Raw genomic sequence first — 57,671 nt, 5'->3', positions numbered from 1 at the left:
TGGATGATCAGATTGGGGGATGGAACAGAACTGAGTCACGAAAAAATCCAACAGTCCGTTAATCAACTGTGGCGCTTTACCGGCGAACTATTCCATTGCGACGAAATAGAGCAGCAATTGGCAGAAGAAGGCATTGCCGTTGATCTCGGCACCCTGCATGAACCGTGGCTGCAAATCATCAACGAAACGTTCACCGAAGCCACGCTAGAAATGCCACAGGAGGCACCTTATCGACAAGGTGGAAAACAAGGACTGCACACAGAACATTTGGGATACATCTTGGCAGAAATGCAATACCTGCAACGCACCTATCCCAACTGCAACTGGTGACAAAAACGGTCAGAAAACAGAGGGTAATGGGAGAAGATCATGGAACAGCTATGCAATACTCACTCTTATTCAGAGATACAGCCGCCGGAAATTCATCAAATCTGGCAATGCCTGCACCAAATTGCTGATCCAGAACTTCCTGCACTCTCCATTACTGATCTTGGCATGATACGGGCTGTCACGTCCTTGCAAAACGGCTGGCGGGTGACATTTACCCCAACCTATTCCGGCTGTCCTGCGACGGAATACCTGCTCGAAACCATTCAGGAAATTCTGGCACAAGCAGGCTTTTCTCCGGTGCATATTGAAGTAAGCCTGACCCCTGCGTGGACCACCGATTGGATAAATACAGATGCCAAACAACGCTTGCGAGAATCCGGCATTGCCCCTCCCCAAGGATTAGCTTGCGAAAAAACGGCAAACATGGATCCCATTATCTGCCCGCACTGTGGCAGCCACGCAACAGAAAAAATCAGCGAATTCGGTTCCACTGCCTGCAAAGCCCTCTATCGCTGTCGAGATTGTTGGGAACCATTTGATTATTTCAAATGCATTTAACGAGGGTGCACTTAAAGAGGAAAGTAAGATGTCCACTTTGCATCAAACACGCTCACATGGCTTTCACCGCTTAAGTATTGCCGCCATCGAAAGGGAAACGCCGGATGCTGTGGTCGTTACCCTGCATATTCCTGCTGAACTGAAAAAACAGTTCTGCTATCACCCTGGCCAACACCTGACACTCAAGGCGAAAGTAAATAACGAAGAACTACGCCGCTGCTACTCCATCTGTAGCTCACCGTTGGATGATGTATTACAAATTGGTGTCAAGGCCATTCACCAAGGCCGCTTTTCGACCTTCATCAATCAACAATTAAAAGTCGGGGATGAGCTGGAAGTCATGCAGCCACAAGGAAATTTTGGTCATCACCCCAATACAGGCCAACAGGGGCATTATCTGGCTATCGCCGCTGGTTCGGGTATCACTCCCATTTTATCGATCATCAAAAGTACGCTGGCACTAGAACCCAATAGTACTTTTACGCTTATTTATGGCAATCGCACCAGCCGCTCTACCATGTTCAAAGAAACACTGGCCGATCTCAAGAATTGCTACCTCAGCCGTTTTCAGGTGCTGTACCTGTTTAGTCAGGAATCCACTGATAGCCCACTGTTTAACGGACGCATTGATACTGAGCACCTAAACCGCATTGGCAAAACCCTGCTCAATTTTACCCAATTTGACCATGCTTTTCTCTGTGGGCCGGAAACCATGTTGGATGACGCTCATTCTGCGCTGGAACAGGTGGGAATACCTGCTAAACGTATCCATAGTGAACGCTTCAATACCGGACAAGCCACAATAAATTCCCGACAGCCAGCCAATCTCACAGAACGTAGTGAGACTCGCGTTGAGATCCACCTGGATGGTCGCACCCTCAATATTGCCATGAACGCCGAAGATGACAGTATCCTCGATGCCGCATTGCGCCAGGGCGCAGACTTACCCTACGCCTGCAAAGGAGGAGTATGTGCTACCTGTAAATGCCGGCTTAAATCCGGCGAAGTGGACATGAGGGTGAACTACAGCCTGGAACCCGATCAATTGGCTGCCGGTTATATCTTAAGCTGCCAGTCATGGCCGAAAGGCGATGGCGTAGTTGTCGATTTTGATGTCTAGCCACTTTCATATGCTTGTGAGGAACTACCATGAGTCAGGAATGGATTTTATGCCACCAGCAGCAAAGAGTACGCACATTAACCCTAAATCGGCCAGAAGTGCGCAATGCCCTCAGTAATGACTGTCTGGAACAACTCGTGCAGCAATTGGAATTCGCGGATACGGATAACGGAACCGGAGTCATTGTTATTACGGGATCAGCGCGCTGTTTCGCGGCAGGTGCCGACCTGAAAGAACTGCAACAACAAAACATTGCTACAGCCATGACTGATCGCCGCCCACAACTTTGGCAACGTTTAAATAATATCAGCAAACCCCTGATCGCTGCTGTCAATGGTTACGCACTTGGCGCGGGCTGCGAACTGGCATTGGCTTGTGATTTGGTGATTTGTGGAGAAAACGCCCGTTTTGGTCTGCCAGAAATCACCCTGGGGTTGATGCCAGGGGCGGGGGGAACACAACGGCTCATCCGCAGCGTCGGCAAGGCATCGGCTTACCAGATGGTATTGACCGGCGAGGCTATCGATGCCCATCGCGCCCTGGAAGCGGGGCTGGTCAGTGAGGTTTGCACTGATGCCCTGACATTAGAGCGTGCAGAGCAACTCGCCCAACGCATCAGTGAATTTTCCCCTCTGGCACTTCGGGCAGCTAAAGCAGCCCTCAAGGCCGCACAAGAAACAAGCCTGTCACAAGGGCTACTCGCCGAACGCCAGCATTTTGTTACGTTGGCAGGCACAACCGATCGTCAGGAAGGCATCTCCGCCTTTCTGGAAAAACGTAAACCAACATTTAAGGGGTTCTGACAGATGGAAAACATGTCAACGGTACTGACTGATATACAAGCAGGTGTCCTTAGCATTACTCTCAACCGTCCAGAATGCCTCAATAGCTTTAACGAGGAACTGCACCGACAATTAAGTCAGGCAATGGATATTGCTGAACAGGATAAGTCCGTACGCTGTGTCCTGCTCACCGGAACCGGACGCGGCTTCTGCGCCGGACAAGATTTAAATGATCGCAATGCCATCATTTCTGATGGCTGTATCCCTGATCTCGGCCAATCTGTTGAACGCTACTACAACCCGCTGATCCGACGTATGACTTCCCTGCCTAAGCCCATTATTTGCGCTGTCAACGGCGTGGCGGCTGGTGCTGGTGTCTCCCTTGCCCTGGCTTGTGACATTGTGATCGCTTCCCGTACCGCCAGCTTTATTCAGGCTTTCTGCCGTATTGGCCTGACACCTGATTCTGGCGGTAGCTGGTTCCTGCCCCATAAGATTGGACAAGCGCGAGCAATGGGGATGGCACTTTTGGGCGACAAAATCAGCGCTGAACAAGCACTGGATTGGGGAATGATCTGGCAAGTCGTTGAGCCAGAAGAGTTGGAAGATAAAACCCAGAAGCTCGCTCTACACCTTGCTGCCCAACCTACTTTGGCTCTTGGCTGCATCAAGCAAGCCACCTATGCAGCCGCAACCAATACACTGGAACAACAGCTTGCTCTCGAACGAGATTTACAACGCCTGTGCGGGCATAGCGAAGATTTTCGTGAAGGTGTCAATGCGTTCATTGAAAAACGCCAGCCAACGTTCAAGGGGAAATGATCATGACCACGCCTCACCTCCACGGCTCCATAGCCGTTATCGGTGCGGGAACAATGGGTATCGGCATTGCCCAAGTTGCAGCTCAGGCAGGACATTCCGTCCTGCTGTTTGACCTCAATGGCGAAGCGGTCAGTCAGGCACTGGACAATTTACATGCTCGCCTGCATCAACGTGTGGCAGCAGGCAAAGCAGAGGCCAGCGCAACAGAAGCTCTGTTACAACGCATCACTCAGGTAAATTCGTTACATACGCTGGCACCGTGTGGTCTGGTGATCGAAGCCATTGTCGAACAACTGGAAGCTAAACAGAATCTCTTCCAACAACTGGAATCCATTTGTTCACACCAAACCCTGTTTGCCAGCAATACTTCATCATTGTCGATTACCGCCATTGCCCGTGTTCTGTCTGCTCCGCAACGCATGGCAGGGCTACATTTTTTCAACCCAGCCCCCCTAATGAAGCTGGTGGAAATCGTACAAGGTTTGGAAACCTCCCCTCAAACCGTGGCAACACTCAAAACCCTCGTGACGGGCTGGAAAAAACAGCCTGTGATTTGCCGTTCTACGCCGGGGTTTATCGTCAATCGCATCGCCCGTCCATTCTATGCTGAAACCCTGCGCGCACTGGAAGAACGGATTGCGACACCCGCCACACTGGATGCAGTCCTCAAAGAATCGGGCGGTTTTGCGATGGGACCATTACAACTGATGGATTTGATTGGCAATGACATTAACTATACTGTAACCGAATCCCTGTTCCATGCCTTCCATTACGATCCCCGCTTTCAGCCTTCACTACTGCAAAAAGAGTTGGTGGATGCCGATCATCTTGGACGCAAACGCGGTCGTGGTTTCTATTCCTATGATATAAAAGGAAACAACAGCATAAGAAAAAACGGTGGAACAAAAGAAACCCAGCCACAGCCTAAAATAGAGCCGAAACACACCAAAGCACAAAAACAGCCGGTGCGGATCAAGGCGACAGGAAATTGGGCAGCATTGCCACACTTTGTTGCCCTGTTACAACAGCCTAAGTTACAGCAATATGGAATCCTCTTCGAAGAAAGCAAAAATGACCGATTCCACTCCCCGACTTTACAGGTTGATGAAACGCTCTTGATTCTGGCCAAAGGGAGAACCAGTGCACAGATTGCTGACGAAGTCAGGGCACCCGTGGTGCAATTTGATCTTTCTGCCAATCACCAATTGGCTTCTATCATGACTCTTAGTGCCGCCTGCCAGAATACGCCCCAACAAACAGCAAAGGTGATCGGTTTTCTGCAATCCCTCGGTAAGCAAGTTATTCTCCTGCCAGATTATCCCGCCCTGCTAACCATGCGTACCGTTGCTATGTTGTGCAACGAGGCATTGGATGCCATTCATAAAGGTATCGCCAGCGCTGAAGATATCGATCTGGCGATGTGCCATGGTGTGAATTATCCCATCGGCCCTCTGGCATGGGGGGAACAGTTGGGTTGGAAACATATTCTCAGTACGTTGGAAAACTTGCAAAAGTTCTATGGTGAATCCCGTTACCGCCCAGCGCCCTTGCTGCGCCAATTAGCGGCGGGACATACCAGACTCCCTCTCCAGCAGGCCCAACAACACAAGAAAGGGGATAACCATGCAAGATAATGGTAACACAGCAAGCCAACTGGCTCGCCATCACGTTGAAGCCATGTATACCCAAGATGCCTGTGCCCAAAATATGGGAATGCACATTGAGCATATCGATATCGGATTCGCCCGACTCAGTATGAAAATAGTACCCAATATGCTCAACGGCCATCAAAGTTGTCATGGTGGCATTCTGTTCAGCCTGGCGGATACAGCTTTCGCCTATGCCTGTAACAGCGAGGGACTGGCAGCCGTCGCTTCCAGAGGCAGCATTGATTTTATCCGTCCGGCATTGGTGGGTGATCAACTAACCGCCACTGCTTCTGTTCGGCATCAAGGCAAAAACACTGGCCTATATGATGTGGAGATCATCAATCAGAATAGCAAAGTTGTCGCTTTTTTCCGCGGTTACTCCTATCGTCTCAGTCACCCTATTTCTGGCAATACTGAGGAAAAAACCCAGCCAAACTGTCAGGGAGAACAATCATGAATCATGCATTTATCTGTGATGGTATCCGCACACCTATCGGCCGTTATGGTGGTGCGCTATCCAGCCTGCGGGCTGATGATCTGGCAGCCCTGCCGCTACGGGCATTGATGACTCGTTATCCAGCATTGGATTGGGAACAAATTGACGATGTGATCTTTGGCTGCGCTAATCAGGCAGGAGAAGATAATCGCAACGTCGCACGCATGGCACTATTGTTAGCAGGAGTGCCAAATTCGGTTTCTGGCACGACAGTCAATCGGTTATGTGGCTCAGGTCTGGATGCACTGGCCTTCGCCGCTCGCAGTATTAAATCCGGCGATGCTCAACTGATATTGGCGGGTGGCGTTGAATCCATGACCCGTGCTCCTTTTGTGATGAGCAAAACAGACCGTGCTTTCAGCCGACAGGCTGAGATCTTTGATACCACCCTTGGCTGGCGCTTTATTAACCCTCTGATGCAACAACAATTCGGCACAGACTCCATGCCAGAAACGGCAGAAAATGTCGCAGCCCAATTTAAAATTAGCCGTGATGACCAAGATGCCTTCGCCCTGCGCAGCCAGCAACGTGCCGCCAGAGCGCAACGACGTGGCGTACTGGCCGAGGAAATCATCCCTGTTACTCTCCCTCCAGCCAACAAAAAAGGTGTAGCAACGGTCATTTCACAGGATGAGCATCCCCGACCAGAAACGACGCTCGAACAATTACAACGGCTCAAAACCCCATTTCGTGCAGACGGCACCATCACCGCGGGTAACGCTTCCGGTGTTAACGATGGTGCTGCGGCGCTGATCATCGCCTCAGAAACGGCTGCCTTACGCCAAGGGCTGACACCACGGGCGCGCATCATCGCAACAGCAACATGTGGTGTTGAACCACGCATCATGGGGATCGGGCCACTGCCTGCGACTCGCAAGGTACTGGAACTCACAGGCTTAACCCTAAATCAAATGGATGTTATTGAACTGAATGAGGCTTTCGCTGCACAGGCGCTGGCTGTCATACGCCAACTGGGATTACCAGATGATGCAGAGCACGTAAACCCGAATGGAGGAGCAATTGCACTAGGACATCCTTTGGGTATGAGCGGAACCCGTCTTGCGCTGACAGCCACCCTTGAACTGGAGCGACGTGCCGGACGTTACGCCTTATGCACCATGTGTATTGGCGTGGGACAAGGCATCGCCATGATTATTGAACGTGTTTCATAGCAGCTATTTTCACAACGATCATTTTTAACAACAATAAACTGATACACAGTTACCTGACTTAACCAACACCTGCATATCACTACGTGCACATAACGATAAAAGCAACCTGTTACAAACAAATCAACAAAAGGACAGGAAATTATGAGCAACAACGTACAAAACCTAAAAAAATCCTCTGCACAACCTCTGGACGCCATTGAATTTGCTTCACGTGATGAGATTCAGGCGTGGCAATTTAACCAGATGAAATGGACCCTCAACCACGCCTACAGCAACGTTCCCATGTACCGCCACAAATTTGATGCAGCAGGTATCCATCCGAGTGATTTCAAGCAACTCAGTGACATCGCCAAATTTCCTTACACCACCAAGCAAGATCTGCGGGAACACTATCCTTTTGATGCCTTCGCCGTCCCGATGGAGCAGGTCGTGCGCATCCACGCATCATCCGGCATGACCGGAAGTCCTACTGTGGTAGGTTATACCCAACGGGATATCGACACGTGGGCAAATATCATTGCCCGTTGTCTGCGCTTTGCCGGAGTCAGTGCCAAAGATAAAGTTCACATTGCTTACGGTTACGGCCTGTTCACGGGAGGTTTGGGAGCACACTATGGTGCTGAACGATTGGGAGCAACAGTCATTCCAATGTCTGGTGGCAACACCATCAAACAGGCAAAACTGATTATGGACTTCAAACCGGACATCATTATGATGACGCCTTCTTACTGCCTGACTTTATTGGATGAACTGGAGCGCCAAATGGGTGGGGATGCCAGCACGTGTTCCTTACGTATTGGCATCTTTGGCGCCGAACCGTGGACAGCCGCTTTGCGTACTGAAATTGAAACACGCCTGGGTATCAAGGCATTGGACATCTACGGCCTGTCCGAAGTGATGGGGCCAGGCGTTGCCATGGAATCACTGGAATACGCCGACGGTTCTACCATTTGGGAAGATCATTTCTACCCTGAAGTCATTGATCCTGACAACCTGAATAATCTGGCAGATGGCGAAACCGGAGAATTAGTTTTCACTACCCTAAGCAAAGAAGCCATGCCCGTGATCCGCTATCGCACCCGCGACCTGACACGCTTATTACCCGGTACGGCACGTAATATGCGTCGCATGGACAGGATCACCGGCCGTTCCGATGACATGCTGATTATCCGTGGCATCAATGTCTTCCCATCACAAATAGAAGAACAGATTATACGCTTTAAGGAGCTTTCCCCTCATTATCAATTGGAAGTCAACCACGAGGGTAACCATGACTGCTTGTTAGTCAAAGTTGAACTGAAAGAGCCAGATCTGCTGAACCACGAACAACGTTGCAACCTCTGTCATCAATTGCGCCATCACATAAAATCGACAGTAGGACTTAGCACCGATGTCAGTATCGTCAATTGTGGTGTCATTCCACGCTCAGAAGGTAAAGCGGTACGGGTAATCGATAACCGACCACGCGAATAACTTTCTGCCACCGCAAGTTAAATGCGATGAAACAGCGGTGGCACCTTTTTCAATGGTATTTTTCCCAACAGTATGTTGCTCCGAAGGGTTTTCTCTAAGCATATCGATTAAGCTTATCGATACAGTTATGCTAACGTTATGACACACTTTTGAGCAAATCATAGAAACTATGGCACATAAACTTGACGATTTTATCCAACACGCACTCAATGCACAGCCTGTCAGCGGAACATCGCTGATCATCTCCTTATATGGGGACGCCCTGAATCACCGTGGCGGTGAAGTTTGGCTTGGCAGTTTGAGCCTCTTGCTGGAACCGATGGGGTTTAGTGACCGTTTCGTGAGAACATCCGTATTCAGGCTGCAAAAAGAGGGGTGGCTTACGGTAGAAAAACTAGGGCGACGCAGTTATTACCGCATCGCCGAGCGGGGAATGCATCAATTTCGTCATGCAGAGGATAAAATCTATCTCAATGAGCAGCCAGAATGGGATGGCAAGTGGGATCTGCTGCTACTGGAAGGCACCACCAAAAACGAACGTAACCGTTTAAGAAAAGAGCTGACCTGGTTCGGTTTCGCGCAATTTAACAGCACCCTGATCGCCGCACCAAGCCATTCCCAAAGAGACATTCCTTCCCTGTTGGGGGAGCTCGACGCCAGCGATTCCGTCATCTATTTCCGTGCTGATTATCCTTACCCACGTTCGGAACAGAGCTTGAAAGAACTCGTCTCTAACAATTGGTCACTGGAGCAGATATCACAGCATTATCACGAATTTATTGTTTCCTTCCGCCCATTGATGACACTGCTGCGGGATTGCCATGAGGACGACCTGACACCAGAACGCTGTTTCCAATTGCGCCTGCTGCTGATCCACTTTTACCGCCGCATAGCCCTGCGCGATCCATTACTGCCTGATGCCCTGTTGCCCGCACAATGGGAAGGGCAAATTGCCCGTAATTTGTGTATAAATATTTATCAATATATTGGTCTTGCTGCAACACGCTACGTCAGTGAACGTTGCGAAACGACCATTGGCCAATTACCTCAACCCACCGCCGCGTATTACCGACGTTTTGGCGGGTTGCACAATGAAATGAATACGCTATGAAAAACTATTTCGACAGTCCCTTTAAGGGCAAAACATTAGCGGAACAGGTTACCAATCCCAAATTCAGGTTGGCCGTTTCAGTTATTATTCCGGTTACTATCACGGTCATTCATTTGACGAATGTGCCCGTTATTTATCACCTGATTTAACCAATGTCGATAAGCTCATCATCGGATATTGAAGCTCTATATCAGTGGTGGAAAGCTCAAAAAGGATAATCATATTTTTGCTCGCCTGCTAAAGTAACTAGTTCGTATATAATCATTATTTATCTGATCAGGCATCGTAACCTTCCTCCTGATTAATAGCCCTATGTGCAAAAATAAGGAAAATCCATGTCAAAACTCATCTATTATGTTGCCGCCACAATGGATGGTTATATTGCTACTAAAAACCATGAATTAGGTTGGTTATATGATTTCCCTCCAGGCAATGACGCCACTCCTTATGATGAATTTTATCAAAATATCGGAGCCACAATTATGGGAGCTGGAACCTATGAGTGGATTATGAAAAATGCCGCGGGTGAATGGCCGTATCAAAATATCCCTTCCTTTATCCTCTCCTCAAGAAACTTAACGATTTCTGCCAACATTAATGCCGTTATCACTCATGATAATCCCCAAAATATTGCCGCCGAGGCAAGAGTCGCTGCTAAAGGGAAAGATGTTTGGGTAATTGGGGGAGGTAAAACTGCCGCAAGCTTTGCCGATGCCGGAGAGTTACAACAACTATTTATTACCACCATTCCGATCTTCTTAGGCTCTGGTATTCCTGTCCTGCCCGTTAGTCAAGCTATCCATGTGACGCCTAATAAGCAAAGATGCTTACGAAGTGGCGCGATTGAAACAATTATGGATATTAAAATGATATGACTGGTTATTTGGCATATTTGCTGACTAATTGTCGGTTATGAGGTATACAGTTTTTGATATTTTACCAACCGATGGTATGAACTCATAACCTACATCTATTAATACCAAAAAAAGCTAAAAACCCGATAATAATAAGCACCATGAATATAAAAAACCCTTTAATTTCAAATCAATGGCCTAAAGTGTGATCTAAAACTCAAACAAAGCAACTTTTCATATTCAAAATATAAAAATCTGTCTAGGATTGACCTGCTATTATTTCAGTCTATTCATTATCTCATCACGAGAATAATCATTCTGTTAATCGCAAAACTCCATCATTTATAACTCCTGCCACACAAAGGAGAAAAGGCATGAAAAAAAAACAAGTAAATCAAAAGGATATTGATAATCTTATTACCTTGATTGGTGGTAAAGAGAATATCGCTTCCGTCAGTCATTGTATCACCCGCCTCAGATTCGTTCTTAATACACCAGAAAATGCCGATGCCAAAGCCATTGAAGAGTTACCAATGGTCAAGGGATGCTTCACTAATGCCGGACAATTTCAGGTCGTGATTGGGACGAATGTGGATGTTTATTACAAAGCACTGCTTGAAACCACAGGGAAACAATCTGTTAATAAAGAAGAAGTTAAGCAAGCTGCTCGCCAAAATATGAAATGGTATGAAAGTGCAATTTCACATTTTGCTGAGATCTTCTTCCCCTTACTGCCAGCCCTGATCAGCGGTGGTTTAATCCTCGGTTTTCGTAACCTGATCGGCGATATCCCGTTTAGTGAAGGCAAATCGCTCACGCAACTCTATCCTGTCTGGCAGAGTGTTTATGATTTTCTCTGGCTAATCGGTGAAGCCGTATTCTTCTACCTCCCTGTAGGTATCTGTTGGTCTGCCGTCAAAAAGATGGGCGGAACACCCATTCTGGGGATTATTCTCGGTATTACCCTGGTTTCCCCGCAATTGATGAATGCTTACCTGCTTGGGCAACAAACGCCTGAAATCTGGAATTTCGGCTGGTTTACCATTTCTAAGGTTGGCTATCAGGCACAGGTTATTCCTTCCCTGTTAGCCGGCCTAACGTTGGGATGGATTGAAACTCGGCTGAAAAAATGGGTACCAGACTATCTCTATCTTGTGATTGTCCCTGTGGTTTCTCTGGTACTGGCTGTCCTCCTTGCCCACTCCCTGATAGGCCCTGCCGGACGTGCTATCGGGGATGGTGTTGCCTGGGTTGTTAAAAGTCTAATGACGGGTAGCTTTGCCCCTATCGGAGCCGCTTTGTTTGGTTTCTTCTATGCCCCACTGGTTATCACGGGTGTACACCAAACAACACTGGCCATCGACCTGCAAATGATCCAAAGCACCGGAGGAACACCGATTTGGCCTATTATTGCGCTATCTAATATCGCACAAGGTTCTGCTGTTCTCGGCATTGTCTGGGCAAGCAAGAAACAAAAAGAACGCGAAATTTCTGTTCCTGCGGCAATTTCCGCCTATTTGGGCGTAACCGAACCCGCCATGTATGGTATCAACCTTAAATACCGTTACCCCATGTTCTGTGCGATGATTGGCGCAGCTCTGGCTGGACTGGTTTGTGGGCTCAACCATGTGATTGCTAATGGTATCGGCGTTGGCGGAATACCAGGAATTCTTTCTATCAGGCCACAGTTCTGGATGATTTATCTGATTGCCATGCTCATCGCGATTGCTGTGCCATTCCTGCTGACCGTTCTGGCTTATCGCAGAAATGAACGCAAAGCGATCTTACCCAATGAACAGGCCAATTAATTTTGTAGGTATCTATTTATGACAGAACAAAAACCATGGTGGATGGATAGTGTTATCTACCAAATTTATCCAAAAAGTTTTCAGGATAGTACCGGTAGCGGCACGGGAGATATCAACGGGATCACCCAACGGCTGGATTATCTACAACAACTCGGCGTTGAGGCCATTTGGATCACGCCGATTTATCCCTCTCCGCAGGTTGATAATGGCTATGATGTCGCTGATTACTGTGCCATCAATCCTGATTATGGCTCCATGGAGGACTTTGATAATTTGGTGCAAAATGCCCATCGCCGTGGCATTCGCATTATTTTGGATATGGTTTTCAATCATACTTCAACTCAACACCCGTGGTTCCAGGCTGCACAAGTCATTAATAGCCCCTACCGCCAGTTTTATATCTGGCGAGATGGTTCTGAAGGTTCCCTGCCCAATAACTGGAAATCCAAATTCGGTGGTAATGCATGGCAATGGCATGCAGACAGTCAACAATATTACCTCCACCTGTTTGCGGTTGAACAAGCCGATTTAAATTGGGAGCATGAACCCGTTCGCGCTGAGCTGAAAAAAATCTGTGAATTCTGGGCTGATCGTGGCGTTGATGGCTTACGTCTGGATGTCATTAACCTTGTCTCAAAACAGCAAGATTATCCTAGTGATGATCGCGGAGATGGCCGCCGATTCTACACCGATGGCCCGCGGATACATGAGTTTCTGCAAGAAATGAGCCGTGATGTTTTCCAGCCTAAAGGATTGATGACTGTTGGTGAAATGTCATCCACCAGCCTTGAGAACTGCCAACGCTATGCTGCTTTGGACGGAACAACGCTGTCCATGACGTTTAATTTCCACCATCTAAAAGTTGATTATCCAAACGGTGAAAAATGGACTCTGGCAAAACCAGATTACGTTGAACTGAAAAAGATTTTCGCAACATGGCAGCAAGGTATGCACCAAAAAGCCTGGAATGCGCTTTTTTGGTGTAACCATGATCAGCCGCGCATTGTTTCTCGGTTCGGGGATGAACAGCAACACCATAAAACATCCGCTAAAATGCTGGCGATGGTGTTGCATGGTATGCAAGGCACGCCTTATATTTATCAGGGCGAAGAGCTGGGTATGACAAATCCTCACTTTACGCGCATTGAAGATTATCGTGATATAGAAAGCCTGAATATGTATCAAGAGCGTATTGAGAAAGGTGTGCAACCAGAGGATATACTGGCGATTTTGGCGCAGAAATCCCGTGATAACAGCCGAACCCCCATGCAATGGAATGATTCGGTAAACGCTGGTTTTACCACCGGAACACCGTGGATTGCGCCTTGCAGTAATTACTCAGAGATCAACGCCGAAACCGTATTACAGGATGAAGATTCCGTCTTCTATTGCTACCACAATTTGATTAAATTGAGAAAGCAACAGCCCATTCTGACATACGGTGATTACCTGGATCTGCTACCAGAGCACCCTTCATTGTGGTGCTATCTGCGTCGTTGGCAGGATCAAACCTTGCTAGTTATTGCAAACCTGAGCGATGAAACTCAACTTTGGTCTCCAGAACCTGCACTTTTAAGCGAAGAATGGCAGGTATTAATGAGCAATTACCCATCACCTGCAATGGTAGATCATGAGGTTAAAATTAAACCTTATGAATCAATATATTTAATATCCAAATGATAATTTTATCTATATATCATCATTTGGCATAATGAATTATTTATAAAATACTTAAAATACCCTACCTCACTAAAAATAAAGCGAGGTAGGGTATATTCTTTTAAAGACTCATGCAATGCCAGCATATTAATGGCGCACCCACTAAATTTATGCCATACTTTTTTAATCTCAAACAAGGAGTATGCTATTATGTTTTACTCAAGATACTTAACTTATTTGGGGATCACCAGCCTATTATTATCTGCCTTTGCACAAGCAAAAGTACCATCTCAACAATTATCTCCAGACCAGAAAAAATACCTACAACAGCAGATTAATGAGCAAGTTACAGATAAATCTGCACTACCAATGGTAGAAAGTTGGTCAGATACCAAAAAAGTGGCAGAGTTTATTTGTCGTCCTTTTGCCTTACCCATCATTAAGAAATATTACAAAAATGCTGATAAAGTTTTCCTCGGTGTGGTTTCAGAAGATAGTATAAGATTCAAACACCCTTCTGAGTTGGTCGGTATCGGTATGTATAGGACAGATGATGGCTGGCACGACATTCGATTTTCCTGCAAATTAGATGCAACTGGTAAAGCCCGATCATTCAATTTCTTTCCCATAAAGGAGAATTAAATGAAATATCTCTGGCTTATGTTACTTATCTTCTCCCCACTCAGTTTTGCTGCCAGTTTTGACTGTGCCAAAGCCAAGGCGCCGGATGAAAAAGCAATTTGTTCAAACCTAAAACTAAATGATTTGGATGTGGAATTAAGTGTGAAATATCACTTTCTGCGAGGATTATTTGCCATGGGCGTATCTGGTGAAATGTATGATAACCAAACTACATGGCTGAAACAGCGCCAAAAGTGCAAGGGTGATACAGCCTGTTTGCTGCAAAGTTACCACCAACGCATTCATCAACTTGATACACTGTATAATTGGATAGAGAAACCGATTTGATAATAAATAATTAGGGCTCCAAGGAAGGACTTTCTTTCATTGGGGTTTTTATAAAAAATCATGTTAATGATGCCGATTGAAGTTTACCTAATTGAATCGATTTACAAACTATATTCACCCAAGGAATGTAATACAATTTCCAATCAATAAGCAGTGTTACTTTTCCTTATAAATATCTGGACGAACTATCTGCCAAACACCGTTTTCATGATTAACGGGAGAGTAGCCAAATTTTTCATATAACCAGGGTGCTGTTGACGTCACAAGCATAATTCTTCGTAATTGCTGCATAACAGGATGAGATTGGCAACACGTCATCAACCAGCGGCCTAGTTGTTGTTTTTGATACTCCTCCAATACATAAACATCACATAGATAGCCAAACGTTGCAAAATCCGTTACGAGTCTGGCAAACCCTATTTGGGTTTCATCTTTATACAATCCAAATGTCAGGCTGTTTTCAATAGCAGACCTTACTGTTTCGAGATCAATACCTTCCGCCCAACGAGAACGTGTAAGAAATTGGTGGATAGCGGTGATATCTAACAGTGATTTGTCTGTTGAAATTTGGTAGTTTTCTTTCTGCCAATGAAAGTGTTGCGCCATACTTTTATTCTCCAACATTTTTATCCTACAAAGCCCCAATTTACATCATGATGTAGTGGATAGTTCTACCGATAATGAGTGAAAAATGTGTATAAAAATTCTATACACAACACTATACATATTTTTCATGGATTCAGGGAGATTTAGCCGGATTGTTACGGATGAATGATTCAGTATTATGTTTGAATATAAAGGATTTTTTAGGCGTTCTCGGATGGTAATGGAGGACGGTTGGCGGAAGATCACAGGAGTCGAACCTGCCGAGGGCCGCTGGCGACCCCATCTGGATTTGAAGCCCAGCCGCCCCACCGGGGACGATGATCTTCCATTAATGAAACTGATGAAGAGCAGGGATTATAGCGCGTCTCCAATAATATCTAAACGTCTCCGTGACTTCACAGATCCCTGATAGAAAAAGAGCCTAATTATTCGTATAAAAGTGCAGCATTAGCATTGAACTCACGATATCTTATCCCCATCTATCGTCAACAACCCATTGGGATGCGGGGCTGGTTTCAGCCTATACCCAAATATACATATAAGGCGCTCATTATGACTAATCCGCTATTGACATCTTCTGCATTGCCTGAGTTCTCTGCAATCGAACCAAAACATGTCGTGCCTGCTGTGGAAGAGACGTTAGCCAATTACCGCCAATTAATTGAGAAGATTTTATCCGAAAATGCCGATTTTACCTGGGATAATCTGTGCCAACCCATTTCAGAAGAGAAAGATCGGCTTTCCCGTATGTGGTCGCCAGTCGAACACCTGAATGCGGTTAAGAATAGTCCAGAGCTTCGCGAAGCCTATGAGCAAAGCCTGCCCTTGCTCTCTGAGTTCGATACTTGGTTGGGGCAACACAAGGGGTTATATCAAGCCTACAAATCCCTGAGAGAGAGCCAAGCCTTCACGACCCTTTCCCAGCCACAGCGCAAGGTTGTTGAAGATACTTTGCGTGATTTTGAATTGACCGGCATTGGCTTGCCAGAAGAGAAACAGAAGCGTTACGGTGAAATTACTGCCCGTTTATCTGAGCTGGGTGCAAAGTTCGGCAATAATTTGCTGGATGCCACTATGGGGTGGACCAAGCTGATTACCGACGAGTGCGATCTGGCCGGTCTGCCTGAAAGTGCCAAAGCCGCAGCCAAGACCGCCGCCGAAGTCAAAGGGCTGGATGGATGGTTGTTGACACTCAATATGCCAAGTTATCTGCCAGTCATGACCTATGGCGATAATCGTGAACTGCGCAAAGAAATGTATTACGCCTATACAACCCGTGCTTCCGATCAAGGACCAGATGCCGGAAAATGGGATAACAGTGAAGTGATGGCGGAACTACTCGCATTACGTCATGAACTGGCTCAATTACTGGGATTCAAGAACTATGCTGAAAGCTCGCTGGCGACCAAAATGGCTAAAACACCTCAGCAAGTACTCGATTTCCTGAACGACCTGGCCAAACGTGCTCACCAACAAGGTAAAGAAGAGCTGGAAGCACTCACTGACTTCGCCAAATCTCACCACGGTGTTGATGGGCTGGAAGCGTGGGATCTGGCATATTACAGCGAGAAGCAAAAGCAGCATAACTTCTCCATTGATGATGAACAACTGCGTCCTTACTTCCCTGAGCAGCGGGCACTGGAAGGGCTGTTTGAAGTGGTTCGCCGCATTTATGGCATCACCGCCAAAGAGCGCCATGATGTAGATACATGGCATCCTGATGTTCGTTTCTTTGATCTGTATGATGATAAGCAGGTATTGCGCGGCAGTTTCTATTTAGATCTTTACGCCCGTGAACATAAACGCGGTGGCGCATGGATGAACAGTTATGTCGGCAGAATGCGTCATGCATCTGGCGAGTTGCAAAACCCAGTCGCTTATCTGACTTGTAACTTCAATAAGCCAGTCGGTGATCAACCCGCCCTGTTTACGCACGATGAAGTTACAACACTATTCCATGAGTTTGGGCATGGCCTGCACCACATGCTGACCGAGATAGAAGCCTTGGATGTTGCCGGCATCAGTGGCGTACCGTGGGATGCGGTAGAGTGCCCAAGCCAGTTTATGGAGAACTGGTGCTGGGAACCGGAAGCATTGGCATTTATCTCCGGTCACTATCAAACTCAGGAACCACTGCCACAAGAGATGCTGGATAATATGCTGGCAGCCAAAAACTATCAGGCCGCAATGAGAATTTTGCGTCAGCTTGAGTTTGGCCTGTTCGATTTCCGTCTGCATGCGGAATATGATCCAGCTAAAGGGGCGCAAATCCTGGAGATGCTGCAATCAGTGAAAAAACAAGTTGCAGTTGTGCCATCACCAGATTGGGGACGCTTCCCACACTCCTTTAGTCATATCTTTAATGGTGGCTATGCAGCGGGTTATTACAGCTATCTGTGGGCGGACGTTCTGGCAGCCGATGCCTATTCTCGCTTCTCGGAAGAGGGAATTTTCAATCACGCAACCGGTCGGTCATTCCTCGACAATATTTTGACCCGTGGCGGCTCAGAAGATCCAATGACTCTGTTTGTCCGCTTCCGTGGTCGTGAACCAGAACTGGATGCAATGCTCGAAAGCTACGGCATCGGCGGATAAAACCAGTGAAGATTTGTTTGATTTGTGAAGAAGGTGCTGATCACAGCGCCTTATCGCGATTGGCTGAACGTTGGGATCTGATCCACGATGAAGAATCAGTCATGGCATTGGTATTGACTCCCGAACGGCTGGAATTGCACAAACGTGATGAACCTAAACTGGGCGGGATTTATGTTGATTTTGTCAACGGGACAATGGCACACCGTCGCCGCTTTGGTGGCGGCCGCGGCGAAGCCGTTGCAAAAGCAGTCGGTATCAAGAAAGATTATTTACCTGATGTTGTGGATGCTACCGCTGGATTGGGACGTGATGCTTTTGTGCTGGCTTCTATTGGCTGTCATGTCAGGATGCTGGAGCGCCATCCAGTGGTAGCCGCATTACTGGATGATGGTCTACAACGGGGCTATCAGGATGAAGAGATTGGTAGCTGGCTGAAAGAGCGCATGACGCTGATCCATGCCTCAAGCATTACGGCATTGACGGATATTACACCGTTGCCTGATGTGGTTTATCTTGACCCTATGTATCCACATAAACAGAAAAGTGCTCTGGTTAAAAAAGAGATGCGGGTTTTCCAATCGCTGGTCGGGGCAGATGAAGATGCTGATAATTTGCTGGAACCTGCCCGAACATTGGCAAAGCGTCGTGTTGTGGTGAAACGGCCAGATTATGCAGAACCACTGGCAGGTATTAAAGCTCCCGCCGCCATTACCACCAAAAATCACCGTTTCGATATTTATCCTTGTTAGAAACATAAACCCCATGTTCGGCATGGGGTTCTGAACTATACATGCCTTATTACACAACGCCTTGTGACAACATCGCATGCGCTACTTTGACAAAGCCAGCGATATTCGCGCCTTGTACGTAGTTAGTTTGTTTCTGTTCTCCACCATATTCTACGCAAGCCTGATGGATATCGAGCATAATATGATGTAAGCGAATATCCACTTTTTCCGCTTTCCAACTCAAACGCGCTGCGTTCTGTGCCATCTCCAGACCCGAAGTTGCCACTCCACCCGCATTAGCCGCCTTACCCGGTGCAAACAAAACGCCTGCTTCAAGGAAAGCCGTGGTAGCCTCAATCGTCGCCGGCATATTGGCTCCTTCCGCAACAGCTTTTACACCATTTTTAATCAATGTCTTCGCTGCTTCTAAATCCAGTTCGTTCTGCGTTGCACAAGGCAAGGCAATATCCACAGGAATAGACCACGGATCTTGGCCTTTAAGGAAAGTCAGTCCACGCTCTTTAGCGTACTCTTTCACACGTCCGTAACGCTGGTTTTTGATCTCTTGAAGATGAGCCAGTTTCTCCGGTGTAAAACCATCTTCATCCAATACCGTACCGCCTGAATCCGATATTGTGACGACTTTCGCCCCCAGTTCCATACATTTCTCAATAGAATATTGGGCGACATTTCCCGCACCAGACACAGATACCCGCATACCTTCAAGTGCCATACCATGCCGTTTGAGCATTTCATGGGTGAAATAAACCAGCCCATATCCGGTAGCTTCAGGGCGGATCAGGCTGCCACCAAAAGACAGATCCTTACCCGTAAAAACACACGCCGTATTGTTGGACAGTTTTTTCATCATACCTGCCATAAAACCAACTTCACGGCTGCCTACGCCAATATCTCCGGCAGGCACATCGGTATCTGGCCCCAGATGGCGGTAAAGTTCTGTCATCAATGCCTGACAGAATCGCATAATTTCACCGTGGCTTTTCCCTTTGGGATCGAAATCAGAACCCCCTTTTCCGCCTCCCATCGGGAGCGTCGTCAGCGCATTCTTCAATGTCTGCTCAAAACCTAAAAATTTCAGGATAGAAAGATTAACAGAAGGATGAAAACGCATCCCACCTTTAAATGGCCCAATAGCAGAGCTGAACTGAACCCGCCATGCGCGGTTAACCTGTACTTTCCCTTGATCATCCACCCAGCAGACGCGGAATTGGATAACTCTTTCCGGCTCCACCAGACGTTCCAATAATCCTTGCTCACAATATTGCGGGTTTTGTTGCAGAAAAGGCCAGAGAGAGGTCAACACTTCTCGTACTGCCTGTAGGTATTCTGGTTGATGCTGATTACGGGATTGAACCGAATCGAGAAATGAAACTAAAGATAATGAAACATTCATTTGGGCTTCCTTTTTGTCATTCAGATGTGATGACCCCCTGCCATTTTCCATATTATTTTTTTGTCGAAAATGTGAGGTAATTACGGTTTGCTTTCTGAATATAGCACTGTTCTATGCTTAAATTTCAACAACTATTTTTTAGATATTTTCTCAAAAATAACTTTGACAATTTCTAAACCAGTTTCATTATCTTTTTTGGGGATAAAAAAATCGCCTGCATAAGCAGGCGATTTTACGGAATAAAATATCAACCGAAGATTATTCTTCATCACGCAAAGGTACAATCAACATATCAACATGAACGGTGTTAATAAGCTGGCGAGCTGAAGACATCAACTTACTCCAAAAGTCTTGATGGTGACCACATACAACCAGATCCATATCGTATTGTTTAATCGCATCCACAAGAACTTGCCCCAAATCACCGCTGCCACTCAACGTTTCCTGAACGGGATAATCTGCACTAGCAGAGAGTTCTTTCAGGGAATTACGGGTTTCATCTGCAATACGCTCCTGCATATCGCCAAGGTTTACGTCAATCAGGCCGGTATAAAGATCAGAATAGTTGACATCAACATGGATCAGGGAAATTTTGGCATTGTACGGTTTCGCCAATGATACAGCTTTTTCCACCAAAATCTGACTTTCTGGAGATAAATCAACCGCAACAAGAATATGTTTGTAAGCCATAAGAACTCCTTCCATAACGTCGATTAAATGGACTGGCAACATTAAACGCCATGATTCGATGTTCATACTATAACCGCTCAATGTGTCTTTTGAGTGTTGTTTTGATCACAACTTATTGTTTTACCTTCTTAACTCACTGAAAACAGTGAGCCTGCCTCAGAAAAAACAATATTTCTAACAAACCTGTCACAAGAGCGGATTATATGCCCTACGATAATACCTGCTGAGCACTGTATTTTTAACTAAGATTTAATATAGTTATTATTCAAATAAAAACGTTTCCTATTGGTTTCTTCTTTGACTAGCAACGTTTGCTACCGCGATCAGGAGGGGGGAAGTATGTTCAATACCACTGCACTATTTTGGGCGGTTTGCCTTATCTGCATTATTAATATGATTCGCTACTTTTCTTCGCTCCGTGCACTTTTGTCAATTTTACGCGAGTCAGACCCTCTGCTGTATCAATCCGTTGATGGGAATGGTTTTTTTAAAGCTAATGGTCAATTCAATAAACAGATTCGGCTCGTGCGTTATATCAATTCACAAAGTTACATCAACCATCACGATCCTGATGTCGTCTTGTTGTGCGAAAGAATGAGGAAACAATTTATTTTGACGGAAGTGCTATGTGGCGTTGTCCTGCTATGCCTGATAGCGATGGTGATCTGAATTAAAAAAATAAAAAAGGTTGGCTTGCAATGACGAGCAGCCAACCTTTTTTCTAAAAGGTCATTAGATCAGTTTAAGGGCGAACCAATACAGTAAGCCTGACAATGCAATGGAAATCGGCAACGTCAAAACCCATGCCAACATGATATTCTTGATGGTCTTGCTTTGCACACCACCACCATCAACCAGCATCGTCCCCGCTACCGCAGAAGAAAGTACTTGTGTTGTGGATACTGGCATACCCGTATAGCTGGCAACACCAATAGAAACCGCAGCAGTCACCTGCGCAGAAACACCTTGGGCATAAGTCATGCCTTTTTTGCCAATCTTCTCACCGATAGTCACAGCAACACGTTTCCAGCCAACCATTGTGCCCAAAGACAGAGCAAGAGCCACTGCAACAATGATCCATAATGGCGCATATTCCACCGTACTTAGCAGATCTTTACGCAGCTTATTCAGGAAACGTGCATCTTCAAGACTGGTTTCTGGCAGTTTAGCCACAGAGTTGGCCGTATCAGCGACGCACATCAACATACGGCGCATACTGTTACGTTGATCCGGCGTTAATTCATTGAAATTATGAATACTCGCCAACATACTTTCAGCCTTGTTCAACACCACCAACGCGCGTGAGCTATCACAATGGAACGTCATATCTAGCTGATCTTCAACAGCAGGAGCGGCTGGACTCAGTTCAATCGCATGAGTTAACGCTGGAGCATGCTGCCCATAATACTGCTGCAAGTGGACAACGGCATCACGAGTGCGAGCTATATCATAACTGGTTGAATTCATATTGACGACAAATCCCGCAGGCGCAACGCCAATCAGAACCAGCATAATCAAACCGATACCTTTCTGACCATCATTCGCTCCGTGGGAGAAACTCACACCAACAGCAGAGAGGATCAGAGCAGTACGTGTCCAGAATGGGGGTTTACGTTTACCATCCTGTTTTTCACGCTCAACAGGCGTCATATGGATACGACGACGTTTTTTTGTACCACTCCAATAGCGACGCAATAAAAACACCATCGCTCCGGCGATGATCAGGCCAACAAGAGGAGACAGAATCAATGACATGAAAATCTGTATCATCTTCGGAATATTCAACGCATCAACCACTGAAGAACTGGTCACTATCGCATTAGTCAGGCCGATGCCGATAATAGAACCAATCAACGTATGGGAACTGGATGCAGGAATGCCGAAATACCACGTACCTAAATTCCAGATGATAGCCGCCAGCAGCATGGAAAAAACCATAGCCAAACCGTGAGCTGAACTGACATTTAGCAGAAGATCCGTCGGTAGTAGATGCACAATCGCATAAGCGACACTTAATCCACCAAGGAGAACACCCAAAAAGTTAAAAACCCCTGCCATCACAACAGCAAGCTGTGAACGCATTGCCCGGGTATAAATAACAGTTGCTACTGCATTTGCGGTATCATGAAACCCATTGATGGCTTCATAGAAAAGCACAAACAACAGAGCAAGCACTAACATAAGGCCGGTATAAAATTCCAGGCCAGTAAACAGATGTAGCATAAACGTTAAGCCAGTTAGTAGGACATGAACGCGCGCATTATCAGTGACAAATGGTAGCGGGAAAAGAGAAATATGACCTTTTTTTGATTTAATCATGGTCAAATGACATAAAAAATCTTGCATTTACTAAATATATCAAATAGTTATTTAATTTTAATGTCTTGATATTTTTTTGATAGAAAATAATTTTTTATAGCAGAAAGTTAAACCCAAATGCCTATTTTTCTCCGTAGTTCGTGAACAGAACCCCCACAATGCAGTGAATTCCTACAAATAAATCGGCCAAAAGAGACAGATGAATGGAAAAATTTGATGTAGTTATTATTGGTGCTGGCGCTGCTGGCTTATTCTGTGCTGCACAAGCAGGACAAGCAGGATTAAACGTTCTGGTACTGGATAATGGCAAAAAAACAGGCCGCAAGATTTTAATGTCCGGTGGAGGGCGCTGCAATTTCACCAACATATATACCGAACCGGCAGCATACCTTTCTGCCAATCCCCATTTTTGTAAGTCAGCACTAGCTCGCTATACCCAGTGGGATTTTATTGATCTTGTACAGCGCTATAGTATTCCTTACCACGAAAAAACATTGGGACAGCTTTTCTGCGACGACTCAGCGCAACAAATCATAGACCTGCTTTTGAAAGAGTGCGAAATAGGACAAGTAACGATTCGATTGCGTAGTGAAGTTACTCATGTCGAGAAGAAAGAGCAGGGATTTATCATTACAGCAGCAGGAATAAAAGTAAGTGCATATTCACTTGTTGTGGCATCCGGTGGTTTGTCCATGCCTGGCTTAGGAGCCTCTCCTTTAGGTTACCGTATCGCGGAACAATTCGGACTCAACATCCTACCTACACGTGCAGCATTAGTTCCCTTTACCCTGCATAAACCGCTACTGGAACAACTTCAAACCCTTTCCGGTGTTTCGGTTCCTTCTGTCGTAACCGCAAAAGATGGCACCGTATTCAAAGAAAATATTTTGTTCACCCATCGCGGCCTTTCTGGCCCAGCTATCTTGCAGATCTCCAGCTATTGGCAGCCTGGTGAGTATGTGAGTATTAACTTACTTCCTGACATAGATTTCGATAATTTTCTGGATCAGGAGCGGGAATCTCATCCCAATCAGAGTTTGAAAAACACACTGGCTAAATTATTGCCCAAACGTCTGGTGGAATGTTTACAGTCTCTTGGACAATTGCCAGAACTGTCCCTGAAACAACTTAATTCCACACAACAAAAAGTGCTGATCACAACCCTGCAATGCTGGCAGGTGCAACCAAATGGTACGGAAGGTTATCGCACGGCGGAAGTGACTCTTGGCGGAGTAGATACTCATGAATTGTCGTCAAAAACGATGGAAGCCCATAAAGTGAAGGGATTGTATTTTATTGGTGAAGTGGTTGATGTAACCGGTTGGCTTGGTGGGTATAACTTCCAGTGGGCATGGAGTTCAGCATGGGCTTGTGCGCAGGCTTTGGTGTTGTGCAGAGACAATAGAGTTTACCTGTAACGAACCCATTTTCTCGACAAGAGTCCCATAAGGCGTTTTACCTTCCAAGCCATCCGTGGTCTGTAATAGTTGTAAAACGCCTCCCGTTCTCTAAATTAGATCTTACGCTGCAATGAATTGTTCATGGCGAAGACCGTGCTCAACAAAGAGATAATGAGGAGAACCATCACTACCCACGCAAAGGATATTGCACCTGCTCGATCAAGCAAAATACCACCGATGATACCACCACCAGCAACCGCGGTATCCCAACCTGTCGCATAATAATAAAATGGCATATCAAATAATGATTGCGCTAAAGAAAAAACATTAGAAAAATAGTTTGATTGTTATCATTTGGTTTGAAATAATGCGCTCCGCAAACACAGGGCTGACATTAACTACAAGACGGTAAAAAACATCTATCACCATCCTTAACATCGCTGTTTTTCAAAAAATTACCGCTGTCAGACCCAATGTAATATCCTCCAACAACGCCAAAATATTAAATTAAAATAGACACACAATTAATTACAATAATTAATATATTTAGGCTATCAAAAATGATTACACCCAACCTAAGAATAAAAAATTAATTAATGAATTTTAATTAATGATTATTTGTAGCTGTTACTGAAGAATGAGTACTGATATGCAAAACTTACCTCACGTCAAGGCACTGTGTGCTATCACACATCCTTACCGTGCTTGTACCGAATATGATGCATTATTTAATAACGCCATGTGTGAACTGACGCTATATCACTGTGAACATACCCCTGGTTACAAGCAGTGGCTGGCAGATCATGGCTTGGATAAACAGGCGCTAATGACACTGGATGATTGGTCAAATCTGCCTTTGTTATTTGCCAATTATTTCAAACGTAACCTAATACTCAGTGACAGTGCACACGATGCGCTGGAACTGACTTCCTCTGGAACCACCGGACAAAAAAGCCGTATGCGCTATGACGCTGTAAGTATTGCGGCTGCCCAGCATATGGTGGACTGTATTTTTGACTATTATGGCTGGAATATCCCTGATCAACCCTGTAACTACCTACTACTTAGCTACGAACCCGCTGGTGCCGTCACTCTGGGTACAGCCTACACCGATCAATTCCTGTGTAAATATGCTCCGGTAAATCGGGCTTATTATGCTTTGCGCCATAACGGACAAGGTAATGAATTCGATCCCTTCGGTACTATTACGGCACTCCAGCAATTTGCCCAAGAAGGATTGCCAGTGCGGATTTTCGGTTTTCCTGCCTTTTTGTGGTTCACCCTGCAAAGAATGGAGCAGATGGGGCTGCCGACACTAAAATTACATCCTGAGTCGCTGGTTTTCCTCGGTGGAGGCTGGAAAACACATGCCGATAAATCCATTCCTAAAAAAGAACTGTATCAACGGATAACCGAGCAATTGGGTATCCCTGATATTCGCTGTCGTGATGGTTATGGTTCCGTTGAACACCCAGTCCCTTATGTTGAATGTTCTCACCATAATTTCCATGTTCCGGTCTATGCCCGTGCTTATGTACGCCACACCCAAAATTTAACCTGCCAACCTTATGGGGAACCAGGATTTCTACATCTTATATCACCTTATATCACTTCCTGCCCAGCCCACAGCATCGTTACAAGCGACCTGGCTGTGCTGCATTGCGGTGAAAGCTGTGGTTGTGAACTTGAAACAGATTGGTTTGAACTGCTTGGCCGCGCTGGCACTAGCAAAAGCCGTAGTTGTGCGATTGCCGCTTCAGAATTGATTAAGAGATCTTGATATGTCCTCCGTAAATACCGTTTCCGTAAAAATCATGAATAATCCGATGTCTTCAGAGCAATTGGCAGGGCAAGAAATCGCGAAATTGCGTGAGCGTTTACCTGATCTGCTGGCACACCCCCATACTGCTGAGCAAGTACTGGATTGCGCGCAACGTTTTGCCGAATATCTTGCCAATCTGGGCGAACATCCATTGTTTGATGCCCAAACCAAGGGATCGCTTATCGCTTTTTGCCAACGTGAAGCCTTGAAGGCCAAACTGGAGCGGGAACTTGGGCAAAACCCTTTTTCACTGCGTCGATTCGATTATAACCAGAACCGATATGAGACCTGGAAGCCATTAGGCGTGGTCGTCCACATTACGCCTTCCAATGCTGAACTTCTGCCTTTTATGGCCGTAATAGAGAGTTTGCTGGTGGGTAATATTAACTGGTTACGTCCAAGCAGCAGCGATAACGGTTTTAGTGCACAACTGCTGGCAGAATTTTTGGCCCATGATATTTCAGGTAATTTAGCTGCTAGGGTGGCAGTCTTACCGTTGCCAGTGACGCAATTGCCAGAGCTGTTCAGTCAGGCTGATGCGGTTTCTGCTTGGGGAAGCGATTCTTCCCTGACATCCATTCGTGCCCAACTACCCGCAGGTTGCCGCTGGATAGATTGGGGGCATCGTATCAGTATTGCTTGGTTAAGTCCTGACGCCGCCGATGATACCCAATTGGATGCATTGGCTGATGATATCTGTCGTTATGACCAACAAGCCTGTTCCAGCCCACAATGTTTGCTGGTCGATAGCGATGATCCTGGAGTTTTACAACATATTGGACAACGCATGGCAGCCGCGCTGCAACGCCGTGCCGGATTACACCCAGCCCTGAAACCGGACATTCAGGAATCCGCTGAAATTACGACTCAAACGGCTTTCCAACAACTCGATTTTGTGTTTACACAGGTACGCGGTGAAATATGGCAAGCCGACGACTGGCGAGTGATATGGCGACACGAAGAGGAATTAGCGGCGTCCCCTTTGTTCCGCACATTGCAAATACGCCCTGCTCCACGTAAGCATCTGTGTTCTATTTTGCTGCCTTGGCGTAACTATCTACAAAGCTGTGCGTTGATTACCCGTCAAGAGCATATCACCGAAATGAGTCATACCCTGTTTGCTGCGGGCGTCAGCCGTATCACGCCTGCGGGACAGATGCATGATGGCTATCATGGTGAACCACACGATGGAGTCTACGCACTATCACGCCTTACCAAACGAGTATCTGTCAGCCTTGCGCCTGATTTAATGGCAGGTTGCGCCCATCTTGATGTGCCTCCATCACGCCCACGCGGATTAGAAAATCTGCCTATCATGAATAAGGCAGATTTTCAGACGTTAGTTCCTAACGATAAGGCTCGCCTGTTTTTCCGCAGTGGCGGTAGTAGTGGTACGCCTAAGCTGGCGGCTTATAGCTACCATGATTACCACAGGCAGATGCTGGCCGCAGCCGATGGCGTATTTGCCTCAGGGCTTGAACCTGCAACCGATCGCGTCATGAACCTGTTGTATGGCGGGAAGTTGTACGGAGGCATGATGAGCTTCTTCACCATCCTGGATAAATTGGGAGTGACACAATATCCAATGGGTGGCCCTACTGATAATGACTTTAGGGAAATCGCTGAGTTTATCGTACATCAACGCATTAATACGCTGGTAGGTATGCCAAGCACGATACATCGGCTATTTCTAAATGAAGAAACTAAACTACGTCAATATGACGGCATTCGTAAGCTATTCCTGGGGGGTGAACACCTCAATATAAACCAACGAAACTTCCTGACCAGCTTTGGTATCACCCTGATACGTTCAACAATTTACGGTTCAGTCGACGCTGGGCCAGTGGGTCATGCGTGTGCAGCCAGCGAGGACGGTGTTTTCCATTTAATGGCTGATACTCAATGGCTGGAAATTCTCAATATAGAGAATGATCAACCTGTGGCAGAGGGTGAAACGGGTCGTCTGGTATTCACTTCCCGCTACCGTGAGGCACAACCTGTCCAACGCTACGATTTAGGGGATCTAGGTTGCTGGATTAATCAACCTTGTTCTTGTGGTCTGACTTCACCACGTTTCCTACTTAAGGAACGCCATGGCTCTCTGTTACGGGTAGGTAGTATTTTTTTCAATCTTGCTGATTTGTCTGAACAACTGGCATTACCAGTGCAATGGATCATCAATCATGACAATGATGGGGTCGATAGCATTCAACTCTTGGTTGATCATGCCGATCCGCTCACTGTGCGCCAAAACTTATTGAAAGATCCCAAAATTATCGAAGTTATTGAAGGAAACCTGCTGAATTTAGACGTTACTTCCACTTCAAGCACTGAATTCCACCACAATAAACATAGTGGAAAAACACCATTATTCATCGACTTGCGTAAATATTAATTGAGTAAAATTAAGATGATGACCCAAACGACATTGACTGATTTGCTCCATCATACACGCGAGCATTCAGCTTATTACCGAGAACTCTATAAATCCATTCCCAATAATTGGGTTTTGGAAGATTTACCACTCGTGGAACCCAATCATTACTGGGCACATTCAACTAACTTACCAACATGGCCGGTGCTGACTGCGCCGCTGGAAGGCGGTCATGTGTTTAAAACAGGTGGCTCAACCAGCGATGGGCGGTTGTCGGTTTTCAGTCAGCAAGAGTGGAAAGCATTTATTAATTCCTTTGGCCAGGGCATTGCTCACCAATTAAAAGCCGGAGATCGGGTAGCTAACCTGTTTTTTGCTGGCGATCTTTATACCAGCTTTATATTTATCCACGGCGCATTATCGAATGCACCAATCCCTATATTGGAATTTCCTTTCACCTGTAAGGTTGAAGATGTATTGCTGATTAACAATATCCGCCTTCACAACATTAATGTGCTGGCAGGTGTACCCGTGCAGTTAATCCGCCTGGCTCACCATTTGAAAGAAATGGGGCAAACATTGCCGATGGTGGAGACCATTCTCTATGGTGGAGAAAGTTTGTTTGATTCACAGGTCACTATCATACGACAAGTTTTTCCTCACGCCCGTTTAGGTTCAATCGGTTGTGCCAGTGTCGATGCTGGTTTGATTGGCTTTGCTGATCCAGACTGCAAACAGGGAGAGCATCGCGTATTTTCTGACGACACGATTATCGAAATCGTCGATGAAATAACTCATCAGCCCATTGCTGTGCCAGGGAAACGTGGCTTATTAGTTGTCACTAACCTGCAACGACAACTTATGCCTGTGATCCGCTATCCTACTGGTGATATGGCTTGTTGGTGCGAACCAGAACAGCCAGACCGTAAATTTGCCCTGCAAGGACGTGCTAATCGAGGCTATCGTATACGATTTGGCACCCTGTCATTATTCCCTGATGACTTAGCTACACAACTATCACAACACACAGAGCTTTTGGCTTGGCAATTGGAGCTAAGTCAGAAGGCAGGGCAAGACCAAATCCGATTGTTGGTAGCAAGCCTGCAAACTGTAGGTATCGACAGAATACGCCATCGGGTTATGGCCGCCTTTCCGGGTCTGGAAGAGGCTTGCATACACCAAAATATGCTGGAGATCGTGCAAACTAATATCGATAGCATGTATACGCACCCACGATCAGGAAAATTGCAGCGAGTTGTGGATCTACGTCGTTATAATTAAGGTTGAAATCGATGACTATCTTCCAGTCCACTATTCAGATCCGCAGCTATCAATCAGGTGATGATAAAAAAATCAGCCAATTATTCCGTGAGGTTTACGGTGATTCGTATGTCTATCCTGACATCTATTTGCCAAGGTTCATCAATGACTACCAGTCCACAGGGCAATGGTACTCTGCCTTGGCATTCCACCAAGGTTTGCTTATTGGTCATGCTTCTCTGGTTAAAGATCTGGTGCAGAAAAGTCAGGCAGAGTTGGCACTAATTGCTGTGTATCCTGATTTTCAAGGTCATGGTGTGGCTAAATCGCTGGGCAGTTATTTATGCGGCTATGCGAAAGAGCAAGGTTATAATTTATTGACGATGAAACAGGTATGTTCACACCCTAAAAGCCAGTACATCGCTCGAAATTTGGGTTTCTATTCTACAGCACTGCTGCTGGATTATGTTGATTCGCCATTTGGTCTACCAAAACCCGAAAGTATTGTTCAAGGCATTTTGCCTCTTAAATCATTGCCATTACCTAAACTGAACTGGCCCCAACCCTGGCAAGACTGGGTTGCCCACATCAGTCAATATGTTGGCGAATCATCTCAAAATACTCCATCAGCGTATCGGCGTTCCATGGTTTCTGAGCCATTTACCATGAAAAAATCTGGTCGACGTTTGGAAATCACACTATACGAAGTTCATGCTGACTTTTTATCGGAGATCATCGATCTTCCTTCTGGACAGTTAATCTATTTGAAACTGCCTGCATGTGAAGAAGCTCTGGGGTTATGCTCATTGCTGAAAAAAGGTGGATTCCGATTCGCCGGGCTTTGCCCGGACACGCATGATGGGTGGTTTTTGCTGTGGCTACGAGGCTACCAATTAACGCCCTATCAATTTCATGATATGGGCACTCAATATCTCTATCAGATGGAATTGGGGGTGAGCTGACAACACAACTAACATAACAAAACGAATCTTAAGCAATGCCTCAAATTTGCTTAAAAAAACACTTTACAAATGATATTGAGAACGATTATCATTCTTAGCACTTTCAGTGCACCACCTTCAGGGTCCATGTGAAAGTACGACATTGCTCACATTGCTTCCAGTGTTTACTTTTATAGGCCAACTTTATGTTGGCTTTTTTTTGCCCTGACATTGTCTTATTTTTCTTCAAAAATTTTGAAAATTTAGATTAAATTTCCCATCTTTTATATTTCATGCCTTCAACTAGACTACAAAAAAATATTGAGGGATGTTGAAATGATCTACTTACGTCAAGCTTCACAACGGGGTCATGCCAATCATGGCTGGCTGGACAGTTGGCATACTTTTTCGTTCGCCAGTTATTATGATGCAAATTTCATGGGATTTTCTGTACTCAGGGTCATTAACGAAGATGTGATTGATGCTGGGCAGGGATTTGGTATGCATCCTCACAAGGATATGGAAATATTGACTTATGTGCTGTCTGGAACAGTGGAGCATCAAGACAGTATGGGGAACAAAGGAAGAGTATCTGCGGGAGAATTCCAGATTATGAGTGCAGGAACAGGCATCCGTCACTCAGAATATAACCCACAACATGATAGCCAACTGCATCTTTACCAGATCTGGATCATACCGGAAAAAACAGGACTCACTCCCCGTTATGAACAACACCGCTTTGATACGACTGAAGGTCGCCAATTAATTCTCTCTCCTGATGCCCGTGCTGGCTCACTAAAAGTTTTTCAGGATATGACATTATGGCGTTGGGCATTAAAAAATGGCGAAAATGGTGAATATGACATGGAAAAAGCACGCAACATCTGGATTCAGGTCGTTCATGGTGAAGTAATGATCAATGGAGTTCGGGCTACCACCAGCGATGGTGTTGCTATTTGGGATGAGTCCCAACTTCGGCTAACTGCAAATCAAGAAAGTGAGATCCTACTGTTTGATTTGCCATCCAACTGATATTGGGTATTAAGAAAGAACTCTATTCGGTTGGATAGAGTTCTTTCATGAGAAGCTTAAATTTACACTACAACTTAGGACCCGCCTTCACCAATGCGGCACCCGCAGCGGTGTCAGTATATTTATCAAAGTTATTGATAAAACGTTGGGCCAGATCTTTCGCCTTCACATCCCATTCGGATTTATCGGCATAGGTATTGCGTGGGTCCAAAATGTTGGTATCTACATCCGGCAATGTCGTTGGTACGGCCAGATCAAAAATCGGCAGTTGAATGGTATCCGCCTCTTCAATGTCACCACTGAGAATCGCATCAATAATCGCACGGGTATCTTTTATGGAGATACGTTTGCCCGTGCCATTCCAACCCGTATTGACCAGATAGGCTTTCGCGCCCGATGACTGCATACGCTTAACCAACACTTCTGCATATTGCGTCGGATGCAGTGATAGGAATGCCGCTCCAAAGCAAGCAGAGAAAGTTGGTGTAGGCTCCGTCACACCACGTTCAGTTCCCGCCAATTTTGCCGTAAAGCCAGACAAGAAGTGGTATTGGGTTTGTTCTGGGGTTAAACGGGAAACCGGAGGCAGTACACCAAAAGCATCTGCGGTCAGGAAAATGACCTTAGTCGCGTGCCCCGCTTTTGAAATCGGCTTAACGATATTTTCAATATGGTAAATCGGATAAGAAACACGAGTATTTTCTGTTTTGGAGCCATCATTGAAATCAACCGTACCATCCGCCAGTACAGTGACATTCTCTAACAGGGCATCACGGCGAATAGCATGATAGATATCCGGCTCCGCTTCTTTGGATAAATTGATGGTTTTTGCGTAACAACCGCCTTCAAAGTTAAACACGCCGTCATCGTCCCAGCCATGTTCATCATCACCGATTAACTTACGTTTCGGATCAGTGGAAAGCGTGGTTTTCCCTGTCCCAGAAAGACCGAAGAAAATAGCGACATCCCCTTCTTCACCCACGTTGGCGGAGCAGTGCATAGAGGCAATACCTTTTAATGGCAACAGGTAGTTCATCATTGAGAACATCCCTTTTTTCATTTCACCACCATACCAAGTACCACCAATCAACTGCATACGCTCTGTCAGGTTAAAAGCAACAAAGTTTTCAGAATTCAGTCCCTGCTCTTTCCATTGTGGGTTCGTGCATTTAGCTCCGTTCATCACAATAAAATCAGGTGTGAAACCAACTAATTCTTCGTCTGATGGGCGGATAAACATATTTTTCACAAAATGTGCCTGCCACGCCACTTCAGTAATAAAACGCACTTTCAAACGCGTATCTGCATTGGCTCCACAAAAAGCATCAACCACAAACAAACGTTTGCCTGAAAGCTGCTGAGTAACTAAACCTTTTAGATGAGACCAGGTTTCCTGACTGAGCGGTTTATTATCGTTCTTTCCTTTGCCTTGATCAGCCCACCATACGGTGTCGCGGGTAACATCATCGCGGACAATATATTTATCTTTCGGAGAGCGTCCCGTGAAAATACCTGTATCTACCGCGACAGCACCAAGGTTAGTCAATGTGCCACGCTCATACCCTTGTAACGTGGGTTGAGTTTCTTCAGAGAATAACAGTTCATAACTTGGGTTATAAATAATTTCACTAACATCATGAATACCATAAACCTCAAGTTCCTGCTCAGTAATGCCTGTAACGCTCATTTGTTGCTCCTGGTCAGTTATACTTTATCTCTGTGGGGGATAATAAATAATTATGACTAATTAACAGCGATTGTTATCAAAAAATTGAAATCACATTACTTTTTTTAAGCTTATATGAGACACAGGGCACGGAATGGCAGAATTATTCGTATAAAAAAGGGCGTGTATAACGCCCTATAAGAATTCATTGCTAATCAGTGCAACCGCTCTTTTTTTGCAGCTTTTATTTCGTTGATATCTTTCTCGTCGAAAACATAGTGCATGCCACAAAATTCACATTGCATGTCGATTTTGCCATCGTTGTGCAAAATTTCCTGAAGATCAGCTTCTGATAACGTCACCAGCGTATCAGCACAACGTTGCTGGGAACAGGTGCAACGAAATGCGACTGGCTGGGGTTCATATAACGTGACATCTTCTTCATGATAAAGGCGATGCAAAATCTCTTTCGCATCCAGCGTAAACAGCTCTTCTCCCTTAATGGTCACAGTCAGTTGCACCAAATGATCAAGCATATCTTCGCTGCCTTCCTTTGCCCCAGGCAAGATCTGCAATAACATGCCACCTGCTGCTATTTTTCCATCCTGCATACCAGTACGGATAAACAGGCGAGTTGGCAACTGCTCTGACTGTTTGAAGTACGCATCCAGACACTCTGCCAATGTATTGCCTTCCAGTGCCACAACGCCTTGATAACGTTCACCTTCTGTTGGTGTCACGGTGATAACCATATAGCCATTACCGATCATATCGCGCAGGCTACTTGCGGCATTCACGTCACCATCAATGCGAGCCGTGCCACGCATCTGTTGCAGGTTGTTACCATTAATTACAGCCAGTTTGACCGGCCCATCTCCCTGAATCTGTACCGTGATATCCCCATCGAATTTTAAGGTAGCTGTCAACAGGCTGGTTGCGACCAACAATTCACCCAATAGCTGCTGTACTGGTTGGGGAAAATGATGATTCTCCAGCATCCGTTGGTAAGTTTCACTAACGGAAACAAGTTCCCCTCTGACAGAATGGCTTTCAAATAAAAAGCGGTGTAATTGGTCATGCTTGGTCATAAATCTCTCTCATTTCACTGAGACGGTTGTACTCTCCGTCTTTCAAGTTGCCTATTTTTATTGGATGCAGCTTAAAATCGATTAAGTATCTCCCGACTCATTTAATTTTGCGTTCTTGAATTTTATCAGTGTACGCCGTTCTTTTTTGTCTGGACGGCGATCGGGATGTGGCATCGTGAGTGCATTCATTTTACGAGCCAATGCCATTTTTTCCCGATTGATAACGCTCTCCGCCGTTTCCTGATAAAGCTGTTGGGCTTCGGTAGCACTCCGTCTGCGACTGCACAATGCCAAGACAATCACCGTTTTTTCATCATTTCCCTGACGCAGTTTAATCTCTGCATTCAATTCAACTAGCTTACTCGGCTTACTCCGTTGCCCATTATAATGGACTTTTCCCCCTTCAATCATTTCACGCGCGATGGAACGGGTTTTATAAAAACGGGCAGCCCACAACCATTTATCAAAGCGAACAGCCTGATCAGTATCTGAATTCCGCATGGATGTTTCTCCCAATGATCTGAATCGGTGCTGGCAAAAAACGGGCTGAGGGTAACACAGCCCGTTGGGTTATCGCCAATCCATCGGCGGCGGAAACGAATTAAAACAGCTATCGTAGTACTGGGTAATATGTTGGAGACGCCGCCGGTTTTTCTGCTTTTTCTTGATAATCAATATGACGTTGATGATCAACGTTACTAGCAAGATCATCAGCAACAAACAACTACCCAGATAACGAATAATCGACGTGGAATCCGGTTCACGGTGCAACATGATATGGCGAGTCCCGTTGGGATCTTCTGACAATTTGGTCACAATCCCCTCCGTTTCAAATGGTGTCTTCATCAACAGCTCTAAAAGCCCCTGTAATTCCCGCCATCGATCTAAAGCTGAGTGTTCGTATATGTATTGTGTCCGCATCGGGTATTCAGCTAATGTTTTCCCCTCATCACTCAGCAATAAAACGCCCCCCGGAGATGGACTATTTATAAGAATGACCATTCTATCGATCTCCCGATAGATAAATGATGCAGTAGTGGAATCAACCAGTTTTTCCAACGCATCGGCACCGATAGAACGCAAAAACACCTTAGTGCCGTCCAGCTTGCCGCTTTCAGCGTCTTTTAACAATTTGTCCCAATTTTTGGCATTTCCCAAATTGACCAATGCATTTTTCAAACGGTCACAATCAGCATCGTTTTGGCACAACTTTTGTGTTTTCAAAATGATTTGTGAAAAGTTGTCGAGCAAGGTCATACCCGATTTGGCAATAGCTGCATTCAAGCTAGGATTAATTTTACGTTCAACTGGATGTAATTGCTCACCAACCGCTGTAATCAGTGCTGAAGCATTTTCGACAACTTCAGATTCCAGCATAGGTAATGGAATTTCACTATTCCAATAGATACCCACACAATCAAATGGTGCGAATATTGTAATATTCACTTTAGGTAGGATACTGGGAGGAACATAGCACATCCCCACACCTTTGACCTTTAATACATCCCCCTCCTCCAACGGTATATTTTGTAGCTCATGGAAACTGGTAATGACCTTAGTATTACTGCCATATAACCAGGCAAAACTAAGCCTCATGGATAAGTTCACCGGCGGGTAAAAGTAAAGCAACAGCATGACAAATACGGAGAAAACCACCAACATTACATTCTTTCTGCTACGCTGATAAGGATAATGCTTCTCTTCTTCATGTAAAGAAAGATAGCGTCCCTGCCGCACAACATGGCAGTTGGTGTAAATGTCGATATCGGTATTCTGATCAAGATCATGGGAAATATAGGGCTCCCAATGTACGGGATAAACCAGATCAATGCCGCCCAGAGAAATATTCTTTCTTTGCTCCGGCTCAAATTCGCTAAATACCCCCCATCGCTTCGGAATACCATTGAAACAATGGATTCTGGCTAATTTCCGACCAGAAGGTATTCGGAAATATGACCAAAAACTGCCTAGAAGAAATAAAAATGCCCCCAGCATTAACCACGGTAATATCGGAATGGGCACAAAAAGAGCCACAAACCATAGCGATAAACCAACACACATCAGGATGATTCCCTGAATGCCTGTTGATTTCCGCAGACGATACTCTTCCAATGTCTCCTTACGGATATGTAGTAATTTAGCGCTCAAATTGCCATTTTTTTGAATGGAAGCATGTTCGGTTTTTGCCGTTAGTCTCGTGATGGACAGATCTTGCTGATAATCTTTCAGAAAGTGACCATTAACCGCGATGACAAGCGGTATTGATGCGGTTTGAACAATCTCAATCGTATTCTGCTGCTTGATAAATGGCTCAAGCAACGCAGGAAAATGTATTTCCGTTTCACCAAGATAATAGCGCCAATGCCGACCTCCATCCGTTGCGGCAGAAAAACGGGTAATAGGATGCGTGATGGTATAAACATTATCATGTTTAACAGGTAGTACCGGATAATCAGCCTCAGGCCTACTATGCGTCTTCATCGGAAGACGGGCATTCCGCAAATAAGATTCTATGGCTTGATATTCATTGGTATTCAGTTTACGGCTGGCTGTTTTAGTCATTGACTGTAGATAACACGCGTTACCAAGCCGCCTCCATCTGAAAATCAGAAAGGAAGCCATTATAATCAGGCTAATGATAAAAATAGCCAATATAATGACCAATGAGCTCATTTTTTCCCCATGCTCACAACAGCAGTACAGAGATCAGCAGAATAACAATCTCATGAAACACCCAAAATCAGGCTATTCCTATTCTTGTCTTCTATTTTTTAATTTTATTTACAAAAGGTTATATAATTTTTCTCATACCTTTCCAAAAAATAAAGTCTTTTTGCAAGGGTAAGTAAGATAGCAACAAAAATACATTCAAGCGATAATCGCTATCATTTACTAACATAATCAGCCATATTAAAGCAAAACTTGGATGCGTACCATTTCATCACAACACTTAAAAAATACAGTAATATTTAAGTTATTTAACGCATTATTGTTTTAAATTATCCGGTATATGACAACCATCAGGGGCAAGCATGATTGATCTAAAAAAACCTAAGATACTGAATATAAATGACGTTGCCCGCTCGCGCTTATTCAATATTCAATCAGTTGATCTTGAATTCAGCAATGGTGTAAAACGAGTTTATGAACGAATGAAACCAGCAAATCGTGAAGCAGTTCTAATTATTCCAATTATTGGGGATGAATTAATTCTTATTCACGAATATGCCGTTGGCATCGAACAATATGAATTAGGTTTTCCAAAAGGTGCCATTGATGCTGGCGAGGGTATTTTTGAAGCCGCCAATCGTGAACTGAAGGAAGAAATTGGCTTCGGCGCAGGAAAATTGGAACTGTTGACGAAATTGACGATGGCACCGTCCTATTTTTCCAGCAAGATGAATATCATGATTGCTCATGAGCTTTACCCAGAATGTCTGGCAGGAGATGAGCCAGAGCCATTAGTGCAGAAACGCTGGCCAATCTCTGACATGATGTCACTATTGGAGCACCCTGATTTCAACGAAGCCAGAAATGTCAGTGCTCTATTTTTTGCCCAACGATATCTACAAGCAAAAAAATAATGGGAAGCATTAATTCATTCTTTAAAAACGGGTATGCAATTGATATCCAAATATCAATTTTATACTCGTTTTAACTGAAATACGGAGATAAAGAGTAAACACCTAAATAGAGTAAGGTTTAATTTGATACATGTAATAATTTCAATGATATTTATGAAAAATAACGCAGCTTATTAAAAATAATAAATAAACAAATTAACTACAGATTACAAATTAATTCACATCATAATTATATCTTCCTCATTAAAATAGCCTCTAATTAATCAATGACCTATTTTTTAAATAATCTATTACTGCAAAGGGAAGTAAGCAGTTTGCCAATACTGTATCAAAAAATAACAAAAGACCTTGCCCGTTCCCCAGCAAGGCCTTTTTATCTTCCATTTCCGTTATCTTAGGGGAAAATTAATCAGAATAATTCACGGCTTTCACCATTCTCAGTGACTGTCGTACCTACATCTGGTACGGCATATTCCGTCGGCTGAGTGCCATCAATGAAATACTCTTTACGGGTATTGCTACCACCGTTAGATAACTTACCTGTAGCTCGATCAATCGTGACAGAAACAATGCCGGCAGGGGGTTCCATGACTTTCTCAGGAACACCTTCTAACGCAGTTTTCATAAAATCATCCCAAATTGGCTGAGCTGTTTTCGCACCACCTTCCCCTTTTAATGCCGGAGTACGCCCCAAGCTTCTGCTATGTTCATCGAAACCAATCCAGGCTGTTGCCACCATATCTGGGCCATAACCGGAGAACCACGCATCTTTTGAGCTGTTGGTCGTCCCAGTTTTACCACCAATATCACGGCGCTTCAAATCACGGGCAGCCCGCCAGCCCGTTCCCATCCAACCCGGCTCACCAAAGATATTGGTATTCAAGGCATCATGGATAAGGAACGCCAACGGTGTACTGATAACGTGAGGAGCATACTGTTGATCATCCACATTAACATTTCCCGATACGCTCTCTAACTCCGGTTGAGGCGGTAAGGCTGGATTTTGCGGAACATCAGAGTGAGCCACGTTCTCAATAGAGTCTTCAGACAATTCAATGGAACGTGCTGTTTCACCATAAATCACCGGAATGTTTTCACATTGTGGACAAGCAATTTTAGGTTTCGCTTCAAACAGTACCTTCCCTTCATCATTTTCAATTTTGCTGATAAAGTAAGGATCAACCAGATAACCACCATTTGCCATCACGGCATAACCGCGTACTAACTGTAGCGGGGTAAATGAAGGGGAACCCAGTGCTAAAGATTCTGTACGTACAACATTTTCACCTGGTAAACCGAAACGCTTCAGGTAATCAGCAGCGTAATCAACCCCCATTGCACGCATGGCACGAACCATCACTACGTTCTTAGATTGCCCTAACCCCTGACGCAAGCGAATTGGCCCATCGTAAGTCGGTGGTGAGTTTTTCGGACGCCAATCCGCCCCAGCTCCAGCATCCCAACGGCTAATTGGCGCATCATTCAGCAATGAAGCCAGCGTTAGCCCTTTATCCATTGCTGCGGTATACAAGAATGGCTTGATATTGGAACCGACCTGACGCAACGATTGTGTCACACGATTAAATTTACTCAGTTCAAAATCAAACCCACCTACCAACGCTTCTATCGCACCATTCATTGGATTGATGGAGACCAGCGCCGCGTTAACGTCGGGAAGTTGAGCCAACCACCAAGTATCATTGACTTTTCTGATCCAAATTTGTTCGCCTGCCCGAATAACTTCACTGACACTACGTGGTGTAGCTCCTTGTAAGCTATCGGTTTTAAATGGACGAGCCCAGCGCACACCGGCCATTGTCAACTCAATGTTGCTGCCATCCACCAACATAACTTGTGCCTGATTAGCGCTGGAGCTCGTCACAATGGCCGGCACCAGAGGACCATATTTGGGTAAGGTTTTCAGCTTATCGATAATCTGCGTTTGGCTCCATGCCGATTGATTGGCTTTCCATAACACTTCTTGGGGGCCGCGGTAACCATGACGGACATCATAGTCAATCACATTGGAACGCACCGCGTTCACAGCCGCTAACTGGGATTTACGCGTGATAGTGGTATAGACCTTATAACCATCTGTATAGGCATTTTCACCATAACGATTGATCATTTCCTGACGAGCCATTTCCGTTAGATAAGGCGCAGAAAAAACAATTTGTGGCGCGTGATAACGAGCAACCAATTTTTCTTCTCTGGCTTCGTCATACTGACGCCGAGTGATATACCCTTCTTCCAACATTCTTCCCAGTACCACATCGCGACGGCTGATTGCTCGCTCATAAGAATAAAGTGGGTTAAACGTTGAAGGCGCCTTCGGCAAACCAGCAATCATGGCCATCTCACCCAATGTCAACTCATTGACGTTCTTGCCAAAATAGACATGAGCCGCCGCGCCAACGCCATAAGCACGATAGCCGAGATAAATCTTGTTGAGATACAACTCCAGGATTTCATCCTTAGTTAATAATTGTTCGATCTTAATCGCCAGAAATGCCTCTTTCGCTTTACGTATCAACGTCTTCTCTCGGCTAAGAAAAAAGTTTCTCGCAAGCTGCTGAGTGATGGTACTCGCCCCTTGAGAAGCATGACCAGAAGTGATGACCACAGAAACAGCACGAATAACCCCGATGGGATCAACACCATGATGTTCATAAAATCGACTATCTTCCGTGGCAATAAAGGCTTTCTCCATGAGGGGGGGTATTTCTGACAAGGTAAGGGGTAAACGACGCTTTTCACCATATTGGGCTATTAATTCGCCATCAGCACTGAACACCTGCATAGGTGTTTGTAATCGGACGTCCTTTAAAGTCGCAACATCAGGAAGCTGTGGCTCGATATATTTGTACAAACCAAAAATCGAGGCGACTCCCAATAAAATGCAAACAACAATAAGGATCAAAAAATACTTTATGAACTTCACCTGAAATTTCTCATGCCATGTTAATTGGGCAGTTTATAAACGATCAGTACGTAGTATAAAAGGCTTAGTATAAAGGGATTAGTATAAGGGCTGTACAACACTACATGTACAATACTATATGTACAATAATAGATATCACCTTTACCAATCCCGCTTTCATGTCTCATTAGGTTTTCATTAAGTTGATGTTTTCGTTGATAGTAGATAAGGAGATCTCTATATGTATCCACCTAAATGGTATATCGGATTGGATATCCAAGATCACTACATTCGCGCTCTTGCCACCATTAAACGCCGTGATGGTTGGCAACTTCGGCACTGCTGGCAATATCACTTATCCAGCGAGATTATTTCAGGAGGACGGCTACAAGATCCTGAAAAATTACTCCGCATTTTAATGCAATGGAGAAAAATATTACCTAAGAATCTTAGCCTAAGATTGGCTCTCCCTGTTCAGCAAACCTTACAGAGACAGATCGCCTTGCCTAACAATACTACCTTGCAAGAACCGGAACTCGGCTGGTTTGTGCACGCCAATGCTGAAAAACAATTTCCTGTCAGTGAGCTAGCGTTGGATTATCGTGTTCATGGTCAGCAGATTTGCATCAGTGCAACTCGCCAAAAAGATCTCAACCTCTGGCTGAATCTGTTTGCAGAGATCAATTTATCTCTTGATGCCATTGATATTGCACCCTGTGCATTGCGTTATGTAGCTAAACTTGCGGGAGTGCCTGACAACAGTTGGTTGGTTCACAAACGTATAACAGACTGGCTCTGGGTAGCTCCTGCCAACCGACCTTTCAGTTCTGGCCTGATAGCTTCACAACCGGATTTACAGCTACTCCAAATCATCAACCAGCTCCCCATGACTCCAGAAACAGAAGATTATGCAATTTATTACAGCGATGAAGAGCAATCGACATCAGTAAAAGCGATATCAGTATCAACAAAATCGGCCAATATTTGGCAACTCTTAATGGCGTTCCGTCATTACCACCCCCCACTGCCAGACAAAACGAATGCATTCATTATTGCCGCAGGTTTAGCTCTCAGGCCGAGTGATCAGTGATGCATCAAGTCAACTTTTTACCCTGGCGGCAGAATAAGCTAAAACGTCAGTGCCAAACATGGGGAGCACTACTTTGCTTACAATTTACATTGTGGGCAACAGTATTGGTGTTTATTTCTACGCTACAAACAAACCAGATTAAACAATATCGCGGACAATTAACGGAAATTACTCACCAATTGGCTCAATTGCAACAAACTATCAGCGCAACAGACCAGGCCGTGCAACAACATCAACAATTGTCACAACTATTACGGAAAAAACACATATTCATGGAACAGAATCAACGCTATTTACAACTCTTTCGCCAACTTCCTCATTTATTACCAGAGAATAGTTGGCTGACTGCATTTAGTGACGACAGTGGACAATTAATTTTTACCGCCCGCAGTCAAAACTATACAGATATCTCCAATTTGTTGGATAACCTGACTGACGATACTTTGCTTAACAATGTACAGCTAAGAAAAATGACCACGACAGAAGATCATTTCAAGGTTTTTACCATTGATGCAAATTGGTTGATGGGAGAATCCAATGAGAAATAATTACCTTGAATGGTTTTATCGCCCTGTTTGGCAACAGCTTGTCTTGCAGCAATTGCTCATCATCTCACTGCTGTTGGGATTCTACTTTTTGGTCTGGCAGAAAAATCGGCAGGAAATTCATACCCTCCAGAGCGATATTAAGCAACAGCAACACAATGAGGTACTATCTCAGCAGAAGCTTGCTGAACTGCCATCCCTGCCTGAAACTCAACAGAAGATCCAGAACATGACCACAAGCCTTGCCCAAAACAGTCATTTCTCATCCTCAAAAAATATTCCGTCCCAAAATACGACCATACTCAAACGACTGCATATACCGCTAACTCACTCTGGCAGTCAGCTAATGGAGTGGAAAATCCACAAAGAAAATGAACACGTTTTGTGGCATATCATGCTGTCGCTAAATTACAGCCAATTTCTCCATTTCTTGAATGAAATTCAAAAGTTGCAGCCACCGTTACTGATTAAGCACATCACAATTACTCCCTCTGACGATAGCCTAATGGTTCGCATAGTTTTTTCAGATAAGGAGAAATCATGAACCGCCATCCTTTAATTCTCCTAATCTTACTCTTATTATCCCAATTCGGTTTTGCTACAGAAAATCCTGCTGCGGAAAACCATACCGGAGAAGAGCCAAATTTTGAAATGCCAATAAGAGATCCGTTCCAGCCTCCCATATCTGTAATAGAGGATAAGACTGACTTTTCTCCAACAGAACAAAATGAGCAAGAACAAGAGATCGAATATCAGGCAATTACTTTGCAATACGCTGATGCAGGGCAAGTAGCAGAACAATTACAGCAAAATCACCCTGCGTTACTGACAAAATGGGGAAAGGTTGAACACGATCCCTTAACCAACAGCCTGATCTTGGAAGATAAATTTGATGCTATTACCCGTATCAAAAACTGGCTGAAAGAAGTCGATACTCCACAACAACAAGTACAGATTACCGCCCATATTGTTACCAGCAGCAGGGAAGCCCTGCATGAATTGGGGCTTCACTGGGGAGTAAACGCCGATCCACATAATCAATCAATAGGTCTAAACCGCTTAAATCTACATCAACCTGCCGGCAATCAACGCCATAGGTTGGTACTGAATACCGCCCGCATTCACGCAAACTTGTTAGAGCTGGAACTCAGCGCACTAGAGCAGGAAAACCAGCTCGATATCATTGCCAGCCCACGGCTAACTGCTTCACACCAACAAGCAGCCAGTATCAAACAAGGTTCTGAAATTCCTTATGTCGTTCAGAACAAGAATAAAACAACCGTTCAATTTAAAGAGGCAGTATTGGGTATGGAAGTTACCCCTCATATTTTAAGGCAGGGAAAAATCCGGCTCGCGCTAAAAATCAGCCAGAATGCCCCTGGTTTTTCCATCAATCAGGGAGGAAATGAAAATCTGGCTATCGATAAACAAGAGATAATAACTCAAGTTACGATTAGAAATGGGGAGACCTTAATTCTTGGGGGGATCTTTCAACAGAAAAAAACCGCAAGTTTACAAAAAGTTCCTTATCTGTCCGATCTTCCCCTATTGGGAGCATTATTTAACCAAAAAGGAGAACAACATAGTCGCCGAGAACTCGTAATTTTTATTACACCTCAACTGACCGATATTTAATCAATTAAAAATATCACTTAAAAATCAAAATATTAATGCCAAAATTGTGTTTTTTATGTCAAATCACCTACCGTTTTTCTTGGTCTGTCCTGTTTATGGATTTGACGCTGAGAGTAATTTAGCATACAAGGATTAACTAATTGAGTGGGCAGATCTAACATCGCAAGCAAGAGCTTATACCCAATAGATTGCAAATTTTAGCAAAACAGCAAGTTGTAAGATGGAAGGTAGATATACTGGGCTCTTAATCGGCCAGCAAAAGCATAAACCAGGTGATTCGGTTCGTGCGAAATTTATATAGTTGCAATACAGGCTGATGTGCTGAGATAATTTTCCTATCTGATCTCACATTCTCACTCATGAGGTTTCAGTTTAGGTCCCGTGGCTAATTTTATTGGCGGGGCGGGTTATCATTAACAAACAGTCTTAGTAATACCAAAAACATGGCAGAGAAACGCAATATCTTTCTGGTTGGGCCTATGGGTGCCGGCAAAAGCACTATTGGTCGTCAGTTAGCTCAGCAACTCAATATGGAGTTTTACGACTCTGATCAAGAAATTGAGCGACGTACCGGAGCTGACGTGGGCTGGGTATTTGATGTGGAAGGCGAAGAAGGCTTCCGCGATCGCGAAGAAAAAATAATTAACGAACTGACTGAAAAACAAGGCATCGTATTGGCTACTGGAGGGGGATCTGTTAAATCAAAAGAAACCCGCAATCGCCTGTCTGCCCGTGGTGTGGTCGTCTACTTAGAAACAACCATCGAAAAACAGTTGGCTCGTACCCAGCGCGATAAAAAACGCCCTTTACTTCAAGTTGATGCACCAGCACGAGAAGTTTTAGAGAATTTGGCTGATGAGCGCAATCCTCTTTATGAGGAAATTGCTGATGTGACTATTCGCACAGATGAGCAAAGCGCCAAAGTCGTCGCTAACCAAATCATTGAACTACTGGAAAAAAACTGATTATAGCGAGTCCGCACAGCGGCAAACGATAAGGCGAAAGCTGATATGGAACAAGTGACTGTTACGTTAGGTGAAAGAAGCTATCCAATTACCATAGCCGAAGGGCTATTTTCTGACAGTGAGGCATTCAAGCCCCTGCAAGCTGGTCAACAGGTCATGATAGTGACCAATAAGACACTTGCTCCCCTGTATCTTGAACAGGTGAAATCCACATTGCAGAGAATGGATCTTCGGGTAAATGAAGTTATCTTGCCTGACGGTGAACAGCACAAATCACTGTTTGTGCTCAATGACATTTTTTCCGCCTTGCTGGAAAATAATCACGGTCGTGACACAACACTTATCGCCCTTGGTGGTGGTGTAATCGGTGATATGACGGGGTTTGCCGCGGCTAGCTATCAACGCGGCGTTCGTTTCATCCAAGTACCCACCACACTGCTCTCTCAGGTTGACTCTTCCGTCGGTGGAAAAACAGGAGTCAACCACCCCCTCGGCAAAAACATGATAGGCGCTTTCTACCAGCCCACTTCGGTTATTGTCGATCTCAATTGCCTGAAAACATTACCTGCTCAAGAGTTATATTCAGGTCTGGCTGAAGTCATTAAATACGGCATCATTCTGGATGGTAAATTCTTTAGCTGGCTTGAAGAAAATATTGAGAAATTATTGGCTCTCGATGGCCTTGCAATGGCTTATTGCATCCGTCGTTGCTGCGAACTCAAGGCGTTGGTTGTCGCAGCTGATGAACAAGAACGCAGTGGAATGCGTGCATTGTTGAACCTCGGTCATACCTTTGGACATGCAATTGAGGCTGAAATGGGTTATGGTGTCTGGCTACATGGTCATGCCGTTGCGGCGGGTATGGTGATGGCTGCCAAAGCTTCTGAACTCGTCGGCACATTCTCAAAGCAGGACATCCAACGGATTATTCGCTTGTTGGAACGCGCAAAATTACCGATCAATGGCCCTGAAGTAATGTCACCTGATACCTATTTACCTCATATGATGCGTGACAAAAAAGTTTCTGCCGGAAAACTGCATCTGGTACTACCGACAGCCATTGGGGAAGCAAAACTTCGTACTGATATTGAGAAAGAAGTTATATTGGATGCCATTCGTCTATCTCAGCCATCCCCCCGCTAGATACACGATACTCTCTAATTAATTCCAACTTATTGCTCTGGCAGTAAATTCTAATGCCCAGCTGAAATTTGGAAGATGAAGGGAATTTCTGGATATGGCAAAATTTGCGCTGATAATATAAAGCTGAATGATGAATTATTCTCTAGCTGTTATGCTATACAATAGCTACATTATCAAATAAAGCATCATCGGTTTTAGTTAGGTCAGACTGCCAAACCTCTTCAATAACAATTGGCAGAACTATCTCTGTTGGGAGGGCATATGGACGAATTAAAATCAGAAAACAAACAAAAAACAGAACATGAATTAAAGCCTGATACTTCTGATCGCAGCCCTCAGCGCTCCAGAAGCCAATCCAATCAACCTAAGCTCGCAATATCACGCCAGCAAATAATGATCGGTGTTGGTATTCTGGTACTTTTGCTTCTGATTATTGCTATCAGCTCTGCATTAAAATCACCCACTGAGCATGAAAAACAGCAATCACAGCAAAATACTGTGGAAAGGAGTGTTAACCTTTCTGGTTCTTCCTCACTTTCTACCAATTCCCCTGGCAGCGAGCAAGAAAATCCGTCAGAGCCAACAACGCATGGCGCACGTGAAATCAGTCCGCCACCAATTAGTAGTATACCAAGTAAAGATCTTCCCCCCGCAACTGGAACTGGTGGCTATAACCAGCGCATAGAGTTACCCGGTGATATTTCTGATGCTTTGAATCAACAACAAAGCAACATTAATAATTCTGTGCAAAACACTCTGGCACAACCGCAAGTTAAACCCACTAAGCCAGCAGTAACACCTCCTACTGAACCAAATAAACCAGAGAAGGTTGTGCCAGCAAAAGTTACACCACCGAAAATAGAAAAACCCAAAACAGAAAATCAGGTTAGAGAAGAGAATTACGCCAAAGCGACTAGTCACCATCAGGTCAATAAAAAGAGCGTAATCGATGCTGGAGGTGATCTGCTGAAAGCATCAGCAAACCAATTCACACTACAATTGAGTAGTGCCGGCCGTTCTGATACCTTAACCGCCTTCGCGAAAAAAAATAACCTTTCTAACTACAAGGTTTATGAAACAAAACGCGATGGCAAGACATGGTTTATCTTGATTCATGGCAATTACAGTTCTGTTTCTGATGCTAAAAGGGCCATTTCTTCACTCCCTGCTGAAGTTCAGGCCAAAAAGCCTTGGGTCAGAAAACTACAACAAGTTCAGCAAGATCTGAAAAAATAAAACTATTTTGATTAGGCGCTGATATGCTGTCCTAAACAGAGTACAATCTGCGGCTCTGAAATTATTGAATAACTAATTTGACGGCATGAAAAAAAAACGCGCTTTCTTAAAATGGGCCGGTGGAAAATACCCCTTGGTAGATGATATTAAACGTCATCTGCCAGAGGGAGATTGCTTGATTGAGCCATTTGTTGGCGCAGGCTCGGTATTCCTCAATACCGATTATGATTCTTACATTTTGTCAGATATCAATAGTGATCTGATCAACCTGTATAATGCCGTAAAATCTCGTGCGGATGAATTTATTAATCATGTCCGTCCATTATTTTCATCGGAGTTCAACACTGCCGAAAACTTCTATCGCCTAAGAGAAGAGTTCAACAAAAGCAAAGATCCTTTTCGCCGTAGTATGCTGTTTCTTTACCTGAACCGCCACTGCTATAACGGGCTTTGTCGCTATAATTCACGAGGTGAGTTTAACGTGCCTTTTGGGCGCTATAAAAAGCCTTATTTTCCTGAAGATGAGCTTTACTGGTTTGCAGAAAAATCCCAGAAAGCAGCTTTCATCTGCCAACATTACGAAATAGCATTAAACAATGCCTCAAATGGCTCGGTGATTTATTGTGATCCCCCGTATGCCCCACTTTCTGCTACGGCTAATTTTACAGCCTACCATACAAATAGTTTTAACCTTCTCGATCAGGAAAATCTGGCACATATTGCCTACCATATCTCGTCTCAAAAAGGTATTCCGGTGCTTATCTCTAATCATGACACGCCGATGACACGGGAGTGGTATCATCATGCTTCCCTTTACATTGTTAAAGCCCGCCGGACAATAAGTAGAAATATTCTTGCCCGCAGTAAAGTTGATGAACTTTTGGCGTTATACTGCCAAAAGTGATTGAGGTTTCCAGCCCCTGAAATAACAGGGGATAAAACAATGAATTGGAGAAGATAACAGTGAAGAAAGACTTTCTGATTGCCCCATCCATTCTATCCGCAGATTTTGCCCGATTAGGTGAAGATACCGCTAAGGTTTTGGCAGCAGGCGCTAATGTTGTGCACTTTGATGTCATGGATAACCATTACGTGCCAAATTTGACGATTGGTCCAATGGTCTGTCAGGCACTGCGCGATTATGGCATTACTGCGCCAATTGATGTTCACCTAATGGTAAAACCTGTTGATCGCATTATTCCTGATTTTGCCAAAGCTGGTGCAACTTATATCACTTTCCATCCTGAAGCCAGTGAGCATGCCGATCGCACACTGCAACTTATCAAGGAACATGGCTGCAAAGCGGGCTTGGTCTTCAATCCAGCAACCCCGCTTAGCTATCTTGATTATGTATTAGATAAGTTGGATGTAATTTTGTTGATGTCTGTTAACCCAGGTTTCGGTGGCCAGTCTTTCATTCCAGAAACACTGAAAAAACTGCGTCAGGTACGTAAAATCATTGATGACAGCGGATACGATATCCGTCTCGAAGTTGATGGTGGTATCAAACCCAATAATATTGCTGAGGCAGCTCAAGCTGGCGCAGATATGTTCGTTGCCGGCTCTGCTATTTTCAGCCAAGCAGATTATAAAGCGGTTATTGATGAGATGCGCCGCGAATTATCGAAGGTAGCATAATGAAAAATGACATCGTAAAAGGAATTCGTGCCATTGCATTTGATTTGGATGGCACACTGGTGGACAGTGCTGGCGGGCTGGCTGATGCTTTAGATCAAGCTCTGATGGCCAAAGGCTTACCCGCGGCGGGCAAAGAACACGTTGCCGTCTGGATAGGCAATGGTGCTGATGTCATGGTTGAACGTGCACTGAAGTGGGCTGGAGCAGAACTATCTGCCGAATTGCATAGTGAAACACGCAAGCTGTTTGATAAATTTTATGAAACTAGCGTAACCACAGGCAGCCAACTGTTTCCCCAGGTAAAAGAGACGTTGGCAGAACTGGTAAAACACAATTTGCCAATGGCGATTGTTACGAATAAACCAACTCCTTTTATTGCTCCATTGCTGGAATCACTAGGTATCAGTGAATACTTTTCATTGGTATTGGGCGGTGACGATGTTAAAGAGAAAAAGCCTCATCCCGCCCCACTTTATCTAACAATGGGTATGTTTGGTTTGCATAAAGAAGAATTGCTTTTTGTTGGCGATTCCCGTAATGATATTTTAGCAGCACAAGCCGCTGGTTGCCCGTGTGTTGGTTTAACCTATGGATATAACTACGGAGAGTCGATAGCGTCAAGCCATCCAAATTATGTATTGGACCATTTTTCGGATTTACTCCCAACTATTGGACTATCCACTTTGAAACCATTATCCAGTCTGAAAATACAGGAAGCTTAATAAAATGAATGAACCCACTGCAATGAAACCAAACTCCCAAAAACCTATTGTATTCAGCGGCGCACAACCCTCCGGTGAATTGACCATCGGTAACTATATGGGGGCGTTACGTCAGTGGGTTAAAATGCAAGATGAATATGATTGCATTTATTGCATCGTTAACCAGCATGCCATTACTGTGCGTCAAGATCCCAATGAACTGAAAAAACGCACGCTGGATACGCTGGCACTTTACCTTGCCTGTGGTATTGATCCAAAGAAAAGCACCATCTTCGTTCAGTCACATGTTCCACAACATTCCCAGTTAAGCTGGGTGCTGAATTGCTACACTTATTTCGGTGAACTTAGCCGCATGACTCAGTTCAAGGATAAATCAGCTCGCCATGCAGAAAATATTAATGCTGGCTTGTTTGATTATCCGGTTCTCATGGCTGCTGATATTTTGCTTTATCAGGCCAATCAAATCCCTGTCGGCATTGACCAGAAGCAACACCTTGAATTAACCCGCGATTTGGCGCTGCGGTTTAACGCTTTATACGGCGATATTTTCACTGTTCCAGAGCCATTCATCCCAACAGGTGGCGCCCGTGTGATGTCATTGCAAGATCCGAGCAAGAAAATGTCGAAGTCGGATGATAACCGCAATAACGTCATTGCTCTGCTGGAAGACCCTAAATCCGTCGTCAAGAAAATTAAACGTGCGGTTACCGATTCTGATGAACCACCTTGCGTACGTTACGATCAGGAAAATAAACCAGGCGTTTCCAACTTACTGGATATTCTCGCTGGTGTAACAGGTAAAACTATTCCTGAATTAGAAGCCGAGTTTGAAGGTAAAATGTACGGCCATTTGAAAGGGGCTGTCGCAGATGCCGTAAGCGAAATGCTGACAGGCTTACAGGAACGTTTCCATCATTTCCGTAACAATGAAGCTTTACTTAACCAAATCATGGCAGAAGGGGCAGCCAAGGCCAAAGCTCGTGCCCAGGCAACCTTGGATAAAGTCTATGAAGCGGTAGGTTTGATCGCTCACCCGTAACCGCCGACCTTATGTGAATGCCAAAGGGTACATTTCCCCCTTTGGCATAGAAATTCCGTTACTTACCGAATAAACGACGATTAAAATCCTCAATTCTTCCATGCAATATGCGTTTTTGCATCGTCAGATTCCAACTGGCAGACAATCCAGCAGCGCCCATTAGGCGACGATACAGCTCTTCATCAAATGGGTTATGAAAAGCAATGGAAATTGCTTCCTTAACAGAAACATCGCTATTACGACTTAACAGTTTTATCGGTTCACCAGCACTAACTAAGCCAGGAGAGATAACACGATATAACCAACCACAACGCCCATTATTTTGCATCATCGCCGCAAACTCACTGATATTTGTAATAAAATTGAGTTTATAACATGGAGAGCGTGGTTGAGTTACTTGAATCAGAGCTTCACCCCATTGGAAAATATCGCCAATATAAACAGTATCTTCTGTCATTCCTTCTGTAGATATATTCTCACCAAACAAGGGAGAGACTAATAATTCCATCAATTCAGGAAATTGCCTTTTCCAAAATAGGTAATGCTCTCTTGGATAATGACAAAGCGCCCGATCAGCTCCACCATGAAAACGAGTTTCCGCTTGTTCATCGCCTTCTAGCCCAAGAGAGGTTAGCTGTAAACTACCATTCACCACCAATTTATTGATCGCACTGAAACCCAATGTTTCTGACGATGATATTTTGCCTCTATATATTTGTGGATAATACATTTTTATTCCCTCTCAATGAGCTAGTGAAGATGAACACGTATTATCCAGGCATAATAACCAAGATTGCAGACAATAAGAATGCTGGTCACAGCCATGACCAGCATTCTTATGAAAAATAATTGAATGGATTATTTGATTTTTTCTTCGTAGCGTTTTGCCGCTTCATCCCAGTTTACTACATGCCAAAATGCTTTGATGTAATCAGGGCGGCGATTCTGATATTTCAGGTAATAAGCATGCTCCCATACATCCAGACCCACAATCGGGTAGCCAGAAGCACCGGCTATCTCTTCACCCATTAGTGGGCTATCCTGATTAGCTGTTGAAACAACAGCAAGTTTGCCATCTTCTTTCAGTACCAACCATGCCCAGCCAGAGCCAAAACGAGTTGCTGCCGCTTGTTCAAATTTTACCTTGAAGCTGTCGATACTGCCAAAATCACGTTCAATTGCGGTTTTCAAGGCACCATCCAATACCGTACCTAATTTTAAGCCTTTCCAAAACAGACTGTGGTTTGAGTGACCACCCGCATTGTTGCGTATAAAATTGCGTTTATCTGCTGGAATTTTATCAAGCTGCTGAACAAGATCATCGATATCAAGTTTGCTTAATTCTGGAAAGGCTTCCAGAGCAGTATTCGTATTAGTGACATACGTCTGATGGTGTTTAGTATGGTGAATTTCCATCGTCTGTTTATCGAAATGAGGCTCCAACGCATCATAGGAATAAGGTAGAGAAGGCAATGAATAACTCATATCATATCTCCAGTAGTTTAGAATTTAGAATATATAAAGCTCACGCCTTGTGAACAGTATGATTATTATAGTGAATTGAAAGATAATGAAAATGATTATCAATTCCATATTGTTACTATGGTTTCCTTTATACATTCACGTTTCATGCTTCTACCTAGATAAAAATATCAATTAAAAACTGAAATAACAGAATATAAGGCCAATAAAAATAATAAACTCATTACTTAGTCTCGCTTAAATCTACAGCATTAAATGATCATTCCATAAAATTCATTCTCTTTATTGCGTGATCTTCCGCGCAAAAAAGAAACAAAAATTCTTCTTACACTTTAGTTAACCTTGTTTTGACATAGTATTAACAATTGCAAGGAGATAAAAATATGACTCAAATAATCAAGCATCTTATTCCTGCTGATATTGCAGATACGGCCCTGATAAGCAAGCAACAGTACCTACAAGACTATCAAAGGTCAGTACAAGACCCAGAAGGCTTCTGGGGTGAAAAAGGTAAAGTAGTTGACTGGATTAGGCCCTACACCAAGGTCAAAAATACCTCTTTTGATCCTGGGCATATCAGCATCCGCTGGTTTGAAGATGGCACCCTGAACTTAAGTGCCAACTGTCTTGATCGCCATTTGCAAGAACGTGGTGATCAAACTGCCATTATATGGGAAGGAGATAATCCCGCAGAATCCCGCCATGTTACGTATCGAGAATTACATCATGACGTCTGCCAATTTGCTAATGTGTTGAAAAAACTGGGGATCAAAAAAGGTGATGTTGTTGCTATCTATATGCCAATGGTGCCAGAAGCCGCCGTCGCAATGTTGGCCTGTGCCCGTATCGGCGCGATCCATTCCGTAATTTTTGGTGGCTTCTCTCCTGACGCTATCGCTGGCCGAGTTATCGATTCCAACGCTAAGCTCGTGGTTACCGCAGATGAAGGCTTGCGAGCTGGCCGCACAATCCCATTGAAAAAAAATGTCGATGAGGCTCTGAACCATTCTGACGTTACTAGTGTGACTAATGTGGTTGTTTTCAGACGTACCGGAAATACCAAAAACTGGAATGACAATCGCGATTTATGGTGGCATGAACTGACCGAGAGTGTTAGTGCTGAGTGTCCCGCTGAAGAGATAGGTGCAGAAGATCCATTATTCATTCTTTATACTTCAGGCTCTACAGGTAAACCTAAAGGCGTCCTGCACACGACTGGCGGTTATTTAGTCTATGCATCTTTAACGTTTAAATACACGTTTGATTATCGCCCTGGAGAAATTTACTGGTGTACAGCCGACATAGGCTGGGTAACAGGACATAGCTACCTGCTATATGGGCCCTTGTCTTGTGGTGCCACGACTTTAATGTTTGAAGGTGTCCCCAACTATCCTGAAGTTAACCGTCTCTGTCAGGTAGTTGATAAGCATAAAGTTAATATTCTTTATACTGCGCCAACCGCCATTAGGGCATTAATGGCCGAAGGTGATAAAGCCATAGAAGGTACTAAGCGTACGTCATTGCGCATTATGGGCTCTGTGGGAGAACCCATCAACCCAGAAGCATGGGAATGGTACTACAAAAAAATAGGCAACAGTAAATGCCCTATTGTAGATACATGGTGGCAAACCGAAACTGGCGGATTCATGATCACACCGCTACCAGGAGCTACCGATCTCAAGGCAGGCTCCGCAACTCTGCCATTTTTTGGTGTTAATCCAGCGTTGGTTGATAATTCTGGAGAAATTTTAGAGGGGGTGAGTGAAGGCAACCTTGTTATCACGGATTCCTGGCCAGCACAGGCACGAACTTTATATGGTGATCATGAGCGTTTTGAACAAACCTATTTTTCCACTTTCAAGGGAATGTATTTCAGTGGTGATGGTGCTCGACGTGACGAAGATGGCTATTACTGGATCACCGGCCGTGTTGATGATGTTCTGAATATTTCAGGCCATCGTTTGGGAACCGCAGAAATTGAATCAGCTCTGGTTGCATACCCTAAAATCGCTGAAGCTGCCGTTGTTGGCATCCCTCATCATATTAAAGGACAAGCTATTTACGCCTACGTCACGCTAGTTCATGGTGAAGAGCCCTCCCCTGGACTGTATACCGAGGTCAGGGATTGGGTTCGTAAAGAAATCGGCCCAATTGCAACACCCGATATCCTTCATTGGACTGATTCTCTGCCCAAAACGCGTTCCGGAAAGATTATGCGGCGTATTTTGCGCAAGATTGCTTCTGGTGATACCAGCAACTTAGGAGATACCTCCACGCTGGCCGATCCGGGAGTTGTTGAAAAACTGCTGGAAGAAAAACAATCCATCAACATGTCGTAAAACATATGCGCCGCCGCAAGGCGGCTTGAATAACGTATCACCAAAAGTACGGAGCCGTACAGGAACTTGGCTAATCATCAGGAATTCCTTGGGTATGGCTATCCAATATCTGGTATCTCATGAGGTGGCTTAAGGTGTAACGTTTAAAATCAGCAAGGAGATACTCCAATGAGTGACGACATTTATCAAGAGATTGAAAATAATCCCCGCTTTAAGGAGTTAGTTAAGAAGCGAGGGCGTTTTGCCTGGCTGTTATCCATCATTATGTTAGTGCTTTATGTTAGTTTTATTTTCCTTATTGCTTTTGCTCCTGAATGGCTTGGAACACAACTTCATGAAGATACCAGTATGACGCGGGGAATTCCTGTAGGAATTGGGATCATCTTCATATCTTTTATACTGACCGGAGTTTATGTAGTCAGGGCGAATGGTGAATTTGATCGTCTGACGTCAACTATTCTCAACGAGGTGAGAAAATGAAAAAAATCGTATTATTATTTTCTTCCCTCTTTCCTATCCTAGCCCAAGCAGATGCCATTTCCGGTAATGTAGAAAAACAACCTTTGAATATTCAGGCAATTATCATGTTTCTGTTATTCGTCGGGTTAACTCTTGGTATTACTTACTGGGCTTCAAAGCGGACTATTTCACGCTCAGATTACTATACCGCTGGCGGACGTATTACTGGATTCCAGAATGGTATGGCGATAGCGGGTGACTATATGTCAGCCGCCTCATTTCTGGGAATTTCAGCGTTAGTTTATACATCTGGCTATGATGGGCTGATCTATTCCATTGGCTTTCTCGTTGGCTGGCCAATTATTCTATTCCTCATTGCCGAAAGATTAAGAAATTTGGGGCGTTATACCTTTGCTGATGTCGCTTCTTATCGGCTGAAGCAGCGACCTATCCGTACCTTATCCGCAATGGGTTCGTTAGTTGTTGTTGCGTTATATCTAATAGCTCAGATGGTCGGAGCTGGAAAACTGATCGAATTGCTATTTGGATTGAATTATTACGTCGCTGTTGTCTTGGTCGGTATTTTGATGGTGCTTTATGTATTATTTGGCGGAATGCTGGCAACAACATGGGTCCAGATTATTAAAGCAGTTTTGTTGCTGGCAGGAGCTACATTCATGGCCCTGATGGTCATGAAAACGGTTAATTTCAATTTTCATACCCTGTTTAAAGAGGCCATTGCGGTACATTCTCTTGGGCCTGCCATCATGAGCCCTGGAGGATTGGTATCTGATCCTATCTCTGCCCTCTCTCTAGGATTGGCATTAATGTTCGGTACTGCGGGATTACCCCATATTGTCATGCGGTTTTTTACCGTCAGTGATGCTAAAGAAGCTCGTAAAAGTGTTTTCTATGCAACTGGCTTTATCGGCTATTTTTATATCCTGACGTTTATTATCGGATTTGGTGCAATTCTACTAGTCAGTGCCAATCCTTCATTCAAAGATGCAACTGGCGCATTAATTGGTGGTACAAATATGGCTGCTGTCCATTTGGCAAATGCCGTTGGCGGTGATTTTTTCCTTGGTTTTATCTCTGCTGTTGCTTTTGCCACTATTTTAGCTGTAGTAGCAGGGTTAACATTGGCAGGCGCTTCCGCAGTATCTCATGACCTCTATGCCAATGTGATTAAACGGGGACAAGCTAATGAACGAGATGAGCTAAAAGTTTCAAAAATTACTGTCGTTATTCTGGGATTAGTTGCTATTGGCTTGGGTATTTTGTTCGAAAAACAAAACATTGCTTTTATGGTTGGTTTAGCTTTTTCCATTGCCGCAAGTTGTAATTTCCCTATCATTTTATTGTCAATGTACTGGAGCAAGCTGACTACACGTGGAGCATTAGTTGGTGGATGGTTGGGATTACTGACAGCAGTTGTATTAATGATCCTAGGCCCTACGATCTGGGTTAGTATTCTTGGTCATGAGAAACCAATTTATCCTTATGAATATCCAGCTTTGTTTTCCATGTTTATAGCATTTATTGGAGCTTGGTTATCTTCAATTACTGATACTTCCGCACAAGGAATGCAGGAAAGGGAAATGTTTCGCAGTCAGTTTATTCGTTCGCAAACAGGTATTGGTATCGAACAAGGGAAAGCACATTAGCTTTTGGTTAATTATTTCGATTTTTTTCAAACGCAAAAAAGCCATCCGGTAACGGATGGCTTCTCTGACTGATTGAATGTCTGGCAGTTCCCTACTCTCACATGGGGAGACCCCACACTACCATCGGCGCTACGGCGTTTCACTGCTGAGTTCGGCATGGGGTCAGGTGGGACCACCGCGCTCTTGCCGCCAGACAAATCCTGTTTTCAATCCCGAACAAGCTGTTTTCTCTCTCTGAAACTTTCTCTTCTCTCATGCCCAAAACACCTTCGGTGTTGTCAGGTTAAGCCGCACGGTTCATTAGTACTGGTTAGCTCAACGTCTCGCAACGCTTACACACCCAGCCTATCTACGTCCTCGTCTCGAACGCTCCTTTAGTACCCTCAAGGAGTAAGGGAAGACTCATCTTAAGGCAAGTTTCCCGCTTAGATGCTTTCAGCGGTTATCTCTTCCGCACTTAGCTACCGGG

At 44.6% G+C, this 57,671-nt stretch carries 51 protein-coding genes, 1 tRNA gene, 2 rRNA genes and 1 pseudogene (1 of these 55 running past the window's edge); 40 read left to right on the top strand and 15 right to left on the bottom strand.

What is annotated here, in order from left to right; all coding sequences use genetic code 11:
- The 16 genes and pseudogenes from paaC to Xentx_RS13425 all read left to right on the top strand — a co-directional run.
- Positions 1 to 330, top strand: the 3' end of a protein-coding gene (gene paaC / locus Xentx_RS13500; protein ID WP_074020745.1) for a 1,2-phenylacetyl-CoA epoxidase subunit PaaC. The gene continues 441 nt to the left of window position 1, outside the view; 330 of the gene's 771 nt are visible here — the last part of the coding sequence; its start codon lies off the left edge, out of view; it ends in the stop codon at positions 328 to 330.
- A 39-nt stretch (positions 331 to 369) separates the two neighbouring features.
- The gene (paaD, locus tag Xentx_RS13495; protein WP_074020744.1) at positions 370 to 888 is read left to right on the top strand and encodes a 1,2-phenylacetyl-CoA epoxidase subunit PaaD; all 519 of its coding nucleotides are present in this window, start codon (positions 370 to 372) and stop codon (positions 886 to 888) included.
- 28 nt (positions 889 to 916) lie between these two features.
- A complete protein-coding gene (gene paaE, locus Xentx_RS13490; RefSeq protein ID WP_074020743.1) occupies positions 917 to 2,008 on the top strand; it encodes a 1,2-phenylacetyl-CoA epoxidase subunit PaaE in 1,092 nt (363 codons plus the stop codon).
- A 29-nt stretch (positions 2,009 to 2,037) separates the two neighbouring features.
- Positions 2,038 to 2,811 (top strand): 2,3-dehydroadipyl-CoA hydratase PaaF, encoded by a 774-nt coding sequence (gene paaF, locus Xentx_RS13485; protein ID WP_074020742.1) that lies wholly within the window; start codon positions 2,038 to 2,040, stop codon positions 2,809 to 2,811.
- Positions 2,812 to 2,814: 3 nt separating this feature from the next.
- Positions 2,815 to 3,612, top strand: coding sequence for a 2-(1,2-epoxy-1,2-dihydrophenyl)acetyl-CoA isomerase PaaG (gene paaG / locus Xentx_RS13480; RefSeq protein WP_074020741.1), 798 nt, complete (start codon positions 2,815 to 2,817; stop codon positions 3,610 to 3,612).
- Positions 3,613 to 3,614: 2 nt separating this feature from the next.
- A complete protein-coding gene (locus Xentx_RS13475; protein ID WP_074020740.1) occupies positions 3,615 to 5,246 on the top strand; it encodes a 3-hydroxyacyl-CoA dehydrogenase in 1,632 nt (543 codons plus the stop codon).
- Positions 5,236 to 5,718 (top strand): hydroxyphenylacetyl-CoA thioesterase PaaI, encoded by a 483-nt coding sequence (paaI, locus tag Xentx_RS13470; RefSeq protein WP_074020739.1) that lies wholly within the window; start codon positions 5,236 to 5,238, stop codon positions 5,716 to 5,718. The genes Xentx_RS13475 and paaI overlap by 11 nt, the downstream gene beginning before the upstream one ends.
- On the top strand, positions 5,715 to 6,929 hold the full coding sequence (gene pcaF / locus Xentx_RS13465; RefSeq protein ID WP_074020738.1) for a 3-oxoadipyl-CoA thiolase: 1,215 nt from the start codon (positions 5,715 to 5,717) through the stop codon (positions 6,927 to 6,929). The genes paaI and pcaF overlap by 4 nt, the downstream gene beginning before the upstream one ends.
- A 141-nt stretch (positions 6,930 to 7,070) precedes the next feature.
- A complete protein-coding gene (gene paaK, locus Xentx_RS13460; protein WP_074020737.1) occupies positions 7,071 to 8,402 on the top strand; it encodes a phenylacetate--CoA ligase PaaK in 1,332 nt (443 codons plus the stop codon).
- 169 nt (positions 8,403 to 8,571) lie between these two features.
- Entirely contained in the window at positions 8,572 to 9,513 is a 942-nt protein-coding gene (paaX, locus tag Xentx_RS13455) for a phenylacetic acid degradation operon negative regulatory protein PaaX (RefSeq protein ID WP_074020736.1), read from the top strand.
- Positions 9,510 to 9,688, top strand: a pseudogene (locus tag Xentx_RS13450) (type B chloramphenicol O-acetyltransferase); the annotation flags it as partial. The gene paaX and the pseudogene Xentx_RS13450, both read left to right, overlap by 4 nt.
- A 160-nt stretch (positions 9,689 to 9,848) precedes the next feature.
- The gene (locus Xentx_RS13445; protein ID WP_074020735.1) at positions 9,849 to 10,388 is read left to right on the top strand and encodes a dihydrofolate reductase family protein; all 540 of its coding nucleotides are present in this window, start codon (positions 9,849 to 9,851) and stop codon (positions 10,386 to 10,388) included.
- Positions 10,389 to 10,741: 353 nt separating this feature from the next.
- The gene (gene treB, locus Xentx_RS13440; protein ID WP_074020734.1) at positions 10,742 to 12,175 is read left to right on the top strand and encodes a PTS trehalose transporter subunit IIBC; all 1,434 of its coding nucleotides are present in this window, start codon (positions 10,742 to 10,744) and stop codon (positions 12,173 to 12,175) included.
- Between the two features lie 18 nt (positions 12,176 to 12,193).
- On the top strand, positions 12,194 to 13,855 hold the full coding sequence (treC, locus tag Xentx_RS13435; protein ID WP_074020733.1) for an alpha,alpha-phosphotrehalase: 1,662 nt from the start codon (positions 12,194 to 12,196) through the stop codon (positions 13,853 to 13,855).
- Positions 13,856 to 14,044: 189 nt separating this feature from the next.
- Positions 14,045 to 14,476: a hypothetical protein gene (locus tag Xentx_RS13430; RefSeq protein WP_074020732.1), complete on the top strand. Its 432-nt coding sequence runs from the start codon at positions 14,045 to 14,047 to the stop codon at positions 14,474 to 14,476.
- Complete coding sequence (locus Xentx_RS13425) at positions 14,477 to 14,803, top strand: lysozyme inhibitor LprI family protein (RefSeq protein WP_074020731.1); 327 nt, start codon at positions 14,477 to 14,479, stop codon at positions 14,801 to 14,803.
- A gap of 156 nt (positions 14,804 to 14,959) precedes the next feature.
- Here the strand turns inward: Xentx_RS13425 and Xentx_RS13420 are convergent, their stop codons facing one another.
- Both Xentx_RS13420 and Xentx_RS19190 read right to left on the bottom strand, forming a co-directional pair.
- On the bottom strand, positions 14,960 to 15,409 hold the full coding sequence (locus Xentx_RS13420; protein WP_074020768.1) for a GNAT family N-acetyltransferase: 450 nt from the start codon (positions 15,407 to 15,409) through the stop codon (positions 14,960 to 14,962).
- A gap of 232 nt (positions 15,410 to 15,641) precedes the next feature.
- Positions 15,642 to 15,736, bottom strand: a tRNA-Sec gene (locus Xentx_RS19190).
- A gap of 225 nt (positions 15,737 to 15,961) precedes the next feature.
- Between Xentx_RS19190 and prlC the strand changes: the two genes are divergently transcribed.
- Both prlC and rsmJ read left to right on the top strand, forming a co-directional pair.
- The gene (gene prlC / locus Xentx_RS13410; protein WP_074020729.1) at positions 15,962 to 18,004 is read left to right on the top strand and encodes an oligopeptidase A; all 2,043 of its coding nucleotides are present in this window, start codon (positions 15,962 to 15,964) and stop codon (positions 18,002 to 18,004) included.
- Between the two features lie 5 nt (positions 18,005 to 18,009).
- Positions 18,010 to 18,753 carry a 16S rRNA (guanine(1516)-N(2))-methyltransferase RsmJ gene (gene rsmJ, locus Xentx_RS13405; protein ID WP_074020728.1) on the top strand — a complete coding sequence of 248 codons (744 nt, stop codon included), beginning with the start codon at positions 18,010 to 18,012 and terminating at the stop codon, positions 18,751 to 18,753.
- A gap of 49 nt (positions 18,754 to 18,802) precedes the next feature.
- Here the strand turns inward: rsmJ and gdhA are convergent, their stop codons facing one another.
- Positions 18,803 to 20,146, bottom strand: coding sequence for an NADP-specific glutamate dehydrogenase (gene gdhA / locus Xentx_RS13400; RefSeq protein ID WP_074020727.1), 1,344 nt, complete (start codon positions 20,144 to 20,146; stop codon positions 18,803 to 18,805).
- Positions 20,147 to 20,404: 258 nt separating this feature from the next.
- Complete coding sequence (gene uspA, locus Xentx_RS13395; protein WP_074020726.1) at positions 20,405 to 20,836, bottom strand: universal stress protein UspA; 432 nt, start codon at positions 20,834 to 20,836, stop codon at positions 20,405 to 20,407.
- Positions 20,837 to 21,175: 339 nt separating this feature from the next.
- Between uspA and uspB the strand changes: the two genes are divergently transcribed.
- On the top strand, positions 21,176 to 21,505 hold the full coding sequence (gene uspB / locus Xentx_RS13390; protein ID WP_074020725.1) for a universal stress protein UspB: 330 nt from the start codon (positions 21,176 to 21,178) through the stop codon (positions 21,503 to 21,505).
- A gap of 63 nt (positions 21,506 to 21,568) precedes the next feature.
- Here uspB and pitA read toward each other — a convergent pair whose 3' ends face one another.
- Positions 21,569 to 23,059 (bottom strand): inorganic phosphate transporter PitA, encoded by a 1,491-nt coding sequence (gene pitA / locus Xentx_RS13385; protein WP_074020767.1) that lies wholly within the window; start codon positions 23,057 to 23,059, stop codon positions 21,569 to 21,571.
- Between the two features lie 299 nt (positions 23,060 to 23,358).
- Here pitA and Xentx_RS13380 point away from each other — a divergent pair, with 299 nt between their 5' ends.
- Positions 23,359 to 24,573: a BaiN/RdsA family NAD(P)/FAD-dependent oxidoreductase gene (locus Xentx_RS13380; RefSeq protein WP_074020724.1), complete on the top strand. Its 1,215-nt coding sequence runs from the start codon at positions 23,359 to 23,361 to the stop codon at positions 24,571 to 24,573.
- 95 nt (positions 24,574 to 24,668) lie between these two features.
- Here the strand turns inward: Xentx_RS13380 and Xentx_RS13375 are convergent, their stop codons facing one another.
- The gene (locus Xentx_RS13375; protein ID WP_074020723.1) at positions 24,669 to 24,851 is read right to left on the bottom strand and encodes a hypothetical protein; all 183 of its coding nucleotides are present in this window, start codon (positions 24,849 to 24,851) and stop codon (positions 24,669 to 24,671) included.
- A gap of 353 nt (positions 24,852 to 25,204) precedes the next feature.
- On the opposite strand from Xentx_RS13375, the gene Xentx_RS13370 reads away from it, so the two are divergent.
- The 5 genes from Xentx_RS13370 (at position 25,205) to Xentx_RS13350 (ending at position 31,984) form a co-directional block, all read left to right on the top strand.
- Positions 25,205 to 26,335: a LuxE/PaaK family acyltransferase gene (locus Xentx_RS13370; RefSeq protein WP_074020722.1), complete on the top strand. Its 1,131-nt coding sequence runs from the start codon at positions 25,205 to 25,207 to the stop codon at positions 26,333 to 26,335.
- Position 26,336: 1 nt separating this feature from the next.
- Positions 26,337 to 28,772 (top strand): acyl-CoA reductase, encoded by a 2,436-nt coding sequence (locus tag Xentx_RS13365; RefSeq protein WP_074020721.1) that lies wholly within the window; start codon positions 26,337 to 26,339, stop codon positions 28,770 to 28,772.
- A 15-nt stretch (positions 28,773 to 28,787) separates the two neighbouring features.
- Positions 28,788 to 30,032 (top strand): phenylacetate--CoA ligase family protein, encoded by a 1,245-nt coding sequence (locus Xentx_RS13360; RefSeq protein WP_074020720.1) that lies wholly within the window; start codon positions 28,788 to 28,790, stop codon positions 30,030 to 30,032.
- Between the two features lie 11 nt (positions 30,033 to 30,043).
- Complete coding sequence (locus Xentx_RS13355; protein ID WP_074020719.1) at positions 30,044 to 30,973, top strand: GNAT family N-acetyltransferase; 930 nt, start codon at positions 30,044 to 30,046, stop codon at positions 30,971 to 30,973.
- Positions 30,974 to 31,288: 315 nt separating this feature from the next.
- Positions 31,289 to 31,984, top strand: coding sequence for a pirin family protein (locus tag Xentx_RS13350; protein ID WP_074020718.1), 696 nt, complete (start codon positions 31,289 to 31,291; stop codon positions 31,982 to 31,984).
- 67 nt (positions 31,985 to 32,051) lie between these two features.
- Here the strand turns inward: Xentx_RS13350 and pckA are convergent, their stop codons facing one another.
- The 4 genes from pckA to Xentx_RS13330 form a co-directional block, all read right to left on the bottom strand.
- On the bottom strand, positions 32,052 to 33,671 hold the full coding sequence (gene pckA, locus Xentx_RS13345) for a phosphoenolpyruvate carboxykinase (ATP) (protein ID WP_074020717.1): 1,620 nt from the start codon (positions 33,669 to 33,671) through the stop codon (positions 32,052 to 32,054).
- 194 nt (positions 33,672 to 33,865) lie between these two features.
- Positions 33,866 to 34,738 carry an Hsp33 family molecular chaperone HslO gene (gene hslO, locus Xentx_RS13340; protein ID WP_074020716.1) on the bottom strand — a complete coding sequence of 291 codons (873 nt, stop codon included), beginning with the start codon at positions 34,736 to 34,738 and terminating at the stop codon, positions 33,866 to 33,868.
- Positions 34,739 to 34,819: 81 nt separating this feature from the next.
- Entirely contained in the window at positions 34,820 to 35,239 is a 420-nt protein-coding gene (hslR, locus tag Xentx_RS13335) for a ribosome-associated heat shock protein Hsp15 (RefSeq protein ID WP_074020715.1), read from the bottom strand.
- A gap of 69 nt (positions 35,240 to 35,308) precedes the next feature.
- Positions 35,309 to 37,411, bottom strand: a complete 2,103-nt coding sequence (locus Xentx_RS13330) for an IgaA/UmoB family intracellular growth attenuator (protein WP_074020714.1) — start codon at positions 37,409 to 37,411, stop codon at positions 35,309 to 35,311.
- Positions 37,412 to 37,770: 359 nt separating this feature from the next.
- Between Xentx_RS13330 and nudE the strand changes: the two genes are divergently transcribed.
- Positions 37,771 to 38,322 carry an ADP compounds hydrolase NudE gene (gene nudE, locus Xentx_RS13325; protein ID WP_074020713.1) on the top strand — a complete coding sequence of 184 codons (552 nt, stop codon included), beginning with the start codon at positions 37,771 to 37,773 and terminating at the stop codon, positions 38,320 to 38,322.
- A 409-nt stretch (positions 38,323 to 38,731) separates the two neighbouring features.
- On the opposite strand, the gene mrcA is transcribed toward nudE, so the two are convergent.
- The gene (gene mrcA / locus Xentx_RS13320; RefSeq protein WP_074020712.1) at positions 38,732 to 41,263 is read right to left on the bottom strand and encodes a peptidoglycan glycosyltransferase/peptidoglycan DD-transpeptidase MrcA; all 2,532 of its coding nucleotides are present in this window, start codon (positions 41,261 to 41,263) and stop codon (positions 38,732 to 38,734) included.
- Positions 41,264 to 41,483: 220 nt separating this feature from the next.
- On the opposite strand from mrcA, the gene pilM reads away from it, so the two are divergent.
- The 11 genes from pilM (at position 41,484) to trpS (ending at position 51,255) form a co-directional block, all read left to right on the top strand.
- Complete coding sequence (pilM, locus tag Xentx_RS13315) at positions 41,484 to 42,332, top strand: type IV pilus biogenesis protein PilM (RefSeq protein WP_074020711.1); 849 nt, start codon at positions 41,484 to 41,486, stop codon at positions 42,330 to 42,332.
- Positions 42,332 to 42,880, top strand: coding sequence for a PilN domain-containing protein (locus Xentx_RS13310; RefSeq protein WP_083600973.1), 549 nt, complete (start codon positions 42,332 to 42,334; stop codon positions 42,878 to 42,880). Before pilM ends, Xentx_RS13310 begins: the two co-directional genes overlap by 1 nt.
- The gene (locus Xentx_RS13305; protein WP_074020709.1) at positions 42,870 to 43,421 is read left to right on the top strand and encodes a hypothetical protein; all 552 of its coding nucleotides are present in this window, start codon (positions 42,870 to 42,872) and stop codon (positions 43,419 to 43,421) included. The genes Xentx_RS13310 and Xentx_RS13305 overlap by 11 nt, the downstream gene beginning before the upstream one ends.
- Positions 43,418 to 44,512, top strand: coding sequence for a type IV pilus secretin PilQ (gene pilQ / locus Xentx_RS13300; RefSeq protein ID WP_083600971.1), 1,095 nt, complete (start codon positions 43,418 to 43,420; stop codon positions 44,510 to 44,512). Before Xentx_RS13305 ends, pilQ begins: the two co-directional genes overlap by 4 nt.
- Before the next feature lie 443 nt (positions 44,513 to 44,955).
- Entirely contained in the window at positions 44,956 to 45,477 is a 522-nt protein-coding gene (gene aroK / locus Xentx_RS13295) for a shikimate kinase AroK (RefSeq protein ID WP_038237472.1), read from the top strand.
- A 45-nt stretch (positions 45,478 to 45,522) separates the two neighbouring features.
- Complete coding sequence (gene aroB / locus Xentx_RS13290; RefSeq protein ID WP_074020708.1) at positions 45,523 to 46,620, top strand: 3-dehydroquinate synthase; 1,098 nt, start codon at positions 45,523 to 45,525, stop codon at positions 46,618 to 46,620.
- A 261-nt stretch (positions 46,621 to 46,881) separates the two neighbouring features.
- Positions 46,882 to 47,856 carry an SPOR domain-containing protein gene (locus tag Xentx_RS13285; RefSeq protein ID WP_074020707.1) on the top strand — a complete coding sequence of 325 codons (975 nt, stop codon included), beginning with the start codon at positions 46,882 to 46,884 and terminating at the stop codon, positions 47,854 to 47,856.
- A gap of 85 nt (positions 47,857 to 47,941) precedes the next feature.
- The gene (dam, locus tag Xentx_RS13280; RefSeq protein WP_074020706.1) at positions 47,942 to 48,760 is read left to right on the top strand and encodes an adenine-specific DNA-methyltransferase; all 819 of its coding nucleotides are present in this window, start codon (positions 47,942 to 47,944) and stop codon (positions 48,758 to 48,760) included.
- A 59-nt stretch (positions 48,761 to 48,819) separates the two neighbouring features.
- Positions 48,820 to 49,494, top strand: a complete 675-nt coding sequence (gene rpe / locus Xentx_RS13275) for a ribulose-phosphate 3-epimerase (RefSeq protein WP_074020705.1) — start codon at positions 48,820 to 48,822, stop codon at positions 49,492 to 49,494.
- Positions 49,494 to 50,216, top strand: a complete 723-nt coding sequence (locus Xentx_RS13270) for a phosphoglycolate phosphatase (RefSeq protein WP_074020704.1) — start codon at positions 49,494 to 49,496, stop codon at positions 50,214 to 50,216. The genes rpe and Xentx_RS13270 overlap by 1 nt, the downstream gene beginning before the upstream one ends.
- A 4-nt stretch (positions 50,217 to 50,220) precedes the next feature.
- Positions 50,221 to 51,255, top strand: coding sequence for a tryptophan--tRNA ligase (gene trpS / locus Xentx_RS13265; RefSeq protein WP_074020703.1), 1,035 nt, complete (start codon positions 50,221 to 50,223; stop codon positions 51,253 to 51,255).
- A gap of 58 nt (positions 51,256 to 51,313) precedes the next feature.
- Here the strand turns inward: trpS and yiiM are convergent, their stop codons facing one another.
- Positions 51,314 to 51,985 carry a 6-hydroxyaminopurine reductase gene (yiiM, locus tag Xentx_RS13260; RefSeq protein WP_074020702.1) on the bottom strand — a complete coding sequence of 224 codons (672 nt, stop codon included), beginning with the start codon at positions 51,983 to 51,985 and terminating at the stop codon, positions 51,314 to 51,316.
- 128 nt (positions 51,986 to 52,113) lie between these two features.
- Positions 52,114 to 52,740, bottom strand: a complete 627-nt coding sequence (gene sodA / locus Xentx_RS13255) for a superoxide dismutase [Mn] (protein WP_074020701.1) — start codon at positions 52,738 to 52,740, stop codon at positions 52,114 to 52,116.
- A gap of 380 nt (positions 52,741 to 53,120) precedes the next feature.
- On the opposite strand from sodA, the gene acs reads away from it, so the two are divergent.
- From acs to actP, 3 genes are all read left to right on the top strand, one after another.
- The gene (gene acs, locus Xentx_RS13250; RefSeq protein ID WP_074020700.1) at positions 53,121 to 55,076 is read left to right on the top strand and encodes an acetate--CoA ligase; all 1,956 of its coding nucleotides are present in this window, start codon (positions 53,121 to 53,123) and stop codon (positions 55,074 to 55,076) included.
- Between the two features lie 168 nt (positions 55,077 to 55,244).
- Positions 55,245 to 55,556 carry a DUF485 domain-containing protein gene (locus Xentx_RS13245; protein WP_074020699.1) on the top strand — a complete coding sequence of 104 codons (312 nt, stop codon included), beginning with the start codon at positions 55,245 to 55,247 and terminating at the stop codon, positions 55,554 to 55,556.
- Positions 55,553 to 57,202: a cation/acetate symporter ActP gene (gene actP, locus Xentx_RS13240; protein WP_074020698.1), complete on the top strand. Its 1,650-nt coding sequence runs from the start codon at positions 55,553 to 55,555 to the stop codon at positions 57,200 to 57,202. The genes Xentx_RS13245 and actP overlap by 4 nt, the downstream gene beginning before the upstream one ends.
- 78 nt (positions 57,203 to 57,280) lie before the next feature.
- On the opposite strand, the gene rrf is transcribed toward actP, so the two are convergent.
- Together rrf and Xentx_RS13230 are read right to left on the bottom strand one after the other, a co-directional pair.
- A 5S ribosomal RNA gene (gene rrf / locus Xentx_RS13235) occupies positions 57,281 to 57,396 on the bottom strand.
- An 85-nt stretch (positions 57,397 to 57,481) separates the two neighbouring features.
- Positions 57,482 to 57,671 (bottom strand): 23S ribosomal RNA (locus Xentx_RS13230); the annotation flags it as partial.

It is taken from the genome of Xenorhabdus thuongxuanensis (assembly GCF_001908095.1).
GTDB lineage: Bacteria > Pseudomonadota > Gammaproteobacteria > Enterobacterales > Enterobacteriaceae > Xenorhabdus > Xenorhabdus thuongxuanensis.
The sequence above is the reverse complement of the archived record's forward strand: the minus strand, read 5'-3'. Positions and strand labels throughout refer to the sequence as shown.

Bases quoted from the DNA above. Each gene is read 5' to 3' on its own strand.
- paaD (WP_074020744.1), top strand. From the start codon at position 370: ATGGAACAGCTATGCAATACTCACTCTTATTCAGAGATACAGCCGCCG.
- paaE (WP_074020743.1), top strand. From the start codon at position 917: ATGTCCACTTTGCATCAAACACGCTCACATGGCTTTCACCGCTTAAGT.
- paaF (WP_074020742.1), top strand. From the start codon at position 2,038: ATGAGTCAGGAATGGATTTTATGCCACCAGCAGCAAAGAGTACGCACA.
- paaG (WP_074020741.1), top strand. From the start codon at position 2,815: ATGGAAAACATGTCAACGGTACTGACTGATATACAAGCAGGTGTCCTT.
- Xentx_RS13475 (WP_074020740.1), top strand. From the start codon at position 3,615: ATGACCACGCCTCACCTCCACGGCTCCATAGCCGTTATCGGTGCGGGA.
- paaI (WP_074020739.1), top strand. From the start codon at position 5,236: ATGCAAGATAATGGTAACACAGCAAGCCAACTGGCTCGCCATCACGTT.
- pcaF (WP_074020738.1), top strand. From the start codon at position 5,715: ATGAATCATGCATTTATCTGTGATGGTATCCGCACACCTATCGGCCGT.
- paaK (WP_074020737.1), top strand. From the start codon at position 7,071: ATGAGCAACAACGTACAAAACCTAAAAAAATCCTCTGCACAACCTCTG.
- paaX (WP_074020736.1), top strand. From the start codon at position 8,572: ATGGCACATAAACTTGACGATTTTATCCAACACGCACTCAATGCACAG.
- Xentx_RS13445 (WP_074020735.1), top strand. From the start codon at position 9,849: ATGTCAAAACTCATCTATTATGTTGCCGCCACAATGGATGGTTATATT.
- treB (WP_074020734.1), top strand. From the start codon at position 10,742: ATGAAAAAAAAACAAGTAAATCAAAAGGATATTGATAATCTTATTACC.
- treC (WP_074020733.1), top strand. From the start codon at position 12,194: ATGACAGAACAAAAACCATGGTGGATGGATAGTGTTATCTACCAAATT.
- Xentx_RS13430 (WP_074020732.1), top strand. From the start codon at position 14,045: ATGTTTTACTCAAGATACTTAACTTATTTGGGGATCACCAGCCTATTA.
- Xentx_RS13425 (WP_074020731.1), top strand. From the start codon at position 14,477: ATGAAATATCTCTGGCTTATGTTACTTATCTTCTCCCCACTCAGTTTT.
- Xentx_RS13420 (WP_074020768.1), bottom strand. From the start codon at position 15,409: ATGGCGCAACACTTTCATTGGCAGAAAGAAAACTACCAAATTTCAACA.
- prlC (WP_074020729.1), top strand. From the start codon at position 15,962: ATGACTAATCCGCTATTGACATCTTCTGCATTGCCTGAGTTCTCTGCA.
- gdhA (WP_074020727.1), bottom strand. From the start codon at position 20,146: ATGAATGTTTCATTATCTTTAGTTTCATTTCTCGATTCGGTTCAATCC.
- uspA (WP_074020726.1), bottom strand. From the start codon at position 20,836: ATGGCTTACAAACATATTCTTGTTGCGGTTGATTTATCTCCAGAAAGT.
- uspB (WP_074020725.1), top strand. From the start codon at position 21,176: ATGTTCAATACCACTGCACTATTTTGGGCGGTTTGCCTTATCTGCATT.
- pitA (WP_074020767.1), bottom strand. From the start codon at position 23,059: ATGCTACATCTGTTTACTGGCCTGGAATTTTATACCGGCCTTATGTTA.
- Xentx_RS13380 (WP_074020724.1), top strand. From the start codon at position 23,359: ATGGAAAAATTTGATGTAGTTATTATTGGTGCTGGCGCTGCTGGCTTA.
- Xentx_RS13375 (WP_074020723.1), bottom strand. From the start codon at position 24,851: ATGCCATTTTATTATTATGCGACAGGTTGGGATACCGCGGTTGCTGGT.
- Xentx_RS13370 (WP_074020722.1), top strand. From the start codon at position 25,205: ATGCAAAACTTACCTCACGTCAAGGCACTGTGTGCTATCACACATCCT.
- Xentx_RS13365 (WP_074020721.1), top strand. From the start codon at position 26,337: ATGTCCTCCGTAAATACCGTTTCCGTAAAAATCATGAATAATCCGATG.
- Xentx_RS13360 (WP_074020720.1), top strand. From the start codon at position 28,788: ATGATGACCCAAACGACATTGACTGATTTGCTCCATCATACACGCGAG.
- Xentx_RS13355 (WP_074020719.1), top strand. From the start codon at position 30,044: ATGACTATCTTCCAGTCCACTATTCAGATCCGCAGCTATCAATCAGGT.
- Xentx_RS13350 (WP_074020718.1), top strand. From the start codon at position 31,289: ATGATCTACTTACGTCAAGCTTCACAACGGGGTCATGCCAATCATGGC.
- pckA (WP_074020717.1), bottom strand. From the start codon at position 33,671: ATGAGCGTTACAGGCATTACTGAGCAGGAACTTGAGGTTTATGGTATT.
- hslO (WP_074020716.1), bottom strand. From the start codon at position 34,738: ATGACCAAGCATGACCAATTACACCGCTTTTTATTTGAAAGCCATTCT.
- hslR (WP_074020715.1), bottom strand. From the start codon at position 35,239: ATGCGGAATTCAGATACTGATCAGGCTGTTCGCTTTGATAAATGGTTG.
- Xentx_RS13330 (WP_074020714.1), bottom strand. From the start codon at position 37,411: ATGAGCTCATTGGTCATTATATTGGCTATTTTTATCATTAGCCTGATT.
- nudE (WP_074020713.1), top strand. From the start codon at position 37,771: ATGATTGATCTAAAAAAACCTAAGATACTGAATATAAATGACGTTGCC.
- pilM (WP_074020711.1), top strand. From the start codon at position 41,484: ATGTATCCACCTAAATGGTATATCGGATTGGATATCCAAGATCACTAC.
- Xentx_RS13310 (WP_083600973.1), top strand. From the start codon at position 42,332: ATGCATCAAGTCAACTTTTTACCCTGGCGGCAGAATAAGCTAAAACGT.
- Xentx_RS13305 (WP_074020709.1), top strand. From the start codon at position 42,870: ATGAGAAATAATTACCTTGAATGGTTTTATCGCCCTGTTTGGCAACAG.
- pilQ (WP_083600971.1), top strand. From the start codon at position 43,418: ATGAACCGCCATCCTTTAATTCTCCTAATCTTACTCTTATTATCCCAA.
- aroK (WP_038237472.1), top strand. From the start codon at position 44,956: ATGGCAGAGAAACGCAATATCTTTCTGGTTGGGCCTATGGGTGCCGGC.
- aroB (WP_074020708.1), top strand. From the start codon at position 45,523: ATGGAACAAGTGACTGTTACGTTAGGTGAAAGAAGCTATCCAATTACC.
- Xentx_RS13285 (WP_074020707.1), top strand. From the start codon at position 46,882: ATGGACGAATTAAAATCAGAAAACAAACAAAAAACAGAACATGAATTA.
- dam (WP_074020706.1), top strand. From the start codon at position 47,942: ATGAAAAAAAAACGCGCTTTCTTAAAATGGGCCGGTGGAAAATACCCC.
- Xentx_RS13270 (WP_074020704.1), top strand. From the start codon at position 49,494: ATGAAAAATGACATCGTAAAAGGAATTCGTGCCATTGCATTTGATTTG.
- trpS (WP_074020703.1), top strand. From the start codon at position 50,221: ATGAATGAACCCACTGCAATGAAACCAAACTCCCAAAAACCTATTGTA.
- yiiM (WP_074020702.1), bottom strand. From the start codon at position 51,985: ATGTATTATCCACAAATATATAGAGGCAAAATATCATCGTCAGAAACA.
- sodA (WP_074020701.1), bottom strand. From the start codon at position 52,740: ATGAGTTATTCATTGCCTTCTCTACCTTATTCCTATGATGCGTTGGAG.
- acs (WP_074020700.1), top strand. From the start codon at position 53,121: ATGACTCAAATAATCAAGCATCTTATTCCTGCTGATATTGCAGATACG.
- Xentx_RS13245 (WP_074020699.1), top strand. From the start codon at position 55,245: ATGAGTGACGACATTTATCAAGAGATTGAAAATAATCCCCGCTTTAAG.
- actP (WP_074020698.1), top strand. From the start codon at position 55,553: ATGAAAAAAATCGTATTATTATTTTCTTCCCTCTTTCCTATCCTAGCC.